This is a genomic window from Corynebacterium sp. MSK218 (assembly GCF_030232655.1).
Lineage (GTDB): Bacteria > Actinomycetota > Actinomycetes > Mycobacteriales > Mycobacteriaceae > Corynebacterium.
In genome coordinates this window covers 1-54610 of sequence record NZ_JASPGN010000015.1, presented here as the reverse complement: position 1 = coordinate 54610, position 54610 = coordinate 1, and the positions used below count along the sequence as shown (strand labels likewise).

61 protein-coding genes (1 of these 61 cut by a window edge) are annotated in these 54610 nt (G+C 61.1%); 22 read left to right on the top strand and 39 right to left on the bottom strand.

All coding sequences use genetic code 11. The features are described 5' to 3' along the window. Nucleotides 1–793: the 3' portion of a galactan export ABC transporter permease subunit Wzm/RfbD gene (wzm, locus tag QP922_RS11350; RefSeq protein ID WP_284809611.1), read on the top strand. The gene continues 59 nt to the left of window position 1, outside the view; only the last 793 of its 852 coding nucleotides appear in the window; its start codon lies beyond the left edge, outside the window; the stop codon is at nt 791–793. Nucleotides 794–805: 12 nt separating this feature from the next. Next, nucleotides 806–1603, top strand: a complete 798-nt coding sequence (gene wzt / locus QP922_RS11345) for a galactan export ABC transporter ATP-binding subunit Wzt/RfbE (protein ID WP_284809586.1) — start codon at nt 806–808, stop codon at nt 1601–1603. Nucleotides 1604–1714: 111 nt separating this feature from the next. Here wzt and QP922_RS11340 read toward each other — a convergent pair whose 3' ends face one another. Further along, entirely contained in the window at nt 1715–2320 is a 606-nt protein-coding gene (locus tag QP922_RS11340; RefSeq protein ID WP_284809584.1) for a GNAT family N-acetyltransferase, read from the bottom strand. 33 nt (nt 2321–2353) lie between these two features. Here QP922_RS11340 and glfT1 point away from each other — a divergent pair, with 33 nt between their 5' ends. Then, nucleotides 2354–3268, top strand: a complete 915-nt coding sequence (glfT1, locus tag QP922_RS11335) for a galactofuranosyltransferase GlfT1 (RefSeq protein ID WP_284809583.1) — start codon at nt 2354–2356, stop codon at nt 3266–3268. 30 nt (nt 3269–3298) lie between these two features. Here glfT1 and QP922_RS11330 read toward each other — a convergent pair whose 3' ends face one another. Genes QP922_RS11330 through QP922_RS11315 form a run of 4 tightly spaced genes read right to left on the bottom strand, consistent with a single transcriptional unit; the run spans nt 3299 to nt 5520 of the window. Continuing rightward, on the bottom strand, nt 3299–3757 hold the full coding sequence (locus tag QP922_RS11330) for a GtrA family protein (protein ID WP_284809581.1): 459 nt from the start codon (nt 3755–3757) through the stop codon (nt 3299–3301). A gap of 10 nt (nt 3758–3767) precedes the next feature. Beyond that, a complete protein-coding gene (locus QP922_RS11325; protein ID WP_502869611.1) occupies nt 3768–4190 on the bottom strand; it encodes a GtrA family protein in 423 nt (140 codons plus the stop codon). A gap of 11 nt (nt 4191–4201) precedes the next feature. Continuing rightward, nucleotides 4202–5077: a plasmid pRiA4b ORF-3 family protein gene (locus QP922_RS11320; protein ID WP_284809580.1), complete on the bottom strand. Its 876-nt coding sequence runs from the start codon at nt 5075–5077 to the stop codon at nt 4202–4204. Between the two features lie 20 nt (nt 5078–5097). Next, complete coding sequence (locus QP922_RS11315) at nt 5098–5520, bottom strand: hypothetical protein (RefSeq protein WP_284809579.1); 423 nt, start codon at nt 5518–5520, stop codon at nt 5098–5100. 36 nt (nt 5521–5556) lie between these two features. Here QP922_RS11315 and QP922_RS11310 point away from each other — a divergent pair, with 36 nt between their 5' ends. The 5 genes from QP922_RS11310 (at nt 5557) to QP922_RS11290 (ending at nt 13566) form a co-directional block, all read left to right on the top strand. Further along, entirely contained in the window at nt 5557–5835 is a 279-nt protein-coding gene (locus tag QP922_RS11310; protein WP_284809578.1) for a hypothetical protein, read from the top strand. 171 nt (nt 5836–6006) lie between these two features. After that, nucleotides 6007–7422, top strand: coding sequence for a decaprenylphosphoryl-beta-D-ribose oxidase (gene dprE1 / locus QP922_RS11305; protein WP_284809577.1), 1416 nt, complete (start codon nt 6007–6009; stop codon nt 7420–7422). A 14-nt stretch (nt 7423–7436) separates the two neighbouring features. Beyond that, nucleotides 7437–8195 carry a decaprenylphospho-beta-D-erythro-pentofuranosid-2-ulose 2-reductase gene (gene dprE2, locus QP922_RS11300; protein ID WP_284809576.1) on the top strand — a complete coding sequence of 253 codons (759 nt, stop codon included), beginning with the start codon at nt 7437–7439 and terminating at the stop codon, nt 8193–8195. Between the two features lie 38 nt (nt 8196–8233). Continuing rightward, nucleotides 8234–10177 carry a galactan 5-O-arabinofuranosyltransferase gene (locus QP922_RS11295; protein ID WP_284809575.1) on the top strand — a complete coding sequence of 648 codons (1944 nt, stop codon included), beginning with the start codon at nt 8234–8236 and terminating at the stop codon, nt 10175–10177. A 44-nt stretch (nt 10178–10221) separates the two neighbouring features. Beyond that, nucleotides 10222–13566: an arabinosyltransferase domain-containing protein gene (locus tag QP922_RS11290; RefSeq protein ID WP_284809573.1), complete on the top strand. Its 3345-nt coding sequence runs from the start codon at nt 10222–10224 to the stop codon at nt 13564–13566. Nucleotides 13567–13583: 17 nt separating this feature from the next. Here QP922_RS11290 and QP922_RS11285 read toward each other — a convergent pair whose 3' ends face one another. Then, nucleotides 13584–14438, bottom strand: a complete 855-nt coding sequence (locus QP922_RS11285) for an alpha/beta hydrolase (RefSeq protein WP_284809572.1) — start codon at nt 14436–14438, stop codon at nt 13584–13586. Between the two features lie 14 nt (nt 14439–14452). Then, on the bottom strand, nt 14453–16369 hold the full coding sequence (locus tag QP922_RS11280; RefSeq protein ID WP_284809570.1) for a M13 family metallopeptidase: 1917 nt from the start codon (nt 16367–16369) through the stop codon (nt 14453–14455). Nucleotides 16370–16411: 42 nt separating this feature from the next. Here QP922_RS11280 and QP922_RS11275 point away from each other — a divergent pair, with 42 nt between their 5' ends. Next, on the top strand, nt 16412–16903 hold the full coding sequence (locus tag QP922_RS11275) for a hypothetical protein (RefSeq protein WP_284809568.1): 492 nt from the start codon (nt 16412–16414) through the stop codon (nt 16901–16903). Continuing rightward, on the top strand, nt 16903–17745 hold the full coding sequence (locus QP922_RS11270) for a PrsW family intramembrane metalloprotease (protein ID WP_284809566.1): 843 nt from the start codon (nt 16903–16905) through the stop codon (nt 17743–17745). Before QP922_RS11275 ends, QP922_RS11270 begins: the two co-directional genes overlap by 1 nt. Before the next feature lie 6 nt (nt 17746–17751). On the opposite strand, the gene QP922_RS11265 is transcribed toward QP922_RS11270, so the two are convergent. The 10 genes from QP922_RS11265 to QP922_RS11220 form a co-directional block, all read right to left on the bottom strand. Beyond that, the gene (locus tag QP922_RS11265; protein ID WP_284809563.1) at nt 17752–18369 is read right to left on the bottom strand and encodes a M48 family metalloprotease; all 618 of its coding nucleotides are present in this window, start codon (nt 18367–18369) and stop codon (nt 17752–17754) included. 134 nt (nt 18370–18503) lie between these two features. Further along, on the bottom strand, nt 18504–19286 hold the full coding sequence (locus QP922_RS11260; protein ID WP_284809562.1) for a hypothetical protein: 783 nt from the start codon (nt 19284–19286) through the stop codon (nt 18504–18506). A 29-nt stretch (nt 19287–19315) separates the two neighbouring features. Further along, complete coding sequence (locus tag QP922_RS11255; RefSeq protein ID WP_115020949.1) at nt 19316–19624, bottom strand: DMT family transporter; 309 nt, start codon at nt 19622–19624, stop codon at nt 19316–19318. Further along, nucleotides 19621–19971, bottom strand: a complete 351-nt coding sequence (locus QP922_RS11250) for a DMT family transporter (RefSeq protein WP_284809609.1) — start codon at nt 19969–19971, stop codon at nt 19621–19623. The genes QP922_RS11255 and QP922_RS11250 overlap by 4 nt, the downstream gene beginning before the upstream one ends. Before the next feature lie 15 nt (nt 19972–19986). Then, on the bottom strand, nt 19987–20295 hold the full coding sequence (locus tag QP922_RS11245; RefSeq protein WP_284809558.1) for an MGMT family protein: 309 nt from the start codon (nt 20293–20295) through the stop codon (nt 19987–19989). A 28-nt stretch (nt 20296–20323) separates the two neighbouring features. Further along, entirely contained in the window at nt 20324–21028 is a 705-nt protein-coding gene (locus tag QP922_RS11240; RefSeq protein WP_284809556.1) for a VOC family protein, read from the bottom strand. Next, entirely contained in the window at nt 21028–21312 is a 285-nt protein-coding gene (locus tag QP922_RS11235; protein ID WP_039673291.1) for an RNA-binding S4 domain-containing protein, read from the bottom strand. The genes QP922_RS11240 and QP922_RS11235 overlap by 1 nt, the downstream gene beginning before the upstream one ends. Before the next feature lie 30 nt (nt 21313–21342). Continuing rightward, entirely contained in the window at nt 21343–22017 is a 675-nt protein-coding gene (locus tag QP922_RS11230; RefSeq protein ID WP_070670912.1) for a LysE family translocator, read from the bottom strand. Nucleotides 22018–22097: 80 nt separating this feature from the next. Continuing rightward, nucleotides 22098–22814 (bottom strand): SDR family oxidoreductase, encoded by a 717-nt coding sequence (locus QP922_RS11225; protein WP_284809554.1) that lies wholly within the window; start codon nt 22812–22814, stop codon nt 22098–22100. Between the two features lie 5 nt (nt 22815–22819). Next, a complete protein-coding gene (locus QP922_RS11220) occupies nt 22820–23356 on the bottom strand; it encodes an NADPH-dependent FMN reductase (protein WP_284809553.1) in 537 nt (178 codons plus the stop codon). 84 nt (nt 23357–23440) lie between these two features. Here QP922_RS11220 and QP922_RS11215 point away from each other — a divergent pair, with 84 nt between their 5' ends. The 3 genes from QP922_RS11215 to QP922_RS11205 are packed head-to-tail and all read left to right on the top strand — an operon-like array spanning nt 23441 to nt 27424. Beyond that, the gene (locus QP922_RS11215) at nt 23441–24583 is read left to right on the top strand and encodes a Fic family protein (RefSeq protein WP_502869610.1); all 1143 of its coding nucleotides are present in this window, start codon (nt 23441–23443) and stop codon (nt 24581–24583) included. A 23-nt stretch (nt 24584–24606) separates the two neighbouring features. Further along, complete coding sequence (locus QP922_RS11210; RefSeq protein WP_284809550.1) at nt 24607–25221, top strand: sugar O-acetyltransferase; 615 nt, start codon at nt 24607–24609, stop codon at nt 25219–25221. After that, on the top strand, nt 25214–27424 hold the full coding sequence (locus tag QP922_RS11205; RefSeq protein WP_284809548.1) for an ATP-dependent RNA helicase: 2211 nt from the start codon (nt 25214–25216) through the stop codon (nt 27422–27424). Before QP922_RS11210 ends, QP922_RS11205 begins: the two co-directional genes overlap by 8 nt. A 3-nt stretch (nt 27425–27427) precedes the next feature. Here QP922_RS11205 and QP922_RS11200 read toward each other — a convergent pair whose 3' ends face one another. Then, entirely contained in the window at nt 27428–28198 is a 771-nt protein-coding gene (locus QP922_RS11200; protein ID WP_284809547.1) for a TSUP family transporter, read from the bottom strand. Nucleotides 28199–28220: 22 nt separating this feature from the next. Between QP922_RS11200 and QP922_RS11195 the strand changes: the two genes are divergently transcribed. Further along, a complete protein-coding gene (locus QP922_RS11195) occupies nt 28221–29273 on the top strand; it encodes an AbrB family transcriptional regulator (protein WP_284809546.1) in 1053 nt (350 codons plus the stop codon). Here QP922_RS11195 and QP922_RS11190 read toward each other — a convergent pair. The 3 genes from QP922_RS11190 to QP922_RS11180 form a co-directional block, all read right to left on the bottom strand. Further along, nucleotides 29253–30503 carry an ATP-binding protein gene (locus QP922_RS11190; protein ID WP_284809545.1) on the bottom strand — a complete coding sequence of 417 codons (1251 nt, stop codon included), beginning with the start codon at nt 30501–30503 and terminating at the stop codon, nt 29253–29255. The two genes, QP922_RS11195 and QP922_RS11190, sit on opposite strands and share 21 nt — an antisense overlap. Before the next feature lie 83 nt (nt 30504–30586). Beyond that, nucleotides 30587–32254 (bottom strand): DUF885 domain-containing protein, encoded by a 1668-nt coding sequence (locus QP922_RS11185; protein WP_284809544.1) that lies wholly within the window; start codon nt 32252–32254, stop codon nt 30587–30589. 69 nt (nt 32255–32323) lie between these two features. Then, complete coding sequence (locus QP922_RS11180) at nt 32324–32893, bottom strand: LOG family protein (RefSeq protein WP_284809542.1); 570 nt, start codon at nt 32891–32893, stop codon at nt 32324–32326. A 98-nt stretch (nt 32894–32991) separates the two neighbouring features. On the opposite strand from QP922_RS11180, the gene QP922_RS11175 reads away from it, so the two are divergent. Together QP922_RS11175 and QP922_RS11170 are read left to right on the top strand one after the other, a co-directional pair. Next, nucleotides 32992–34062, top strand: coding sequence for an ROK family protein (locus QP922_RS11175; protein WP_284809541.1), 1071 nt, complete (start codon nt 32992–32994; stop codon nt 34060–34062). Between the two features lie 52 nt (nt 34063–34114). After that, nucleotides 34115–35185 (top strand): HNH endonuclease signature motif containing protein, encoded by a 1071-nt coding sequence (locus tag QP922_RS11170; protein ID WP_284809539.1) that lies wholly within the window; start codon nt 34115–34117, stop codon nt 35183–35185. A 77-nt stretch (nt 35186–35262) separates the two neighbouring features. Here the strand turns inward: QP922_RS11170 and QP922_RS11165 are convergent, their stop codons facing one another. The 7 genes from QP922_RS11165 to QP922_RS11135 form a co-directional block, all read right to left on the bottom strand. Continuing rightward, nucleotides 35263–35841, bottom strand: coding sequence for an HAD-IA family hydrolase (locus tag QP922_RS11165; protein ID WP_284809538.1), 579 nt, complete (start codon nt 35839–35841; stop codon nt 35263–35265). Then, nucleotides 35774–36181 (bottom strand): hypothetical protein, encoded by a 408-nt coding sequence (locus tag QP922_RS11160; protein ID WP_039673047.1) that lies wholly within the window; start codon nt 36179–36181, stop codon nt 35774–35776. The genes QP922_RS11165 and QP922_RS11160 overlap by 68 nt, the downstream gene beginning before the upstream one ends. Nucleotides 36182–36244: 63 nt before the next feature. Beyond that, nucleotides 36245–36727 (bottom strand): ferritin, encoded by a 483-nt coding sequence (locus QP922_RS11155; RefSeq protein ID WP_070671713.1) that lies wholly within the window; start codon nt 36725–36727, stop codon nt 36245–36247. A gap of 134 nt (nt 36728–36861) precedes the next feature. Then, nucleotides 36862–38316 (bottom strand): SulP family inorganic anion transporter, encoded by a 1455-nt coding sequence (locus QP922_RS11150; RefSeq protein ID WP_284809535.1) that lies wholly within the window; start codon nt 38314–38316, stop codon nt 36862–36864. Next, on the bottom strand, nt 38316–38831 hold the full coding sequence (locus QP922_RS11145; RefSeq protein WP_284809533.1) for a phosphoribosyltransferase: 516 nt from the start codon (nt 38829–38831) through the stop codon (nt 38316–38318). Before QP922_RS11145 ends, QP922_RS11150 begins: the two co-directional genes overlap by 1 nt. Nucleotides 38832–38884: 53 nt before the next feature. After that, nucleotides 38885–40288 carry an AMP nucleosidase gene (amn, locus tag QP922_RS11140; RefSeq protein ID WP_284809532.1) on the bottom strand — a complete coding sequence of 468 codons (1404 nt, stop codon included), beginning with the start codon at nt 40286–40288 and terminating at the stop codon, nt 38885–38887. A gap of 10 nt (nt 40289–40298) precedes the next feature. Then, on the bottom strand, nt 40299–40724 hold the full coding sequence (locus QP922_RS11135; RefSeq protein WP_284809531.1) for a MarR family winged helix-turn-helix transcriptional regulator: 426 nt from the start codon (nt 40722–40724) through the stop codon (nt 40299–40301). Between the two features lie 110 nt (nt 40725–40834). Between QP922_RS11135 and QP922_RS11130 the strand changes: the two genes are divergently transcribed. Continuing rightward, nucleotides 40835–41614: an esterase/lipase family protein gene (locus QP922_RS11130; protein ID WP_284809530.1), complete on the top strand. Its 780-nt coding sequence runs from the start codon at nt 40835–40837 to the stop codon at nt 41612–41614. 37 nt (nt 41615–41651) lie between these two features. Here the strand turns inward: QP922_RS11130 and QP922_RS11125 are convergent, their stop codons facing one another. Genes QP922_RS11125 through bioB form a run of 3 tightly spaced genes read right to left on the bottom strand, consistent with a single transcriptional unit; the run spans nt 41652 to nt 43836 of the window. After that, a complete protein-coding gene (locus QP922_RS11125; RefSeq protein WP_284809528.1) occupies nt 41652–42575 on the bottom strand; it encodes a Sir2 family NAD-dependent protein deacetylase in 924 nt (307 codons plus the stop codon). A gap of 14 nt (nt 42576–42589) precedes the next feature. After that, the gene (gene bsaP, locus QP922_RS11120; protein WP_284809527.1) at nt 42590–42856 is read right to left on the bottom strand and encodes a biotin synthase auxiliary protein BsaP; all 267 of its coding nucleotides are present in this window, start codon (nt 42854–42856) and stop codon (nt 42590–42592) included. Then, the gene (bioB, locus tag QP922_RS11115; RefSeq protein WP_039673030.1) at nt 42856–43836 is read right to left on the bottom strand and encodes a biotin synthase BioB; all 981 of its coding nucleotides are present in this window, start codon (nt 43834–43836) and stop codon (nt 42856–42858) included. Before bioB ends, bsaP begins: the two co-directional genes overlap by 1 nt. A gap of 78 nt (nt 43837–43914) precedes the next feature. Between bioB and QP922_RS11110 the strand changes: the two genes are divergently transcribed. Continuing rightward, nucleotides 43915–45225, top strand: a complete 1311-nt coding sequence (locus QP922_RS11110; protein ID WP_284809525.1) for a M20/M25/M40 family metallo-hydrolase — start codon at nt 43915–43917, stop codon at nt 45223–45225. Nucleotides 45226–45266: 41 nt separating this feature from the next. Then, nucleotides 45267–45833 carry a hypothetical protein gene (locus tag QP922_RS11105; RefSeq protein ID WP_448315529.1) on the top strand — a complete coding sequence of 189 codons (567 nt, stop codon included), beginning with the start codon at nt 45267–45269 and terminating at the stop codon, nt 45831–45833. Between the two features lie 4 nt (nt 45834–45837). Here QP922_RS11105 and QP922_RS11100 read toward each other — a convergent pair whose 3' ends face one another. Together QP922_RS11100 and QP922_RS11095 are read right to left on the bottom strand one after the other, a co-directional pair. Beyond that, on the bottom strand, nt 45838–46128 hold the full coding sequence (locus QP922_RS11100) for a CHY zinc finger protein (protein WP_284809521.1): 291 nt from the start codon (nt 46126–46128) through the stop codon (nt 45838–45840). Then, a complete protein-coding gene (locus tag QP922_RS11095; protein ID WP_284809519.1) occupies nt 46125–46847 on the bottom strand; it encodes a hypothetical protein in 723 nt (240 codons plus the stop codon). The genes QP922_RS11100 and QP922_RS11095 overlap by 4 nt, the downstream gene beginning before the upstream one ends. Before the next feature lie 69 nt (nt 46848–46916). Here QP922_RS11095 and QP922_RS11090 point away from each other — a divergent pair, with 69 nt between their 5' ends. Continuing rightward, complete coding sequence (locus QP922_RS11090; protein WP_284809518.1) at nt 46917–47549, top strand: VC0807 family protein; 633 nt, start codon at nt 46917–46919, stop codon at nt 47547–47549. Here QP922_RS11090 and QP922_RS11085 read toward each other — a convergent pair. The 5 genes from QP922_RS11085 to QP922_RS11065 form a co-directional block, all read right to left on the bottom strand. Next, the gene (locus QP922_RS11085) at nt 47546–48373 is read right to left on the bottom strand and encodes an esterase/lipase family protein (RefSeq protein WP_284809516.1); all 828 of its coding nucleotides are present in this window, start codon (nt 48371–48373) and stop codon (nt 47546–47548) included. The genes QP922_RS11090 and QP922_RS11085 overlap by 4 nt on opposite strands. Nucleotides 48374–48422: 49 nt before the next feature. Further along, entirely contained in the window at nt 48423–49289 is an 867-nt protein-coding gene (locus QP922_RS11080; RefSeq protein WP_284809514.1) for a trypsin-like serine protease, read from the bottom strand. Between the two features lie 76 nt (nt 49290–49365). Continuing rightward, complete coding sequence (locus QP922_RS11075) at nt 49366–49797, bottom strand: hypothetical protein (protein ID WP_284809513.1); 432 nt, start codon at nt 49795–49797, stop codon at nt 49366–49368. Between the two features lie 48 nt (nt 49798–49845). Beyond that, entirely contained in the window at nt 49846–50562 is a 717-nt protein-coding gene (locus QP922_RS11070; RefSeq protein WP_284809511.1) for an ASCH domain-containing protein, read from the bottom strand. Between the two features lie 61 nt (nt 50563–50623). Beyond that, nucleotides 50624–52042, bottom strand: coding sequence for a peptide MFS transporter (locus QP922_RS11065; protein WP_284809509.1), 1419 nt, complete (start codon nt 52040–52042; stop codon nt 50624–50626). Between the two features lie 45 nt (nt 52043–52087). Here QP922_RS11065 and QP922_RS11060 point away from each other — a divergent pair, with 45 nt between their 5' ends. Beyond that, nucleotides 52088–53329: an adenosylmethionine--8-amino-7-oxononanoate transaminase gene (locus tag QP922_RS11060; protein WP_284809507.1), complete on the top strand. Its 1242-nt coding sequence runs from the start codon at nt 52088–52090 to the stop codon at nt 53327–53329. After that, nucleotides 53326–53982: a dethiobiotin synthase gene (gene bioD, locus QP922_RS11055; RefSeq protein WP_284809506.1), complete on the top strand. Its 657-nt coding sequence runs from the start codon at nt 53326–53328 to the stop codon at nt 53980–53982. The genes QP922_RS11060 and bioD overlap by 4 nt, the downstream gene beginning before the upstream one ends. A gap of 98 nt (nt 53983–54080) precedes the next feature. Here the strand turns inward: bioD and QP922_RS11050 are convergent, their stop codons facing one another. Next, a complete protein-coding gene (locus QP922_RS11050; RefSeq protein ID WP_284809505.1) occupies nt 54081–54509 on the bottom strand; it encodes an MFS transporter in 429 nt (142 codons plus the stop codon). Nucleotides 54510–54610 lie beyond the last annotated feature (101 nt).

The following is a 54610-nucleotide window of genomic DNA, read 5'->3' as shown; positions in this document are numbered from 1 at the left end:
GGCTTTCGCCGACCTGTTGCAAGGCGCCCGCCAGCGCGAGCTGTGGTTCAAGCTGGGTATCCAAGACATCAAGCAGCGCTACCGCCGCTCGGTGCTGGGCCCGTTCTGGATCACCATCGCCACCGGTGTCATGGCTGCGGCCTTGGGCCTGCTGTACTCCATGCTCTTCCAGATCCCAGTGGCAGAGTTCCTGCCCCACGTGACAGTGGGCCTCATTATGTGGAACTTCATCTCGGGTGCCATCAAGGAAGGCGCCACTGTCTTTATTGAGAACGAGGGTCTGATCAAGCAGCTGCCTGCGCCGCTTTCGGTCCACGTCTACCGCCTAGTCTGGCGGCAGACCCTCTTCTTGGGCCACAACCTCATCATTTGGCTTCTGCTCATCATTATCTTCCCGCGCAGCCTGGGCTGGGAGTTCTTCCTGTGCATTCCGGCCTTTGCCCTCCTGCTGATCAACGGTGTGTGGGTCGCCATGTTCTTCGGCATCATCGCCACTCGTTTCCGTGACGTCGCCCCGCTGCTGGAGGCACTGACACAGCTGCTCTTCTACGTCACGCCGATCGTGTGGATGACGAGCACACTCAAGGAACAGGGCGAAGCCGTGGCAAGCCGCGCGCGTATTGCGGAGCTCAACCCGCTATATCACTACATGGAGATTGTCCGCGGCCCGCTCATCGGTGTGCACGTGCCGGCCTATCACTGGTTCATCGTCATGGGCTGCACCGTCGTCGGCCTGCTCATTGCCGGTTTGGCCATGCGTCAGTGGCGTTTCCGCGTCTCCTACTGGGTCTAGAAAGGATTGTCCATGGTTTCCATTGATACGTATAACGCTTGCGTGGACTTTCCCATCTTTGATGCCAAGTCTCGTTCGCTAAAGAAAGCGATGCTCTCCACGGCTGGTGGCTCCATTGGTAAGAATGACCAGAACGTGGTCATGGTGGAGGCACTTAAAGACATCAACCTTCACCTGCGTGAAGGCGACCGCGTGGGGCTCGTTGGTCACAACGGTGCTGGTAAAACGACCTTGCTGCGCCTGCTTTCCGGCATCTATGAGCCGACTCGCGGCACGGCCGATGTGCGCGGGCGCGTGGCCCCTGTTTTCGACTTGGGCGTGGGCATGGACCCGGAGGTCTCCGGCTACGACAACATCATCATCCGCGGCCTCTTCTTGGGCCAGACCATCAAGCAGATGAAAGCCAAAATGGATGAGATTGCGGAGTTCTCTGAGCTGGGTGATTACCTCTCTATGCCGCTGCGCACCTATTCCACCGGTATGCGCGTGCGCCTGGCGCTGGGCGTGGTGACCTCGATTGAGCCGGAGATCCTGCTTCTCGACGAAGGCATTGGCGCCGTCGACGCCGCCTTCATGGCCAAGGCCCGTGTGCGCCTCCAGGATCTGGTGAAGCGCTCCGGCATCCTGGTCTTCGCTTCCCACTCCAATGACTTTTTGGCCCAGCTGTGCGATACCGCCTTGTGGATCGACCACGGTCAGATTCGCTCCGTGGGCGAGGTCTCCGATGTCGTAGGGCAGTACGAGGGGCCCGAGGTTGGCGAGTATGTTCGCGATCTGCGCAAGCGCTTCGATAACGAGGAGAACGCCTAAGTTTCCGTGAAAACAGGCAACTATTCACTTGTTTTCACGAAATCCTCGCTGTTCCTACTGCCCTAGCTGCCAATCTTGCCGGCCCTCAGCGAATGGCTGACCAAACTTTCGTCACTTAGGGCACCTCACCCCGAGCATCGCACCCAGCTCCTCGGTCATGCCACTGACAGTCACTTCCGGCCCCGGCTGGTAATCCTCTTTGCGCAGCACTGCCTTGTTGCCTTCGATGGCGTAGCCCAGCTTGCGCGATACCGCCTGGGAAGCTTCATTTCCCGGCTCCCACTCGGAGCGCAGCTGGCATGCACCCAAGTACTCAAAGCAGAAGACTGCAGCGGCGTGGCGGATCTGGGTACCTATCCCGCGGCCCTGAAGGCGGTGGTAAATCCACGAACCGGTTTCGACCTCATGGTTATCGGAGAAATTCTGGGCCCGCAGATCCACCGAGCCGATGATCTCACCATCAAGATGCACTCCGAAGTCGAGCGACCATTCTTCCGGGGACATGTGCACACGGTGCGCCCACCGGAAGCTCGGGTCCGGCTTCCCTTTCAACCACGGAAACGTGTACTCCGGAAGCGGCTCACCAAATATCTCAGCGGCGCTAACACCGTGGATAGCGGCAATGTCACTGTCGCGCAGCACCCGCAGGGTCAGCTCGCCTACCTGCACCGTGAGTTTGAACGGAGCCCACATCTCTTCGATATCTTTCACAGCCATGGCAACATCCTACTGAGCACTGTGGGTGGCACAATGGAACGCATGACTGCCACCTTGTCCCAAACCGGAACGACGGCCGCTGTGATCGTCACCCACCAGCGCGTGGAGCTGCTGCGCGCTTCCCTTGAGCAGGTGGTGAACCAGACGCATCCGGTGCAGTGGGTCATCGTGGTGGACAACGGCGCGGAACAAGCCGTGGAGGATTTACTCCACGAACTGGCCGGCGAGCGCGGCGTTTACGTGCCTTCCGAAACCAACCTCGGCGGCGCGGGCGGCTTCGCGCTGGGCTTCCTCACCGCACTGGCCCTCGGCGCGGACGCAGTGTGGTGCGCTGATGATGATGGCCGCCCCGCCGATCATCACGTGCTCGAAGAGCTCTACCGCGTCGCGGAAGAAAACAGTCTGCACGAGGTCTCCCCCGCCGTGTGCAACATCAACGAGCCTGCCAAACTGGCTTTCCCGCTGCGCCAGGGCCTGGTATGGCGGCGCTACCTGAGCGAGCTGGAAGGTGATTTTCTCCCCGGCATCGCCTCCCTCTTCAATGGCGCGCTCATCTCCGCCGAGGCCATGGAGATCATCGGTGTGCCGGACTACCGCCTGTTCATCCGCGGCGATGAAGTGGAGTACCACCGCCGCCTGGTCAACTCAGGCTTGAGCTTCGGCACCGCGCTGACCACGAGCTACCTACACCCAGACGGCTCCGATGAGTTCAAGCCTATCCTCGGCGGAAAAATGCACACCCAGTACCCGGAAGGCGAGTTCAAGCGCTTCTTCACCTACCGCAATCGCGGCTACCTGCTGTGGCAGCGCGGCATGCGCAAGCTCCTGCCACAGGAGTTCGCGCGCTTCGGCTGGTTCTTCCTAGTCCAGCAGCATGACGTCAAGGGATTTGTGGAGTGGCTGCGCCTACACAACCGTGGCCGCAAGGAAGACTTCCGCCGCCCCTAAAGACCATAAAGAGTCTGCAACGCCCCAGCGCTACTCCACTTCAAAAGATTTCCGCGTGCTGCGGAAAATAACCCAGCGCTGCACAAGGAAGTTAATAATCGTCGCCGTGCCCTGCGCAATGACGAAAGCCACGGCTAGCGCCCACGAGGAGGGCCATTCCAGGTTGTGGTCGAAGAAGGGAAACGCCCAGCGATACAAGAGGATATTGATCGCATAAGTCATGGCGTAGGTAGCGATAACGGCCGCAAAGCGACGCTTCGATGCATTTGCATTGAAGGTCCACCGCCGATTAAGCAAGTACGCCACGAGGGTGCCAGCGGCAAAGCCCAAGGTACGCGAGGTCACGTCACCAAAGAGATCCAAACCAATCTGGAAGAGCCAGGTTATGGAGACGTCGATAACCGCGGCGATTGCTCCCGTAATAGCGAACTTCGCGCCCTGCGCATGCAGGGAATTCGACTGGGAAAGGCGTTCGGCGCGAGTCGGCATAGCAGGAAGTTTACTTGCCCTTGAAAATGAAGACGCGCTGAATAGCGAAGTTAGTCACCGTTGCCACGCCCTGCGCGATGACGAAGGCAATGGTGTCTTTGAGGGCACCCTCAAAGCCCAAACTAATAAGAGGAGCGTTGAGCACCCAATAGAGGAAGTTCTGGACCGCAAAGGTGGATAGATACAGCATGCCCACCGCGCCGGCAGTACGGCCGGATACCTGTGCGCCAAAGGTCCACCGAGCGTTGGCCACATAGGCTGCAATGGTGCCAAAGACCCAGCCGATAGCCTTGGCTAGGGAACGATGCATCCCAAGATAGGTAAGGAATAAGGTAAGGCCATAGTCAATGGCGGCGGTGAAGACACCGACGGAGACGAAGCGGACAAGCTGCGTCTTCAGAGTGGAGTCACCGGTCGAGGTTGGTTTAGTCACGGCCGAATACTTTACCCGCGCACAAGGGCACGGTAAATGTCCAAGCGATCTACCGGCGCGGCGGCATTTGCGCCATAGGCTCCTAAGGACGCCAAAACCTCGAGGGACGCAGTACACAAGTCACGGATCTCAGGGCCGCGAAGTTCCTCGCCATCATCATCGACCCAGCCGAGCGCCGCCATCGACGTTTCCACAACGGAATCCGTCAGCTCACGGCCACCCATGCAGGACAATGCCAGAGCCATGGACCAGAAAGCGTCTTTGCCCTCGTTGGTGACCTCACGCGGCAACGTGCGCAATTGGCTGAGTGTGGAAGCATCGGCGCTTATCTCGCGGCGCAGGTCTAGTGCTTGGAGGAGCGGGACGAAGTCGTAGAGCCGGGTGCGCTCGATGAGCGCGCGGACGGGGGCTACGACAAGCTCGAGGACCTCGTCGATGGTTTCTTGACCCGTGAGTTCCGCATTAACAGCGGTGAGATCAAACGGCGTGTGGAAAGAACCAGAGCCGCCCACGCACAGAGCCTCAGGGGTGCCGCCATCACGTGGATATGTCTCCACAACAACTATCTCGAAATCCCACAGTCCCCAGGCATAATCCATTTGCTCACCTTCACGGCGAAGGAATTCGCGCACGGCGTGATGCGGATCAATGCGCCCGCCGCGGGCGTCGTGGTGCTCGAAGAAGTGCCACGGTGAATCTTCGTCCGGAAGGCCGAAGCAAACCTCGAGAATGTGGTGAAGCTCGTTGAGCGTCAGCGCGTCAGAGAAACCAATCTGACGATGTACTTCAGCGTCCGCGCGGACGTTGGAGACCTGGCAGAGCAGAGTACGAGCGGCGTCGCCACGATCGGCGCGGACCTGCGCCAGATCTGTGACCTTTGAGCTCATGTGCCCCACCATACGCATTTTTAGTTGCGGGCGGCGTTCTCGCGCGCCTCCAGCTCGCTCAGAACGAAGACGAGCGCAGCACCGATGGCGCCCCACACAGTCCATGGTTTAGACACTCCGCGGCGGCGAATGAAGCCCACGAGGCTCTGCTGAGTCTTGATGGAAAGCCAGCCGCCAAGCACCAGAATGCCGAAGGCAACCGGGATGGCCCACACGGGGACGTCGGGAGTCTCCGGCTCCGGTCGGTCCTCGTGGCTCTCCGCGTTGACGTAGGCTACGAGCGCACCGAATCCGAGGAAAGACAACACGTAGGCGCAGACCAGGGCGGTCTTATTCTTGATCCAGTCAGGGAACGCCGTCATAATGCCGACGGCTGCGGCCTGGGTGATACGGCCGGGCAAGGTGTCATCCAGCGCGTAATTGTCGGTCTTGGGAGAAGTCATACCGCCCTACTTTAGGCGGACGGTAGGCTACCGTGCATGTACTCCTCCAAGAATGAGCACCTCACCCCGGCGCAGCGCGCGGCTCACGACGACCGTGCTGAGGACGATAAGCGCCACGGCCACTTTCTGGCCACCGAGCACACCGCATTGCCTCTCGACGGTTTCATGACCAGGCTCATCGCCGAAGAGCTGCCAATCCTCGATTCTGCCTCGCGGACGAGGGTCTATGAGCTCCTTCGCGAGTATGAGGGACCGGAGATTACGAGCCAAGAGGAACTGCCCGAGGAGATCAGAGACATCATGGATCTGTACTGAGTCGATACTCCTCGACTCGTAGCCTGTACCAAAATGGGCACAATCGGACAGTACGGGTGTCCGGTTCGTTTTGTATGTGTACCTAATCTCACGTTTTCCCTCACGCCATATGTCGCTCTTGCTATGTAGTGTGGAGAATCGACCCATCACATCGAGTCAAAAGAAGAAGAGATGGAACTGCATACTACTGAGAAGTCCCTGTACGGTTGGGGCCGCACTGCGCCGTCGACCGCTCATGTCTTGTCCACGCCGGATGTGGACGTCATCAAGACCGCCGTTGCCCAGGTTGCTGAGGACAACGCTGATAAACCATCCCACCTGCGCCGCGGCGTTATCGCTCGCGGCATGGGCCGCTCCTACGGTGACCCCGCCCAGAACGGCGGCGGCCTCGTCATCGATATGCAGGCCCTCAACAACATCCACTCCATCGATCCGGAGTCGGGCATCGTCGACGTTGACGGTGGCGTCACCCTGGACCAGCTCATGAAGGCCGCCCTGCCGTACGGACTGTGGGTCCCGGTCCTGCCAGGTACCCGCCAAGTCACTATCGGTGGTGCGATTGGCCCGGATATCCACGGTAAGAACCACCACTCTGCAGGTTCCTTCGGTAACCACGTCATTTCCATGGAGCTGCTCGTGGCCGATGGCCGCGTCCTGCACCTGACCCCGGAAGGCTCAGATGAGGATCCGGAAGGCGAGCTCTTCTGGGCCACCGTCGGCGGCATGGGCCTGACCGGCATCATCCTCCGCGCCAAGATCAAGATGACCAAGACGGAGACCGCCTACTTCATCGCGGATACCGACCGCACGAGCAACCTCGATGAGACCGTCGCCTTCCACTCCGACGGTTCGGAGCACAACTACACGTACTCCTCCGCCTGGTTCGACGTCATCTCCCCAGAGCCGAAGCTGGGCCGCTCCACCATTTCCCGTGGTTCCCTGGCCACGCTGGCACAGCTGGAAGAGCTCGCCCCGAAGCTGGCGAAGGATCCGCTGAAGTTCAACGCCCCGCAGCTCATGACGGTTCCGGACATCTTCCCGAACTTCACCATGAACAAGCTGTCTCTCATGGCTATCGGTGAGGCGTACTACCTCATGGGTTCCCCGGCGCGAAACCAGGTCAAGAACCTCACGCAGTTCTACCAGCCACTGGATCTCATCGGCGAGTGGAACCGCGGCTATGGCTCCAACGGCTTCCTCCAGTACCAGTTCGTGGTGCCGACCGACGCCGTCGAGCCTTTCAAGGACATCATCCGCGACATACAGAAGTCCGGACACTACTCCGCTCTGAACGTGTTCAAGCTCTTCGGCCCTGGTAACAAGGCTCCGTTGTCCTACCCGATGCCGGGGTGGAACGTCTGCGTGGACTTCCCCATCAAGCCGGGCCTGGGCGCTTTCCTCGACGATCTGGATAAGCGCGTCATGGAATTCGGTGGCCGTCTCTACCTGGCTAAGGAGTCCCGCACCTCGGCAGAGAATTTCCACAAGATGTACCCGGGCCTCGAGGGCTGGCTCAAGACCCGCAACGACATCGACCCGACCGGCGTCTTCGCCTCCGATATGTCCCGCCGCCTCGAGCTGCACTAGAAAGGAATCACCTCATGCTGAACGCAGTAGGCCAAGCACAACACATCCTCCTTCTCGGCGGCACCTCCGAAATCGGCTTGGGCATCGTCGAGGAATTCCTCGAGCGTGGCCCGGCCAAGGTCACCCTGGCGGCTCGTGCCGACTCGCCGCGCATCGCGGATGCCCGCGCAACCATCGAGTCCCGCGGTGGCGACGTCGAGGTCATCGACTTTGACGCAACTGACTTCGACGGCCACGAGGGCGTCGTCAACCGCGCCTTCGAGCGTGGCGACGTCGACATCGCCATCGTTGCCTTCGGAACCCTTGGTGACCAAGAAGAGCTGTGGCAGGACCAGGCCAAGGCCGTGGCGTCTGCGCAGACCAACTACACCGCACCGGTGTCCCTCGGCGTGCTGTTGGGCCAGAAATTCAAGGAGCAGGGCCACGGCACCATCGTGGCGCTGTCCTCCGTCGCAGGCATGCGCGTGCGCCGCTCCAACTTTGTCTACGGTGCCTCCAAGGCCGGCGTCGATGGCTTCTTCATCAACCTGGGCGAGGCCCTGCGCGGCTCTGGGGCCAAGGTGCTCGTGGTCCGCCCGGGCCAGGTGCGCACCAAGATGTCCGCCGAAGCTGGCGAAGCACCGCTGACCGTTAACGTCTCTGACGTGGCCAAGGCCACCGTCAAGGCTGTGTTGGATGGCAAGCAGTCCATCTACGTACACCCGCTCTTCGAGTACGTGTCTTTGGGCTTCAAGTTCATCCCGCAGGCAATCTTCCGAAAGCTGCCGTTCTAAAGTTCCGCTAAGTCCGTGGCATGTGGGAGACTTGAAGCATGACTGAGTCCCCTGCCATGTCCCCCGCCATGGAATATGACGCTGACCGTCTCTCGCGTCGCGCCAGCCTTGTGGGTATCGCCGCCGCCGCTCTTGGCGGCGGCCTCATCACGCTCCTTGGCTTCTTTGCGTTCAAGACGGTCTCTTTGCCCGCGTTTAGCACCTCCATGGTCACTCGTGCTCTCAGCACGACGGGAACGGTGCTGACCGTCGGACTCGTCGGCGCGCTGTGCGTGTGGTGGCTCTATGACGAGCACAATGGCACCCAGCGCCCGCGCTGGCGCACGTGGCTCACTACTGCGCTGTGCTACATTTCCCCTGCCTTGCTGACCCTCGCCACTATCGGCTTGCCGCTTTCGGCGTCGCGCCTGTGGCTTGATGGCGTCCAGGTGGACCAAGTCTTCCGTACCCAATTCCTGACCCGTGCCACTGAGGCCAGCTCCTATGCGGACATGAACTATGAGGGGCTGCCCACGTTCTATCCCTTGGGCTGGTTCTGGATGGGTGGCCGCTTGGCTAATCTTCTCAATATGCCTGGCTGGGAGGTCTACCAGCCGTGGGCACTCATCTCGCTGGCAGTAGCCGGGTGCATCCTGGTTCCCTTGTGGCAGCGTTTGGTCAGTTCCCTGCCCGTGGCCACCGCTATCGCGCTGACCACGACCGCGGTGACGCTCACTCTGGGTGCCGAGGAGCCGTATTCCGCGGTCATCGCCATGGGCGTGCCTGCAGTCGCCCTCCTGTGTTCCCGTGCCTTCGACGGCTCCTGGTTCGCAACGCTCGCTATTGCCCTCTACCTGGGTATCTCCGCGTGCTTCTACACGCTTTATACCGGAGCGGTGTCGCTAACTATTGTTACCCTCATCGCGCTCGTTATCGGCGTATCGGAGCGCACGTGGACTCCCTTCGTGCATCTCGCCGCCATCGCCGTCGGCTCCTTGGCCATCGCGGCCATCGCTTGGGCTCCTTATGTCATTGGTGTCCTGCAGGCCGCGGGTCCTGTGGAATCTGCCGCGCAGCACTACCTACCGGAGGAAGGCACCCAGATACCTGCGCCTTTCCTCTCGCTGTCTGTCATCGGCATTCTCAGCATTATTGGCCTGGTGTATCTGGTGTTGCGCATCGATGAGCCGGATCTTCGTTCACTGAGCACCGCGCTCGTGGGCACCTACCTGTGGACCGTGGCCTCCATGGTCATGACCCTGGCTGGACACACGTTGTTAGGCTTCCGCCTCGAAATCGTCGTGGTGCTTCTCTTCGCCACCGCCGGCATCCTCGCGCTCGCCGATTTCCGGCTGATGGGGCTGCCATCCCTCTACCCAGCACACATGATCGGCACCACGAGCAAGCGAGTCACGGTAGCCTTCGCCATCATTTTGGGCATGGGCGGCGTCTACTATGCCCAGCAGATCCCTGCCACCAACGAGTCGGCGCTTGATCACGCCTATACCGACACCGATGGCTATGGCGAGCGCGCTGACCGTTACACCAGTGATTCCGCTGCTGATTATGGCAAGATTCGAGAGTTCATCGATGCTCAGGGCCACGCGGCTAACGACACCGTCGTGCTGACCGACGAAAAACTCTTCATGGCCTACAACCCCTACTATGGGTTCAACGCCTTCACCAGCCACTACGCCAACCCACTCGGTGAGTTCACCACCCGTAACCTGCAGATTGAGGATTGGGCGAAGGGATCCTGGGAGCAGAGCCCCGAGGAGTTTGCAGCATCTCTCGATTCCTCGCCTTGGCGCGCGCCCGATGTCCTCATCTTCCGCGGTGACGTGGAAGAACCCGGGGACGGGTACAAGACGCACTTGGCGGAGGATATCTACCCGAACCAACCCAACGTGCGCTACCGTGCGGTGTTCTTCAACCCCGAGGTTTTTGAGAAGGGTTGGGAATTAGCTCAAATTGGTCCCTTCGTTGTGGCGGCGCGTACGTAACAGCATTTCTCAATACGGCGAGGCAGTGACGTACACTGATCGCCGTGTCAGATAGGAAAACCTCAGCCCCGCAGTCGTTGCGGCTCACCGCCATCATCGCCGGCCTCATCGGCTTTTTGTGCTTTGTGGCCACGCCGCTGTTGCCGGTGAACCAGACCCAGTCCTCCTTCGATTGGCCTCAGCAGGACTCCCTGCAGTCCATCAACGCACCGCTCATCTCAGTGGCGCCGGAGGAGATTGAGGCAGAGATCCCGCTGGCGGCCGTCGATAAGCTCCGCGAAGGCCAAGACCTGCTCTACGGCACCATTCCGCCAGAGTCGAAGAAGGCCTCCAACCGCGGCATGTTTGTCCGCGCCGGTGAGGACGGCCTTTCCGTCACCAGTCTCGACGAGGTGCTGTTCTCACTTACCCCTGAGCAGGTGGCGAAGCTGCCTGACGACGCCACCCTCAGCATCAATGCCACAGAGGACGGCACGACCGTCACCGTGGGCAAGCACACAACCACCTCTGATGAGGACATGCGCCCGCAGGTCACCGGTGTCTACACCGAAATTGATGACACCCCGGACAACCTTCAGGCACTTGGAAACGACCTGCACATCCACGTGGAGGTTAACTCCCGATTCACGTCCTCGCCCACCGTAATCAAGCTCATCGCCATGTGGCTGGGCTTGGCCATGGTCGTGGTCAGCTTGGTGTGCCTGTGGCGCATTGACCGCCTCGATGGCAAGCGCTTTGGCTTCATGCCGGAAACCTGGAAGCAGATCCGCCCGCTGGATGGCGTCGTGGCCGCCATCCTCGGCTGGTGGTATATCTTCGGTTCCAATACCTCTGATGATGGCTTCATCCTCACCATGGGCCGAGTCTCGGATCATGCGACGTATATGGCGAACTATTACCGCTGGTACGGCGTCCCCGAGGCACCGTTTGGCGCGCCCTACTATGACCTCGTGGCGTGGCTTTCCCAGCTCTCCAGCGCCTCTATCATCGTGCGCCTGCCTTCCCTTATGTCGGCGCTGATCATTTGGTTCATCCTTTCGCGTGAAATGCTGCCCCGCTTCGGCGGCCGCGTTAACGACAGGCGCTTGGCGCACTGGACCGCCGCATTCATGTTCTTGGCTTTCTGGCTGCCGTACAACAACGGCATCCGTCCTGAGCCCATCGTGGCGCTGGGTGTCATGGTGACGTGGGCGTCCTTTGAACGTGCTATTTCCACCCGCCGCCTCCTGCCGGCAGCTGTGGGTACCATCGTTGCGTCCATTACCCTGGCCGCGGGCCCAACGGGCCTCACGGCAGTCGGCATCTTCCTAGTGTGCCTGCCCGCGCTCTTCCGCATCATGGGCGAGCGCACACAGCAGGTAGGATGGCTGGCCCTCATCGCCCCGTTCCTCGCCAGCGGCACCGCCGTCATGGTGGCGGCCTTCGGCGACCAGACCTTGGCCTCTGTTCTCGAATCCACGCGCGTGCGCTCCCAGGTCGGCCCCTCGTTGCCGTGGTACTCGGAGTTCGTGCGCTATTCCACGCTCTTTGAACCTTCCGTGGATGGCTCGCTGACGCGCCGCTTCGCCATGTTCACCATGATCTTCTGCTTGGCACTCATTATTTATGCCTTCATCAAGAACCATCGCGTTGTTGGTGCGGAAGTTGGTCCTACCCAGCGCCTGCTCGCCATCATGGCGCTGTCGGCGTTCTTCCTCATGTTTACCCCGACGAAGTGGACACACCACTTCGGTATCTACGCCGGCATCGCTGGTGTTATCGCGGCACTCGGTTCCGTGGTGCTCTCCCAAATCGCCATGCGCTCGCCGCGCGCCCGTACCTTCTCCATCGCCGCGGTGATTTTCCTCATGGCAATCTCCTTGGGCGGTTGGAACGCTTGGTGGTACGTCTCCTCCTTCGGCATCCCGTGGTGGGACCGTACCGTGCAATTCAAGGCCATCGAGGCCAACACGGTGGTGCTGGCCATCGGCATGGTGGTGCTGGCTATTGGCCTCTACCAGTCGCTGGTTCACGATTACCGCAAGAACAAGGCCAAGGCGAACGGCACCCTCGAGGAGTTTGAGAAGGCCTCCGCTGCCAAGGTCTCGCGCTGGGCCGGCGCCATGTCCGCCCCGATTGCCGCTGCTTGCATCCTCATCGTGGCCTTCTCGTGTGCCTCTTTTGCCAAGGGCTACGTGGCCCAGGCGGATTCCTACTCGGTGGGCAAGGGCAACCTCGCGTCCTTGCGCGGTAGTGTGTGCTCCTTGGCGGATTCCACCCTGGTGGAGACCAACACCAACGATGCCTTCCTCACCCCGGTCGAGGGCGAGTTCAAGGACTCGCTCGTGAATACGAAGGAGGACAACTACGGTTTCGGCCCCAACATGATCAAGGAAGATATCGAGCCGGAGAACCTCAACTCGGCGTCGGTTGGCGCTATTGCGAACACCACCGGTGATTCTTCTGCCTCATCCAACGAGCAGAAGGAGCTGACCGAAGCCACGGAGAACAAGGAGAAGGCAGCCGAGGTTACCGACTCCTCCGCGGGTGGTGTGCGCGGCACCCTGGGCGTCAACGGATCAGAGATGCACCTGCCCTTCAACTTGGATTACACCAAGGTCCCGGTCATGGGTTCCTATTCCGAGACCCAGCGCTCCTCCGCCACCATCACGACACAGTGGTACAACTTGCCGGAAGAGTCCGAGAACACCCCGGTCCTGGCGGTGTCTGCCGCAGGCAAGATTTACCACCACGACGTCAACGGCGTGGAGCAAGAAGGTACCGAACTCACCTTGGAGTACGGCACGCTCAAGAACGGCAAGGTCACGAACACGGGTGAAGCCGAGCTTTCCGACGTCGGCGCGACGCCGAAGTGGCGCAACCTCCGCATCGCCCTCAAGGATTTGCCGGAGGAGGCCAACGTGGTGCGTCTCGTGGCGGTCGACGACTCCACGGATGAGGACGATTGGATGGCCTTTACCCCGCCGCGCGTTCCGGAGCTGGCCACGATTAACTCGCAGTTCGATTCCGGTACCCCGGCTCTGCTGGACTGGTCGGTGGCCTTGCAGTTCCCCTGCCAGCGCACCTTTGACCACTATGCCGGCGTGACGGAGATTCCGCAGTTCCGCATTCTTCCCGACGCCGCCGCGCAAACCTCCCTCACGGACTTCCAGTCCTTCTCCGGCGGTGGCGCCATGGCCACGGCCGAGGCAGTGAACTACTCCTACGAGATCCCGAGCTACCTCAACAACGATTGGGCGCGCGATTGGGGCTCCATTGAAAAGTACGAGCTGCGCACGAACTCCCAGGGTGACGCCCCCATCGAGGCGGATATTAACCACGAGGTCATCCAGCGCTCCGGGCTGTGGAAGAACTCGGAGATGAAGATTCGCCCCGAGTGGGAACAGTAGAGGCTAGACAGCCCTAGCTAGGCAGTTGAGGCGGCGGACTTAAGAAAGTCCGCCGTTTCTTGAATGCGCTGGCGGGCCACCGTCGGGGTAGAGATTCGGTGCATCGACACGTACTCGGCGGTCTCCGCTCCGGGGATGTCGACGCGCGCGGCAATCTCATCTTGCAGCGCGGTCTGGACAAGGATGCGCGAATACTGGGCGGCCAGTGCCTCCTCGTCGAGGCTGTAGTCGCCACGGATCTCCTCCGGCAGCTTTTCCAGCGCGCCGAAGTCGGGGAAGGTGAGCAGGAGGGCGTCGGCAGGCACAAGCGCCGCCAGTGCGCCGCCGGAGGAATAGCCCCACACCGTGACGTGTTCCGCACCGTGGGAGCGGGCATAATCGACGGCCGCTTGAACGGACTCAACCATGTCCGCCACGGTGTGCTCAGGCGCGAGCGGGTAATCGACGTCAATGATGGTGGTTCCGGATAGCTGCGTTGCCGCGGCCACTTCGGGGCGCCACTGCATCTCCAGTGCCTTGCCGTCTCCGCGCCACCAGCCACCGGAGTGCAGAGACACTGCCCAGCGGCGGCCGTCAGCATCTGACGGTTCAAAAATCGCTCCGACCTCAGCCTCCTGGACGCTGACGCCGTCCGTAAACGCCGTCCCCGGCAGGGAGTGGTCGACCGCAGAGCCCAAGACCATCATCGAGGCCTGCACGATGCGATCTGGCAGCAGCGCACAGTAGCGATCCGCATCCGGCGACCCGCCTCCGGCCCACGGTGGGCGGAAATCCGGTAGCGGGTAGTGCACCTCCATGTAGGAGGAGAGCTGTTCCAGTTGTTGTTCCGGCGTTAGCTGACGGTCGGTACCGCCGATGGTCCACTCACTCATGGAACCCCAGGGTACTACCAGATGGTGACGCGCTCCTCCGGTGCGATGCCGCCTTCGACGTCGAAGGCTTGGTAGAACTCATCGATGTTTTCCGCGATGATGTTGCAGCGGAACTCCGCCGGGGAATGCGGGTCGATGGCGAGGTACTGGGCAGCCATCTCCGGGCGAATAGCGGTGCGCCATACACGCGCCCAGGCCAGGAAGAAACGCTGCAGGCCGGTGTACTCGTGCTGCGCCAGTTCCGGCTCAGCGCCCTCGGCCTCAAACGGTGCCACTTGACCATTGATGTCTAGGCCCTTGTCGGCGCAGTAGTTCTTGTAAGCCACCACGGCGATACCCAGTCCGCCCAAGTCACCGATGTTCTCACCCAAGGTGAAGCTGCCGTTCACGCCGGCAGAGTCGGTACCTTCCAGTACCTTCGGCACCTTGCCCTGGTACTGGTCCACGAGCTTGGCGGTGAGTTTCTCAAAGGCGGTGCGGTCCTCATCGGTCCACCACGAGTTGAGGTTGCCCTGGCCGTCGTACTGCGAACCTTGGTCGTCGAAGCCGTGACCGATCTCGTGGCCGATGACCGCACCGATGGCGCCAAAGTTCTCCGCGGCGTCTGCCTCGGGGTTGTAGAAGGGCGGGCGCAGGATGGCAGCCGGGAAGGTGATGTCATTGACCACCGGGTTGTAGAACGCGTTGACTGTCTGCGGGGTGGAGAACCACTCATCGCGGTCCGCCGGCTTGCCAATCTTGGCTAGCTCATAATCGTGGTTCCAGGCGCTGCCCGCGCGGACATTGGCCACGAGGTCCGCGCCCTTGGGGGAAAACTCCAGGTCGGAGTAGTCACGCCAGATGTCCGGGTACCCAATCTTGGCCTTGAACTGGGAGAGCTTCTCCAGCGCGCGCTCGCGGGTAGCCGGGGTCATCCACTCCAGCTGAGAGATGCGCTCGCGGTAGGCAGAGGTGAGGTACTCCACCAGCTCATCCATCTCCGACTTCGAGGACGGCGGGAAGTGCTTGTCCACGAAGACCTTGCCAATCTCCTGGCCCACCATGTTCTCCGCCAGGCCCACGGCGCGCTTCCAGCGGTCGCGCTGCTCCGTAGCACCAGAAAGCGTGGTTCCGTAGAACTCGAAGTTCTTCCGGCCAATCTCCTCAGTGAGGTACGGCGCGCGCGACAGAAGGATGTGCCAGGTCGCCCACAGCTGCCAGTCGGCCATGCGGCCAGCGGTGAACAAACCCTCGAGGTGTTCAAAGTAGGAGGGCATCATGGCCACCGCACGGTGCTCGGGCAGGCCTCCGCCGTTGAGGATGGCGCGGGTGATGCTGGGCAGCTTGGCGACGTCCACCGGGTTATACGTCTTCACCGCATCGCGCGAAGCCACCACGTCCCAGTGACCGGCCGCAAGTTTCTTCTCCAAGGCCACGATGCGGGTCGCAGCGGTTTCGGCACCGAGTCCGAACAGACGGGCTGGGTCCAGGAAACCCAGCATGGCGGCCACATGCTTTTCATAGGCAGAAAGGACCTCAGCGTGGGCCTCCTCGCGGTAATAGGCCTCATCGGGCAGGCCCAGGCCGGACTGGATGATGTAGGCCACCGCATCCTCAGAATTGGAGTCCTTTTCAACCCAGAACGTCACCGGTGCGCCCACGCCTTCGCGCTCGAGCACACCGAGGTTGTGGGCAAGCTCCTCCGGGTCAGCGGCGACTAGCTTGTCTAGGTCAGCTGCCAAGGGATCGGTACCCGCAGCATTGACTCCCTCCGTGTCCATATGGGAGGCGTAGAGGGTTCCTGGGCGGCCAGAATCCTCCTTGACGATGTCATGGACAAGCTCTTCGGCTTCATCGCGTAGTGCGTGGAATGTTCCGTCTACTCCGCGGTCATCCGGAATGACGTGGGATTCAACCCAGGGGCCGTTAACAAATTGGTACAGATCCTTCATGCACGCCACTCTATGTCAGAAGCACACGTTAGTGTGGTGCGCATGACTTCTTATCGTTTTCCGCCGGCGAAGATGACGGGACCTTTCTTCGCCGTGCTCGGGGCAACCCTCCTTGTCCTTGGTTTGCCCGCTGTACTGAGCTTGGCCCTGCCGGAGCGCGAACCTGAGATGGAAGAGGTGGTGCTCGATGATCCTGACTGGCGCCAGCCCATCGAGGGACTGACGTGCAGTGTGAATCATGATTCCATGGCCAACCAGGCCTGGGACTGCGGCGATACTTTGGTCGAGGCCTACGTCACCGAAGGCGTCGAGGACGATGAACTCGCTCTGCGCCGCGCCGTGCGTGCCACCAACTTCGAGGGCATGCCGCGGGAAGAGGACGTTAAAGATGCCGACGGCATTCTCACCCTGGAAGCAGACGGCTTCATTCCGGTCTTCGCCTTCAGCGTGGCCAAGGGTGATCTCAACTATCAGATCATCTTCTCTAATGGTGACCCTGCCGACCTTGCCCAGCAGTTTATGGAGGCCTTCTGATGAGCAAAATCTTCCGCGTTACCCTCTGGATCATCATTGGTCTGTGCCTGCCGATTTCCCTGGTTAATCTGCTCGGAATTTTCTTCGTGGCTCCGCTGCCAGGCCTCGTAAGTCTCATCATCGGCGTCGCCTTCTTGGCGCTGGGCCTGTTCCTGTGGAGTCGCAGTCCGATGTGGGCAAGGCCGGGGAAAGGGTGGGCGTCGGCAAGCGTGCTCTGGGGCGCCGGTGCTGCCGTGACCTTGGCGCTGCTGTCAGCGACCCCACTGACCGACCTCTCCGTGGGTCTGGGCTGGGAGGAAGCCATGATGTCCTGGGGCGGCGCCTATCCGGAGGAATTTGCCAAGGCCCTTGGCGTGGTCTTCGTCCTCCTCAGCTTTCGCCAGCTCAACCGGCCGTGGCACGGCTTCATCGTCGGCGCACTCGTGGGCTGGGGCTTCGAAGTCCTGGAAAACAGCCTGTACTCCGCCATGGGCGCGCTGATGCACCCCACCTCGGACTGGATAGGCATGTTCCAAATGTGGGGCCTGCGCCTCGTGGCCGGTCCGTGCCTGCACATGTGCTTTACGGCCATCGCGGGTTTTGGCATCGGCTGGGCCATTTACGCCGCACATAAGCCGTGGTGGTGGCGCCTCGGCATCGGCGTGGGCGCGCTGTTTTTCTCCTTCTGCCTCCACTTTGCGTGGAACTACATGTGGGAAGAAACGTGGCAGCTCATCACGCAGTACGTCCTCGTAGCGCTCATCATGTACCCGACGGTCATTTACCTGGGCATCCGCGCGCATCGCCTAGCCAAGAACGATGACACCTATTCGCACTCACCTGGCGCGGCCAGCCTGCGTTAAGGGCGGTTAGTCGAACTGCCCCTGCACAATCGCGGCCGCATCGAGCGGGGTGACGTGGTAGGAAATGGGATTCTGATTGGAACCGGCCATGAGCGCGTGCGCGCAGGAGTGGCCAGCGCCCATCATGTGGCCGAGCTCGTGAGCGATGGTGCCCTGGAGAGCCTCCGGGTAGAGGACGTTGGTGGCCTTGATGAAGAGCATTTTGTGGTCCGGGTAGGCAGTGCCTTGGACATACCCGTTCGGCTCCGGCTTATAGATGATGGCGACGGTGTCATCATCAGCCTCGGCGGGCGTGACTTCCTTCAGGGAAGCCTTGCCATCTAGTGCCTCGTTCCACTCAGCCACTGCGGCGTCAAGCTGTTCGCGGTATGGGAAGTTGTCCGCCACTTTGTACTCGAGGACGCCGTCCTGGAAGTAGGAGGGGACAGAGTCACCGTCGTGGAGGATGGTCGGGTCCGGAACTGGCTTGCCTTCATTCGCCAGCTTGGTGATTTCGGTGCACGTGCCAGGAGAAATGAGGGAACGGACCGGATGGCTCGCCGCCTGGGCGGCAGGGGCAGCGATACCGCCAAGAATGACAGTGGCGGCTGCAGCGAAAGCAGGGATCTTCGTCAGGGAACGCATAGGGGGGATCAGTAAACCTTTCGGGTACGTGCGGGAATCCCCCAGCGCAACTTGGCCGAGGGCAGTATACCCGGGCGAGCATATATTAGATTCTTATACTCTGCAAAGGGAATAATTAGCTTTTCGGAGTCTTTTTAACACAGGTGTGATGAGCTGGGTGCAAGACGCTTGAGTTCCTCGCATGCGCGATCGCGCAGGTCCTGCGGTGCCGGCGGGGAAGGCGGTGCAGGTACCGCGGGCGGTGCGGAAACATCGACAGCACCCAGCACATCCGCGGTGAGGTCGCCCGGCGAGCCATAGGTATTGGCCGCCACGGTGTAGCCCGGACCAAAGGACGCGGTGGCGTGCACCTGACGGTCATCTGACCAGCCAAACTTCGTGCCGAGAATGCCGGGAATCTGCGCGGTGCCGAAGTCCTGGCGGTAGCCATCCGACGCGGCAGGTACAGCCGTGGACATGCCCTTCATAATGGGAGCTGCGACCGGGTCCGTGGAGATGGAGCCGAGGAATCGGGCGAGGTCCTCCGTCGACGTCGTGGTCTGGCCCCAATATCCATTGTGGTGGGTCTCACCCAGCTGGTATTCGCTAATAATGCCAGGGATGGCCTGGGGGTACTTACGCTCTAAGTCGCTTGCGGTGCCGTCCTCAGAGAACCGGATCATATTCTCCACGCGGGCTTTGTCTTCCGGCGCGCCGTACTTCAGCACCCACATGCCCAGGTACAGCTTGACCAGGGACAAGGCGGGGCGGGACTCGTGGCTATTAGGCGTGGATCCGACGTTGCCGTCGGCATAGCGCACGGTCATCTGCGTGCGCGGCGGGACTTTTCCTGGGTCAAAAGTGAGGGCTTGGGCGGCCGGCGCCGCGGCAAGCGTAGCGGTGAGGGTAAGCGCGAGGGCTCCAGTTTTTGTCAGCACGAAGCTGAGTCTAGACCTCATCTTGAGGTTTAGCCCATGTCTACGAGGAGTACTCCCCCAATGATGAGCGCCACGCCGAGTCCTTTGAGCCACGTAAACGGTTCGCGGAAGAGCGCAAAGGAAGCCAGTGCGGTAAGCGCAACACCACAGGCAGTCCAGATTCCATACGCCACGCCAAGTGGCATACCGTCGCGCAGAGCCAGCGAGAGGAACACATACGAGGACACGTAGGCCACCACGACCCACACAATCCACGCCTTCTGACCGTGCACGGCCAGCATGCGCAGGCCCAGCGTGCCGGCTACTTCAATGAGGATGGCAAGAGCTAGCCAGGTCACGGCTGAACCTCCACGAGCTCAGGCTTCGGCTCACGGCCGCCCATCTCCACGCAGGCCACGCCCGCAATGATGCAGGCCATGCCCACCAGCATGAGGGGCGTGAGCTCTTCCCCGAAGAGCAGTGCGGATAACCCCGCGGTGAGAACCACGCCCGTAGCGCCCCAGATACCGTAGGCCGCGCCCACGTGCATGCCGCAGCGCAGCACTTGATGCAGCGAGGAAAAGGCTGCGACGTATCCCAGCACCACCACGACGTACACCGCCGGGTGCGCTAGCGCGACCTTGAGGCAGAGCGTGGCGGTTACTTCGCTGAGGATGGCGATGGTGAGGAAGAACCAGGCGCGCATCACGTTTCCTTTCCTTTATGGGGCATGCTTGCCGACGCCCCTCAGATCCTCCGCATCCAACCCACACTCCGCAAGGAGCACGCGGTCACCGTTGTGCGGAATCCCCTCCGTATCCCAGTGGTCGTGGGCGTCAGAGGTGTGGGCGCGGCCCGTACTGTTGACCACGCGCCACCAGGGCAGGTCTGCGCCCTTCGACATCACCCAGCCCACATACCGCGCGCCCACGCCAACCACCTTGGCAATCTCACCGTAGGTGGACACATTACCGGGCGGAATTCGGCGCACGACGGCGCGCACATCCTCTATACGCCCAGGTGTCGTCATGGTGACGTGTACTCTCCGAGAGATCCGGTTAGAGCTCGATGGGCTCGTCCGGGGCGTCCTCGACCTCACACAAGGTCAGCGTGGCGCCCGTTGAATCTGCAATGAGGCACAAGCGGCCAAATGGGGACTCGTGCGGCTCACGGATCACCTCACCACCATTATCAAGGGCGGCCCTGGCCGCCCGGTCGACGTCCCGCACACCCAAGTAGGTCTGCCAAAAACTGGGCAGGCCTTCCGCATGCCAGAAGCCGGCAAAGGCAGCGCCTTCTTCTTCCGCGAGCGCGTACTCCTCATCGCCGCGGATTTCCCAGTCAAAAAGCTCGCCATAGAAGTCCAAGGCGGAGCGGAAGTTCTCGGAAACAGCCAGTTCATGCCACACCGGGGTGCCCGGCTCGCCGCCGGCCACGAAGCGGTCCAATTCCGGCTGTACCAGCCCGAACACGGCGCCGGTGTTATCCAGCACAAGAGCCAAGGGCTCTCCCAAGGCCAAAATCTTGCCACCGAGCTGCTCTACTCGGGCACAATCAGCCTCCAGATCGCGGGAGAGGAAGTAGGTGGCCCAGGTGTCCTGGCCCGGGACGATCTCTGCAACGGGCAGGCCCTGGAGGCGGGCAATGCCATCCTCAAATTCCCAGCCCAATACTGCAGAGTAGAACTTCTCCGACGCTTTCACATCAGAACTAGCCAAGGTAATCCCGTAGGGCATGCCTACTTCCGCTTCAAAAGCCGGCATTAGAGGTTCCTCCACTTCTCCGGATCGAAATCATCATCGGCGGTGGCTTCATCAAAGTAATCATCATCCTCGTCCTCGGCGGCGACGCGGACGCAGGTGTCGGTGACACAGATGACGTCGCCAAGCGCGAGCGTGGCTCCACGCTGCGTGACAACCTCACCGTTGACGGTGACCTGGCCTTGCTCGATGAGCTCTTTAGCTTCGCCGCCGGTGGCGACCAAGGAAGCCAGCTTGAGGAACTGGCCGAGCTTGATGGATTCTCCCCTAATTGAGACGTCTAGCATGCTGACCAGCATACCTAGCCACCATCGTGGCTAAAGAGCAAGGACCCCACGGATGCCCTCCACCAGAATGACCACGCCGAGCAGCAGGAAAACCCCGCCGCTGACGATGTCCACCATGGACGAGTGCCGGGCCATCCACTTCGACACCGCACGGGTGCTCAGCGCCACGCCCGTGAAGATCATGAGGCTCTCCAGGATCAGAACAGATCCCACGAGGGCGTTGGCCCCGGGCCCCATGCCAGGGTCGATGAAGTTGGCAAAGATGGCGCCGAAGAAAATGACCACCTTGGGGTTGGACAGGTCGCACACCAGCCCCATGCGGTAGGCGGTGCCCGCCTTAATGATGCCGTCCGGGCTAAAGCCGCGCGGTTGCGGCGCTCGGTGCTCGGTACCCACGACCGTGGCTGGCGCGCGACGCTCCGCAATGCCCCCGCTGATCGCTGTATACGCCATCCACAGCAGGTAGGCGCCGCCGAGAACCTGCAGGACGACGAGGATTTCCGGGGTAGCTGAAATCAACGCCGACAACCCAGCGAGCGAGGCCACCGTCCACACCACCAAACCGGTGGTGCTGCCAATCGCGGCCCACAGCGCCGCGCGCGTTGACCGTGCGCCCAGCCGAATAATCTGCACTACATCCGGTCCCGGCGAGGCCATCGCCGCGAACCACACTCCCATCAAGGCCGCAAGGGCACCAAGTGCCATCTAACACCCCCATACTCACATACATTGTTACTAACGCATGCCACTATAAGAGGCGTCTCACCTGCAGCGAAACAGGTACTTTAACTTTGTGTGCGCGGCTTAATCGTCATGGTGTCAATGTTGACGTGGCTGGGCAGGGAGGCCACCCAACGCACCGACTCAGCGATGTCCTCTGCGGTGAGGTTGAGCTCGCCGTCATATACGGCATCGGCACGAGCTTGGTCGCCGCGGAAGCGGTTGAGGGAGAACTCCTCCGTGGCGACGCGGCCTGGGTCGAGCTCGGTGACGCGCACACCATGTTCCTCAATGCGCAGCGCACGAGAAATCACGCGCACGCCGTGCTTCGCGGCGTTATATCCGGACCCGCCCTCGTAGACGTTCCACCCCGCCACGGAGCCCATGTTGATGATGAGACCGGAGTTCTCAGGCGCGGCGTGGAGCTTGGGCATGAGTGCCTTAATCATGCGCACGGTGCCCAACACGTTGACCTCGTACATCCACTGCCAGTCTTCGACGGTAGTCTCGATGAGCGGTTCCAGCCCCTTTGCGCCACCGGCGTTGTTGACCAGCAGGTCTACGCGGTCAAGGTGGGAAACGAACTCTGCGACGGATTCATCGGAGGTCACGTCGAGGGCATAGGCCTCGCCGCCGATTTCGTCAGCCAAGGCCTCTAGGCGTTCGATGCGGCGTGCGCCGACGACGACATGCCAGCCGTCGGCAGCCAATGCTCGTGCCGACGCCTCCCCAATCCCCGACGATGCCCCCGTAACGACCGCGACGCGTGCTGTATCTACCATGCGCTTTAGGATAGGGCTTCTTCCAGCTCCGCGCAGATGTTTGTCACAATCTCCGCCTTGAAATCAGCCGGGGTAAAGGTGCCATCCGTCATGTCGGTAGTGAGGGAAATGTCGAGCTGGGTGCGCAACTGCCTCATCGAAAAGTTAGCCATGATGAGACGCCACGCCTCCACCGCGCGGATGCCGCCGGTAAAGCTGTAGCCCACGTACGCAATCGGCTTGGCTACCCACTCGGCACCGAGCTGGTCGACGGCATTCTTGAAGGCCCCCGGAACGGAGTGGTTGTACTCCGGGGTAACGAAGATATAACCGTCACAGGCATCAATGGCATCGGACCAGGCTTGTACCTTGTCATCGTCATAGTTCTTGTTGGCGGCCATTGGGATGACAGATGAGGTGAGAATCGGTACATCGAAAGCCTTGAGGTCAATGAGCTCGTAGTCAACGTCGCGACCTTGGGCCAGGTCAGTGACCCACTGAGCGATGGCCAGCCCGGCGCGATCGTCACGGGTAGAGCCAAGAATGATGCCGATTTTTGCCATGGAACGAACCTTCTCTGTAGACGTATCAACTTTCTAAACCAAGCGTACGCCGATATGTCGATGCAATCGACACGTCACCGTGACATGTTTATAATTTCGGAAAGAATCGACATGTCCGAAAAACTTGTCTATTCTTTTCTCATGGCAACTTATAATCCAGATATTCCCTACAACGATCTTCCTCCCCTCCCGCCTGCGGACGTTGTGGAAACTGTCCCTGTGCTTAAGGCCATCATCGACGCCAAGGAAAAACTCGCTGAGCTGCGCACAGCATGCCAACTCATCCCCAATCCGGAAATCATTACCTCAACGATTCCGCTCCGTGAGGCCCGTGCCTCTTCTGAAATCGAAAACATCGTCACCACTAATGACGAACTGTTCCGTGCGGCCTGGCACGTCGATGCCGAACCTTCTCCTGCGACTAAGGAGGCTCTTCGCTACAACTCCGCCTTGCATGCAGGCCTGTCTTCGCTATCACAGCGTCCGTTATCAGAAAAGACAGCGAAAACTGTCTGTAGCACGCTCTTGGACACCCCGGCCGAGGTGCGTTCCCTACCGGGAACATTCATTGGCAACCCCGTAACTCAGCAGCGGCTCTACACGCCTCCCGAAGGCAAAGAAATTATCGAAGGCCACCTCGCGGCGTGGGAGGACTATATCTATTCCAGTCATGACGTGGATTCGCTAGTAAAAATGGCGCTCCTTCACTACCAGTTTGAGGCGATTCATCCCTTCTACGACGGCAATGGACGTACAGGACGAATCCTCAATGTCCTCCACCTCATTCAAGAGGAACTCCTTGAGCTTCCAGTCTTGTATCTGTCCGGTTATATCGTCGGCAACAAAGCCGCGTACTACCGCTACCTCAACGCCGTAACGGCCGATGGAGCATGGGAAGACTGGCTTCTCTTCATGATTCGTGGCGTACACGCAGCGGCTGACGACGCCTCCTCGATGATTACCCAACTCCGTGCCATCCAAGAGAACACCGCGAGCGAAATACGTGCCGCAGGTGTGATTGGCCAGCCTCTCGAAATGGCCGAACTGATTCTCATCAAACCCTACGTCCGTATCTCAGACGTGGTAGAGATGGGCGTCGTTAAACGCCAAACCGCGAGCACATGGTTGGCCCACCTAGTTGAACTAGGCATTCTTGAAGAAATCCAACAGGGTCGCGGGAAGGTGTTCATTCACCGCGCCGCCCTTGATGTTCTCACCCGCGAGTAAGACGAGACAATAGGATTGTTGCCATGACTCACCCCAATGCAGGTTCCTTTGAACGCATGACCAGCGGGGCATGGTTCATGCCCGGCGTCAACGAGGAGGTCAGCGCCGAGCACCAGCGCGGATTCCGGTTGGTTAAGGAACTCAACGAGCTGCACAACACCGATCGCGACCGCGCACACGACATCCTGCGCGCGCTGCTCTCCCCCGAGTCCGAAGTACCCGGCCTCCACACGCCGCTTAACCTGGAATACGGCCGCAACGTCACGGTAGGCAAAGGGGTGTTCATCAACTTTGGTGCGACCATCCTGGCCCAGGCGCCCGTGACGCTGGGAGACCGCGTCATGATGGGACCGAATTGCTCGCTCATCACGGTGGGCCACCCCGTCAATGATCATGAGATGCGGGCGGAGGGCTGGGAAATAGCTAAACCTATCACCGTTGGTGATAACACCTGGTTCGGCGCCAACGTCACGGTCCTGCCTGGCGTCACCATGGGCAAAAACTGCGTCGTAGGCGCAGGCTCACTGGTGACCCGCGACGTGCCGGATAACTCGCTGGTCCTGGGTTCACCGGGGCGCGTGGTGCGCAAGCTGGAGGACAACGAAGATAGGTGGGAGCGCCGGGATCTCGATGTTTGATCTCGCCACCATCGGACGCGGCCTGCCCGTCCTGGAGACCATCGATTCACTTCCGGCTGAGGGCCACGTTGTGGTCCAGGCCCCACCCGGCACGGGTAAGACCACGCTCGTTCCGCCGGCCCTGGCCAACCATGCAGCAGGCCGCGGCAAGGTTCTCGTCACCGCGCCGCGCCGCGTGGCGGTACGTGCCGCGGCCAACCGCTTGCAGGAGCTGTCCGGCCAGCGCATCGGTTATGCGGTACGCGGTGATTCCCGCAAAGGCCAGGACGTCGAGTTCGTCACGCCCGGCGTGCTGCTGCGCCGCCTATTGCGCGATCCGGAGCTCGAAGGTGTGGCTGCCGTTGCCATCGATGAGGTCCACGAGCGCCAGCTCGACACCGACTTGGTCCTCGGCATGTGCCTCGAATTGGCCCAGCTTCGTGAGGATTTCCGCGTCATCGCCATGTCCGCGACTGTCGACGCCCAACGCTTCTCCCAGCTCATGGGAGGCGCGCCGATTCATTCCACCGAGGCGGTGACCTACCCGCTCGATATTTCCTATGAGCCCCTGCCGGGACGCGCAGCCGGGGACCGCGAATTCTGGCGCGGCGTGGCAGGGCTTGCCGCCCAGCAGCACGAGTCCACCCTGGTCTTCGTGCCCGGCGTACGTGAGGTCAACCTGGTGTGCGAGGCACTGAACGGCCATAACGTTTTCGCGCTGCACGGCCGCCAGACCACGCAGGAGCAGGACGCCGCGCTCTACACCAGCGAACAACGCATCGTCGTGGCCACCTCCATCGCCGAGTCCTCGCTCACCGTGCCGGGCGTGCGCACCGTCATCGACGCGGGTCTTGCGCGCGTGCCCAAGCGCGATGCGCAGCGCGGGATGAGTGGGTTGGTGACGGTGTCGACGTCGAAAAGCAGCGCCGATCAACGCGCCGGCCGCGCCGGGCGTGAGGCTCCCGGCACCGTCATCCGCTGCTACTCGCAGGATGACTACCAGCACTTTTCCCCGCACGTCACGCCGGAAATCTTGTCTGCGGACCTCACCCAGGCAGCACTCTTCATGGACTGTTGGGGCGCGGGCCCGGATTTCCCGCTCCTCGATCAGCCGCCCCACGCCGCGCTTGCCGACGCCCACCGCACCCTCCGCGCCCTCAACGCCTCCGAGGCGCTCGCGCTGCTGCCGACACATCCGCGGTGGGGTGCCGCGCTACTGAAATATGGTGCTGGGGCAGCAAAGACAATCGCGCGCCTCGATGATTCTGATCCCAAGCGACTGGCCCGCCTCGTGCCTCACCAGGGCCCGGTGGACCCAGGCGTGGTGGTGGCAACCGCCTTCCCCGAGTTCGTGGCCAAACGCGCGGGCGAAAAGGAGTACCTGCTGGCGAGTGGGACCCGTGCCCGGCTCCTGAATTCCGGTCTAGCGGGCTCACCGTGGCTCGCCGTCGCCGAGGTCTCCCTGTCGAATGCCGGCAACGCCATCATCCGCGCGGCCGAGCCCATGACGGAAAAAGATGCCCTCGACATCATCGGCGTCACCGAGGAGACCCGCGCCTTCCTCGAGGGTTCCAAGGTCCGCGGCGTGCGCGTGCGCGCAGCGGGCGCCATCGTGCTTTCCGAAACCCCAGTCAAGGTCTCCGGCAATGAGGCAGTGGAGGCCCTGCGCCACTCCGGCCAAGGTTTAAACCTGTTTCGCTTCAGCGAGAAAGCCCAGAACCTGCGGGAACGTATGCGCCACCTGCGGGCAGCCTACGGTGAGCCGTGGCCGGACGTCGATAGTGCCAGCGCCAGCCTGGAGTGGCTCGAGCCAGAACTACGTGAGCTAGCTGAGGGACGACAGCCCGATATGTACCCGGCCCTGCAGCGCCTTCTGCCGTGGCCCGAAGCTGGCCGCTTAGATGAGCTCGCCCCCGAACGCTTGCCAGTGCCCTCGGGCCGCGACGCGCGCATCGATTGGTCCGGCGAGCGTCCCGTAGTCTCCATCAAGTTGCAGGAATGCTTCGGCCTGGCCGAATCGCCCGAATACTGTGGCCACCGCGTGCAGTTCCACCTGCTCTCCCCCGCCGGCCGCCCACTCGCCGTCACCGATGACCTGGCCAGTTTCTGGGCTGGGCCTTATGCCGGCGTGCGCGCCGACATGCGCGGGCGCTACCCCAAACACCCGTGGCCGGAAGACCCGTGGAATGCGGTGGCAACCGCAAAGACGAAGAACCGGATGTAGGAATCAGCCCCACTGCTGCCAGGACAGGTACACGCTCATCACCACGACGAGTGCGAGAAGCGCATAGCGGATGAGCTTCGCACCGCCGCCAAGCACAGTCCGCGCGCCCAGCTGCGCGCCGATGATATTGGCCACCGCGAGGACGAGCGCCAGCGCCCACTCCACGTGGCCACCCACGATAAACACCACCAGCGCACCGACATTGGTACACGTGTTGACCACCTTCGCCATCGCCGCGGAGGTGAGGAAATTCTGGGAGAAGATGGCGGTAAAGGCCATGATGAGGAACATGCCGGTGCCGGGGCCGAAGATGCCATCGTAGAATGCGATAGCCGCCACAGCGCCCAGTGCTGCCCACGTGCGCCAGCCGCCGCGGATACCGTCACCGTCGCCGCTGCCGAAGTCCGGGCGAAAGGCCACAAACACGCCAACCGCCACCATGAGCACAATGATGACCGGCCGCATGACGTCTTTGTCCATAAGCGCCACCGCCGTCGCACCCAGCCCGGAGCACACCAGCGCGGTGAGCCCCATGCGGATGAGCTCACCTTTCGGCGGGCGCACCTTCTTTACCAAGGTGACGGCCGCCGACGCTGTTCCCGACACCGCCGCCACCTTGTTCGTCGCCAGCGCCGTCGCAGGTGCCAGCTGCGGTGCCACGGCCAGAATGAGCGGGATGAGCACGAGCCCGCCGCCTCCAATGACGGCGTCTACCCACCCGGCCACGGCAGCGCCAATGGTGAGAACCGCCCAACCGCTCAATCCAAAATTCATGCCCACCATTAAACTCGATTGCATGTCTGTTCGCGCGAGGTGGCTCATCGTGGCCCCGGGGTCTGCAGCTCTCGGGGCGCTGTTTAGCTGCCTTCACGTACCCGCAGCCTGGATTCTTGGTGCCATCGTGGTCTCGGGAGCCATGGCCTTGACGACGGGCAAGGAACTCGCCGTCAATGACCGCTTCTACGCCATGGCCCGCGGCTTCATCGGAATGATGGCCGGTATTCCACTCACTTTGGTCCCCGCCTCCACGCTCATCGGCTTTGTGCCGGCTGCGGTGACGATGTCGTTGATCACCGTGCTTATCGGCGTCGCCGGCGGCGTGCTTTTGCACCGCTCGCAGCCGAAAGATATTTCCTGGGAGACGGGTATCTTATCCATGCTGCCGGGCGGTGCCTCGCTCATGCCGGCACTGGCCAGCGAACTCGGGGCGGACTACCGTTATGTGGCGCTGACCCAATACCTGCGCCTTCTCGCGGTGTCGGTATCCCTCCCCTTGGTGGTCTCGTTTCTGAGCGCCCCCGCGGGCCAAGGCGTCGATATGAGTATCGACGGCGAGACCACGTGGTGGATTGTGCTGCTGACCATCGCCATTGCGATTCTGGGTGAGCGCTTGGGCAAACTCGCTCGCTTACCCGCTGCTGCGGTGTTGGGCCCGCTCCTTGTGACCGTGCTAGTCACGCAGTTCCTCCCAGCCGGCCACACCTTGGAGCCGCTCTACATCTTCAAAATCATGGCGTTTATGTCCATCGGCTGGGTCTGCGGTGGCGGACTGTCCGTGCCGGCACTCACGTCCTTTGCCAAGCAGCTGCCCGCCACCATCCTCTTCATCGTCGTGGTCATCGGCGTGTGCGCGCTCACCGCCCTACCACTCACCGCGTGGCTCGACATCACCTACTTCGAGGCATACCTCGCCACCTCACCCGGCGCGCTGGAGACCGTCCTCGCGCTCTCCGCGGAGGGCGGCGCCGGCCCCGCGGTCGTGGCCGTGCAGATTATCCGGCTCATCATCGTGCTCGTCATCGCCGGCTACCTGCCCCAGATCCTGGGGCTATTCCGCAAGCGCGGCTAGAGGAACCACCCACACCCCATCTGGGCGTTGGAAAGCCGGCCCACTCGGAATCACAACTATCAGTGCTGCTGGTGGCGAATAGAGTTTAGCGGCTACGCGCTTTAGACGTGCCGCCGCAGCATCAACCTCGTTGTGAGAAAGCTTCGCTTCAAACCCTACCCACGAACCGTCTCGGAGCTCCACCACTGCATCAATTTCTTCACGCCCCTTCATATCCCTCAAGTGGAATACTCCGCGCGCACGCAGCGCCTGCGCATAAACGCGCAGATCGTGGACAAGTTGCGCCTCGAAGAGAATGCCTAGAGTCTCTAAATCCCCAAGCAGTTTGTCTGGCCCCGTTCCCAACAAAGCAGCAGCCAAACCGGGATCGGCTAATTGGCGTTTAGGCATTTGAACCATAGACGTCTTCGAACGAGTACGTGGTGACCACGCCGGCTGGTCCTCAATGAGGAAGAGGCGCGTAGCAAAATCGTGAATGACGTTCACAGTTTCTGCGGCTGGCGTCGAAGTAGCGCTACTGAGCTCTCCAATGCATTTGCGAATCGCAGCAGCAGTAGCCGGTTGGGCAACCAGTCCGGCATAAGCATGAAGGAAAGACTGAAAACGGCGCGGATCGCGTCGTGGTCCGCCGAGTTCGGGATAGTCGTGCTCACTCATTTCCGTCAGATAGGACTCCATCCCTTCCTGCGCGTCGAGCGGATCAAGGTCAAAGAACTCCGGGAATCCACCAGCAACGATCCACCGAGAATAGTCTGCCACGGTGGCATCTGTCCCAGCGGTGGGCTCTTGATTGCCCGCAATGATTGAGCCCAGTGAGACGTGCTCGGCACCAAGCCCTCGCTCTGCCAAGCTCAATGTTCGCAGTTGAATGGAACGAATCCGGCCCGCACCTGAATGCCGGGTGGCATCATCATCAGGCGTGGAGGAACCTGTGAGGAGAAACTGCCCTTTGTCCTGCGAGTCATCGACTGCATGGCGCACCTCATTCCAGATAGCTGGGACAACCTGCCACTCATCAATGAGCCGCGGCCGTGCGCCTTCAAGCCCCAATGCCGGTTGCATGCGCGCAAGGTTTGCCTCTGGGGAGTCTCGGTCAAGTTGGATAACAGACTTGGCAAACTGGCGTGCGGTGGAAGTTTTTCCACTCGCACGGGGGCCTTTAAGAAAGAGGGCACCCGAAACACGGAGCCCTCGTTCGACTTCTGCATCAACGATTCGGGGCAGGTACATACCAAGTACCTTAGCCCGAAAAGTGGATAAATCACAGAGTCACTAGTGGATAAATCCAAGAGTCTGGCAGGCGACCTGGGGTTTTAGTCCAGAATGGTCTCGCGCAGGATCGACATCGGCACCGAGCCCAACGCCAAGGCCTGGGAGTGGAAGTCCCGAACCTCCATGCCCTGCTCCACCGCAGCGTCACGAGTCTGCTGCCACAGGCGCTGACCCAGCGCGTAAGACGGAGCCTGGCCCGGCCAGCCCAGGTAGCGGGTGACCTCAAAGGAGAGGTTGGCATCATCCATCGCGGTGTTCTCACGCATAAAGGTCTTGACGTGGGACTTGTCCCACGCGCCGGACGTCGTACAGTCCGGCAGTGCCTTGCCCAAGTGGAGCCCGATGTCCACGACGACGCGGGCGGCGCGGAACCGTTGGGCGTCGAGAAGCCCCATGCGGAAACCCGGATCATCCATGTAACCCAGCTCCGCCATGAGCGCCTCCGCATACAGGGCCCAGCCCTCGCCGTGGCCGGAATTCCACGTCACTGCGCGGCGCCACAGGTTCAGGTCCGGCTGGGTCAGCGCGGCACCAATCTGCAGGTGGTGGCCCGGCGCACCTTCGTGGTGGACGGTGGTCAGCTCCTGCCACGTGTGGAACAGCTCCTGGCCCGCCGGCACGGACCACCACATGCGGCCCGGGCGGGAGAAATCATCGGAGGGCGAGGTGTAGAAGATGCCGCCGGTACCGGCCGGATCGATGCAACACTCGATGTCGCGCACGGCCTCCGGGATGTCGAAGGCGGTGCCGTTGAGGTCCTTAATCACGCGGTCCGCGGTGGACTGCATCCACTCCACCAGCGCGTCGGTGCCGTGCAGCTGATAGCGCTCCTCTTCATTAAGCTTGCGCATCGCAGCGCGGACCGTCACGTCCGAACCGTACAGCTGGTGGGCAATCTTCTCCTGCTCTGCCTTAATGGAGCGTACCTGTTCCAGGCCCCACTCATAAGCCTCATCAAGGTCCACCGCATCGCCGACGAAGAGCTTGGAGAAACGCTCGTAGCGCTCGCGGCCCACCGCATCCTGCGACGGAGCCTGCGGTTGCAACTCGTTGGAGAGCCAGTCGGCGAACTCGCCAAAAGCTTCCTTGGCCTTCACTACCTCAGCCGAGTCGGCGTCGAGGCCGAGGTCTTCGAGCATGGAGCCGGCGTCGGCAAGCCGCTCACTCTGCACGAACACTTCCGAAATCTGGCGCTGCGGGGCCACCATGCCACGCGACGCCGCCTCGATCAGAGACTCCTTGTAGCCGCTTAGCGACGCCGGCACCTTCGACAAACGCGACCGCAACATGTCCAGCTGCTCAGGGGTATCGCGCGGCATGAGCATGAGCGTGTCGCGGATGGTCTGCACTGGGGAGGCAATGTTGTTGAGGCAACGGATGTCCTCACCAGCATGGTGGAGGTCAAGATCCAGGCAGAGACGATCACGCAAGACCTCAGCAGTAACGTAATCCACCTCGTCGAAGTCATCGTCATCATCAGACTCATCGGTGGTGTCATCGAGTGCGTCGAGGTCCGCCAGCATCTCACGCGTACGGTCCGCGACGGCGGAGTAAAACTCGGGCGAGAAATCCTCGAGCTCCCCATCGAAGCCAGGGATGCCCCACGCGGTGGCATCGGTAGGTGTGAGCTGCGCGAGGTCGTGAACGAAGTTATCGCACGACGCGTCCAGCAACGACGGCTGGCGCTCTGCGTTCTGGTCAAAACTCATAAGGGCGAAGTCTAACGAAAAACCTCCCGGTTCGGCCAACCCAGCGGCGGCTTTTCGCCAGGTTGTTAGCTAATTGTTGCCCCACTTGCTGCCCGGGCTGGTCCAGGAGCTGAAAGCATCCAACACAGCGGCTGGCGACGACTCCACAACAAGGGCATCGAGGAAGCGCTGCTGAACAAAGCCCTCCTGCACCATCGCGGAGTACATATGCACGAAAGGCTGCCAAAAGCCCTGCACATCTACCAGGCCGACGGGCCCGTCGATGTTGCCGAGCTGCTGCATGGTGAGAACTTCCGTGAGCTCCTCCAGCGTGCCCACACCGCCCGGCAAGCACACAAAGGCATCCGCGAGCTCTTCCATCCGTGTCTTGCGCTGCGCCATGGTGTCAACGACCTCGAGCTGCGTGATGTTCGGATGTGAGAGCTCGACATCAACGAGCTGCTGCGGGATAACCCCGATGACATGACCGCCAGCCTCCAGGCAGGCGTCCGCGACGATGCCCATAAGACCAACGTCACCACCGCCATAGACCAAGGTGAGCCCGCGGTGCGCGAGCTCCTCCCCCAGGTGGCGCGCAGCCTGCGCATAGGCCTCAGAATTTCCGGCGGCTGAGCCGCAATACACAGCAACAGAATCCATGTGTTTCACTCTATCGCAGCACCGCTCCTAGACAATGATGTCTACTGGAAGCTAATTTCTATTAGACAATGCGGTCTGCTGAATTTATACTTGACGCCATGATCAAGTCTGGCCCCGTGTTCACCCGCCCTCGTACCCCTGCGGCGAAGTGCCTCCACATCATTCGACTCAACCCCGTCGTTACCCGCAGCGAGCTGGTAGAAGCCACCGGGCTGTCCCAGCCCACCATTACCCGCGCCACCGCTGCGCTGTTGGGTGCCGGACTGATTCGCGAGCGTACCGACCTGACCCAGTCCCGCGGCCGTGGCCGGCCCACCGTTCCGTTGGAGGTCGCGGATAATGACTGGATGCTGGCCGGCATCGCAGTGGGAACCGCGTTCACGCGCATCGCGTTCTTCGATACCAAGGGCCGCACGCTCTGCGAGGAAGATGTGGCAACGCCCGTGTTCCGTTTGAGTGAGGGCGACATTATTGAGCACATCATCGCCGGTATGAACCGTCTGATGACGGGCCTCGACCGCCGCTTGGTCTCCGTGGGTGTGACCACGTCCGGCAGCGTCGATGAATCCGGCCGCGTGACGGCCCATAACCTGGGCTGGGAGCGCATGGATATCACTAGCCGCCTGCAGTACCAGTTCGGTGTACCGGTTGTTGTCTCCTCCGTTATCCCTGCCATCCTCGGCTCGGAGACGCAGTCCACGGAGCTCGGCGCGGAGAAACCCGTCATGGTGCTCTACGCGGATGACTCGGTCGGTGCGGCGCTCACCGTGCACGATGAGATTGCTCCGCTGGAGCTTACCGCCCCGGATTCCCTGGCCACCCAGGCCGTACTCACCGCCGCGGGTGCCGAGTCCCTACCGGAGGCCGTACAAAATCCTGACGCGCGTGCGCTTCTCGACGACCGCGCCCGCTCCCTCGGCGCCATCGCCGCCGACCTCGTGGCTAAGCACGCACCGGAGACCCTCGTCGTAGCAGGTGGCGCCTTCTCCGACGACCCGGCCGCTCCGAAGCTTTTTGCGTCCGCGGTGCGCCAGAACACTGACCAGGCGGTGGAGCTGCGCATGATTCCGTCGCACTCCGAGATTGTCCGCGCCTGCACCCGCGCCGTCGCCCTTGACCCGCTGCTGCGCGTACCGCTTGAGCTGGACCGCGAGGCAAAGGCCGCCTAGAGTTTCTCGTCTCCGGTTGCGGGGTTGCTTAGGGTGTTTTAGGGTTCTGGGCATGGGGGATTTAGAAACCTATTTCTCCTACCGCAACTCGGGGATCACATTGGTGAAGCAAGCGGTAGGAGGCGAGAAACGTTTACGCGCACTCGGCGCCGCACCAGCCGATGCCGCCGAACTGGCACACTTACACCACATCTACTTCGGCACCACTAAATTCACTGGCAAACAACGCACCGCCCGTAGCCGAGCCGCCGAACAAGGCCATGATCTGGCCACGCTGAGCCTGATTGAGTCCTACACCGCCAAGCTGAAAAATCAGCTGCACGCGTGGAACCTGCGTGTAAAGCTTGCCGGCACACCCGCCCACAACATCCCAGCCGTAGCCCAAAAGCGCCTAAAGGAGCTCAAACCCAAACGTGTCCCCACCCCGGGGGTGCGCATGACCTACCGTGCAGACGGGCCACACTCGCTAACCATTACCGATGATCCCATGACCGTTACCGAGATGCGCGGCGTGCTGGAATCCATCAATAGGGACAACCTGCTTGACGCCTCCCGGCACGTTTTCTTCAATAAATCCCACGGCGGAACCAAACCCGCCGTATTCACCAGCGTGGTGGTGACCTTGGACAAGCTCGACAAGATTATCTCCGGCGACGGTGACGACATCGTCCTCGAGCTCACCAATGGTGGGCGTATGACCGGCACGCAGTTCTTGAACTACAAGTTTGCCGAAATCGGCTACGTCACCCTCATCCATCCCACGATTGGGCCGGTGTGGCTGCACCGCATGAAGCGCTTGGCTGAGTTTGAGCAGCGCATGATGGCCAGTGCTGAGCATCCCACGTGTGCCAGGAAGGGGTGTAACAAACCTGCTGATTATGCCCAGGTGCATCACCTAGTGCCGTGGAAAGCAGGCGGCACCACCGACCCGCCGAATCTGACCATGTTGTGCGCTTATCACAACGGGATAAATGATGATGACCCGGAGAAACCCACCGGTGCTGGCTACGTCTTCCGATTACGCGGAGAGGTGGCCTACGTCCCGCCCTGGGCAGAACCAATCACTGCTCAAGCGGCGTATCAAGCAGCCCAACAAGCTAACACCGGACCGCCTGACGAGTAAACCGCCAGACGCCACCAAGGACACGCACCACCACGCGGACGCCCACAGGGCCTTCCGCGGCGTTGGCGATCCCAGAACTAAAAGCGGACCGAATCGATTCCCGTGAATAGTTGAGCGTGGAGGCCCACGCGCTGCGCGCCCTCAACGAAATCGAGGCGGTCGTCGAAGAAGTAAGTGTCCTTGGCTTGGGCGCCGAGGGCATCGACAGCCACGTGATAGGCCTCCGGGTCGGGCTTCGCCACGCCGATATCGCAGCTCAACGTCACGGCGGCACACTCTTCCAACCAAGGCTGCGACGCACGGACCTTCGCCCCCAACGCCGCGGGAACGTTGGAGAGGATACCAACGCTGTGGCCCTCCCCGATGAACCGCAAGACAAGGTTCACCATCTCTTCGTCGGCCTCCAGCAGGTGCTCCGTATCTAGCTCCACCGCCTGGGAGACATCGAAAGGCGCAAGATCCGTCAGGGCACGAATGCGGCCCCAATACTGCGAATCACTCAGGTGCCCGGCATCATAGGCTGGGCGAAACTCCTCATAGGTGGACCAAAAGTGATCCGGGTTGACCGGGCGGACGTACTCTTCAAGCTCAGCGTGCCCGGCGGGCGTGGCTGAGCGCATGAGCACGCCGTACAGATCGAAGAGCAGAGTGGCCATGCGCCCAGTGTAGCCACACCGCCACCGCACCAGTCAGCGTGCCAACGATGAAGAGCGGCAGCGAGACACTCACGCGGCCCCACGGCAGCGCGCCCAGGGTGGAGATTGCCCCCACCAAGAACAATCCTCCGACGCTAAACAGAGAGCGGCTCAGCGCGGTCGACGCCGCCGCGGCACATACCAACAGGGCCACGCCGAGGAACGGGCCCAGCATCAGTGCCAACGCAAAGAAGAAGGTCCCCAGCGCCACATTAGTCGCGGCTAGCCAGATACCACCCACCAGTGCCATTGCCAGCCCGGCGAGGGCACCGCCCAGAAGCATCAGCCGCGTGTTAGTCATACAAGAAATTCTCCCATCAACCGCGAGGGCTGTGGGAGAATTCGTCCAAACTATATGGCTTCGTTACCGTTCTGCCAGCGAGCTATCGATGCGCAGGAGGCCGGAGCCATCGTTGCCCACCAGCTTCAGCTGGTCGATAACCTCAGACACGCTAGCCTCTTCCTCCACCTGTTCATCGAGGAACCAGTTGATGAGGGGGCGGGAATCGAGATCGCCAGCGGCATCCGCGGTGCGGGCAATCTCCCGGATCTGCTCCGAGACCTTCTGCTCATGCGCGAGGGAGGCCTCGAAGGCATCGAGCGGGGTGGCTGCCTTGACGGAGCCCACCTGGATATCCTCCAGCTCGACGCGGTAGCCACGGTCCAGCAGGTGCTCAGCAAACTTCTGCGCGTGCTCGCGCTCTTCCTCTGCCTGCTTGAAGAACCAATCGCGCATGCCCGGGAAGGACAGATTGTCCATCTCGTAGGCCAGCTGAGTGTAAATCAGGGCCGCGCCGTGCTCGTTGTTGACCTGGGCGTTTAGGAGCGTTTGCAGTTTCTCATCCATGAGAGTCATTCCTTTCGTGTGTTTTTCAGTTACCCACAATACAGAAAAAAACTCCGCCCGCGCTAGCAAGGTAAGCTTTAGCAAATTCGCACGTCATAACAGTTTTTGGGACAGCTTTACCTAAGCTGCGCCAGCTATTTCCGCAGCCCCTGGCTTAGACGGCGGTAGCGTTGCTCATTCGCCACATCCAGCCCACGGAAGGACACCGTGACCCCGCGCGCAGCGTATTTGCTCTCCACGGAGTCGAGTACCGCCACGGTCGACGCGTCCCAAATATCGGCCCGACTGAAGTCCACGATGACCTCCTTCACCGGCAGGGTGTAATCAAAGGCGTAGACCAGATCGTTGGAGGAGGCGAAGAAGAGCTGGCCTCGCACGGTGTAGACGTTGCCTTCCAGCTCCACAGACACTAGGTGCGCCACGCGGCGCGCAAAGGCTACCGATGCCGCCACAACTCCCAGCACCACGCCCACGGCCAGGTTGTTCGTGGCCAACGTTCCCACCACCGTAACGAGCATGACGACGGTCTCACTCAACGGCATGCGGCGCAGCGTGCGCACCGAGTGCCAATCCACCGTGTGGAAGGACACCATGAACATGACCGCTACGAGCGCGGCCATAGGAATGCGCCCCACGGTATCGCCCAGCACGAGAATGAGGATAAGGAGGAAGACGCCAGCGAGGAACGTCGACAAGCGCGTGCGTGCCTGGGATTCCTTGACGTTGATCATGGTCTGCCCAATCATCGCGCACACGCCCATGCCACCAATCGCGGCGGCAAGCATATTGCCAATCCCCTGGCCTACGGATTCGCGGGTCTTGTCGGAATGGGTATCCGTGAGGTCGTCGACAAGCTTGGCGGTCAGCAGCGACTCCATCAGCCCCACCAGCGCCACTCCCAGCGCATACGGCAGGCACAACAAAAGCGTATCCATGGTCCACGGCACATCCGGGATGACAAAACCAGGCAAGGACGTGGGCAGCTCGCCCTGGTCCGCCACGTCCGGAACATCCCAACCACACAGCGCGGTCAGCACGCTGACAACAAGAATCGCCACCAGCGGCGCCGGCACCACGGTCGTAATCCGTGGCCACACCACCATGATGACCAGCCCCAGCACCACGAGCACATAGACCAGCCACGGCACGTTCCACAGGTGGCTCAGCTGCGCCGTAAACATGAGGATGCCCAGCGCGTTGACGAATCCCACCATGACGCTGCGCGGAATAAAACGCATGAGCTTGGCGACGCCCACCAAAGCCATCACCACCTGCATCAACCCCGCCATCCAGATGGTGAGGAGCACGTACTGCAGGCCATACTCGTGGGCCAGCGGCGCGATGACCACGGCGACCGAGCCCGCCGCGGCGGAAATCATGGCGGGGCGGCCGCCGGTGAGAGCGATGGACATCGCCATGATGACGGAGGCGAAGAGCCCTACCTTGGGGTCAAGGCCGGCAAGGATGGAGAAACTTAAGACTTCCGGAATAAGGGCGAGGGCAACAGCAAGCCCGCCAAACACTTCCTTACGGAAGCGGGCGGGCGAGCTGAAGGCCGCGCGGAACGATCCGGCGGAACGGTCAGACATTAGTGGCCGTCTTTGAAGGAACCATCGCGCGTGATGACCGGCAGGACGGACCAGGCGAAGTTAATCCACTGGTCGGTCTTCTTCCACGAAAAGTCCGGCTCGAAGATCGTGGTGGGCTTGGTGTAGATGACGGCGGACTTCACCTCGGAAGCGGTCTGCTCCAGCAGGTTGACCACGAGGTCGAGGGTCTTGCCGGAGTCAGCCACGTCATCAACGACGAGAACCTTCTTGTCCTTGAGCGAGTCCGTATCCAGCTGCGGGTTGAGCAGGATGGGCTCCGGGAGGGTTTCACCGATGTCGGTGTAGAACTCCACGTTAATGGCGCCCATTTCCTTCACGCCGATGGCGTAACCAATGGCACCGGCGGGAATGAGGCCACCACGAGCTACACCGACGATGAGGTCCGGGAACCAGCCTGAATCCACTATCTCCTGGGACAGGTAGCGGCTCGCCTCGCCGAAGACCTCCCACGTCAGGTTTTCGCGTTCCGGGTTCCACCATTCCGGGGTGCTCATTGTCTAGGTCTCCTTCGCCAGATTTTGTATTTCCCTCAGTTTAATCATCTACCTCAGCGGAACGGAACCTCCGCTACCGTTCGGCGCAACTTGCGGGTGCGCAGGCGTTCCGGATTCTCCGCCAAAGCCTCCACCGCGCGCACCGCGCACATCACGTGCGCCTCCTTGGAATTGGAGTAAAAGGCCTGCGCTTGGGCAGGAAGCTTGGGCACTGCATGCAAAGGCAGATCGGACACGGATAGCAGCGTGCCGTACGGGATGCGGTAGCGGTAGCCATTAGCAGCCAGCGTGCAGGATTCCATGTCCACGGCCACGGCGGTGGAGTGGCGTAGCCACTCCCACAAATCGCGGGAGGTGCGCCATTCCCAGTTGCGGTCATCGGTGGAGAGCACCGTGCCGGTGCGCATGAGCGAATTATCTTCGCCATACACTTCCTCCACCGAGGCTTCCAGCATTCGCTGGATCTCCGGGATAGCGGGAATCGGGTTGCCGGCCGCGACGGTGCCGTCGAGTATGTGGTCCTCGCGCTGGTAGGCGTTGCCCAAGATGAGGTCACCAATGCGCATGCGGCCATCGAGCCCTGCGCAGTGGCCGATCATGATCCACGCCTCCGGGCGCAGCACCGCCAAGCAGTCCGTAATGGTCTTGGCGTTCGAAGGACCTACGCCGATATTGATCATCGTGATGCCATCGCCACCCGCCGTGATGAGGTCGAAGCGCGGCATTTGGAAGCGCGAGATGAGGGTGAGCTCGTCGACGTCGAGAAGCACGGCGTCATTGGGATGAATCGTCTCACCTGTCGGCAACACCAGCGCCGTGTAGCGCGAATCCTCCCGCGCCAGCTCGCGCAGGCCAAACTTGACGAACTCCGTGGTGTGCATGGCGTAGTTGGTGAACAGGATGTACTTCTGGACCGAATTCACCTCGATGCCCGTGTAGTGCTCAATGCGGGCGCATGCAATGTCGAAGCGCTGCGGGCCGAAGTGGAAAAGCGGCTTCTCCTTGCCGTGGAAAGCCTTCCAGGCGCCGTCGACAATGCCATCGTGCACCGCATCCAAGGTGGGCCGGGGAATCTCTCCACGATTCTCAGGCAAAGGGCCAGCGCCCCGAATGTACTCTGGGGGGATGCGCTCGTCCGACTGACCCACGTAGATATCGCAGGGATAATTGCTGGTCAGCCTGGTTAGCTGCTCAAGCAGGTAACCGCGAATGAGCCACGGTTTAGAAATAATCGCCGAATAGCGTCCCTCCTGGTCCACGTAACCGAAGGGCTCGGAGCGGTCGATGGGCGTCCATTCGCGGACCTGCACGATGATCTTGGGGTAGACCACGTGGCGGTAGGCGTCATGGTCCCCCGAGGCGAGCGCTTCGCGCGCCAGCTCGCAGGAGCTTTCATAGAGCTCGCAGAGGCGGTTGACCGCCTCGGTGACGGAGTGGGCATGCTGCAGGTCGGTCATGCCGGCCAGTCTAGTTGGGATACTCCAACTTGGAAGCCTCACCGGCTTCACGCACGATCTCCAAGGACTCGCGGAACTCCACGAGGTCCACGCCGGACTTGCGGTATTCGTTGAGGATGGTCTCCGGGATGCACACCGCGCGCGGCTCCAGGTCACTGCCCTTCTGGGTGATGATGACCTTGCCGTCCTCGACGGTAGCGAGGCCGGATTCTTCCAAGCCCTGCACCAAGCCCTCAAAGGTGCCGGACTCTGGCTGGAGGCGCTTCTCCATGGATTCCAGCGTCACCGGCTCCTCGCTATCCCACAGGATCATGAGCATGAGGTACTGCTGGTACGTAATTCCGAGCTCGTCGAGCAACGGGGCATAAGAACGGATCACCGAACGCGCGGCTCGGTACAGCGAAAAGCACAGCTGGTCTTCAAGATGGAGAGACATGACAGCGAGGATACCTTAATGATTTTTCTTTGCACGACGGCCGCAGCAATCAAACGGTCGGCGTTTATGCCGCCGATGGCGGTAGGGCACACGGCGTAAAATGAGGCGCCATGTCCACTCCCCCGCTTCCTCTCGGTGCCCGATTGCGTACCCGCGCCGTGTGTGAAGACGACTGGTCCGCGCGCCCCACGGCCGAACGACCCTGGCCTATCATCCTTATCCACGGAACGTGTGACACCAAAGGCGTGTGGCAGGTTCTCGCCGGTCTGTTGCGCGAGAACGGCTGGGCGGTCTTTGCCCCGGACTATGGCAACCGAGCTACCGGCCCTATTCAGGAATCGGCACGTCAACTGGATGCGTACATCGACGCCGTCCTCACCGTTACCGGGGCAGAACAGGCCATCCTCGTGGGCCATTCTCAGGGCGGGTTGCTCGCACGGTATTGGATGCGCATGCACGATCGTGCGGAGCGCGTCCACCACGTGGTGTGCATCAGCTCCCCGAATCACGGAACGACGCAGGGAGGCATTGCCAGTCCCCTCTTCCGCAGCGAGCGTCAGGAAGACGTGGTGCGCTCGCTTATCGACGGCTGGTTTGGCCCCGCCGGCATGCAACAAGTCGCCGGCAGCGACATCGTCGAGGCCACGAACCGCGGCAGCGAGGTCGAAGACGATGTGAGCTACACGTGCATCGCCACGCGGTCCGACGCCGTCGTCGTTCCTCCCACCACGTGCTTCCTCAACGGCCAGAAGGTGCGCAACCTCTTTGTCCAAGACATTGACCGCCGCGCCCTCATTCGCCACGAGGACATGCCCATGGATAAACGGGTCTGCCAGATAGTTCTGGAGGATGTCGAAAACCTTGCCGAAGCTATAACTTCGGCAAGCTAAGGGGCCAGACCGGCGAGCTAAGGGGCCAGACGAAGCGTTAGAGGTCGAGAGCGTCGAGAAGCGCATCGAAGGCCGGGCCCACCTGGGTACGCCACAGGGTATCCACGCGGTCATCAGCACGCCCCGGCCCGCCATTGATGGTGGCCACGCGTTTGCCCTGCTTCTGCACCTCAAGCACGAAACGGAAGCCGCTCATCACCGCCAGTGAGGATCCCGCGACGAGCAGGGAATCTGCGGCCGTGACCATCGCGTAGGCCGCGTCTTTCTTGGCGGTGGGCACGGGCTCGCCGAAGTAGACCACGTCTGGCTTAAGCCGCGGCGAGCCGCAGCGCACGCAGCCGGGCATGCGGAACTCCGCGACCGCTTCCTGGCTCAAAGCCACATCGCCATCCGGGTTCACATCCGCCCTATCCACCACCCAGCGCTCGAGAAATCCCGGGTTGGCCGCGGCCGCGCGGGCATCGTAATCCTCCCGCTTTTCTTCATACCCACAGCTCAAGCACACCACGTGCTGCATATCGCCGTGCAGCGCAATGAGGTTGCGCTGACCCGCCTCCTCGTGGAGGCCATCCACGTTCTGGGTCACCACACCCGTGAGCAGCCCGGCGCGCTCAAGTTCCACTAATGCGTAGTGCGTGCGGTTGGGACGTGCGGCCTGCATGACGCGCCAGCCGACGAAAGCGCGCGCCCAATAGCGGTGCGACGCGTCAGGATCATGAAGAAACTCCTGGTACGTCATGGGACGGTGGCGGCTGAGCGAGCCCTGCGGGCCGCGGTAGTCCGGCACGCCGGATTCCGTTGACACACCCGCGCCCGTGAGGACCATGACGTTGCCGCGGGTGAGTTGCTGGGAAACGTCGGCAAGCGCCTGCTCCGCTGGCGTGGGTGACGCGATTTCCGTGACGACGCGGGAAATCGAGCGCAGCGCGGACTGGTGGGCGTGAGCGACGGCGGGATCCATGGCGCCCACTCTAGTTAGCCGAAGGTTTCCTCGTAGATATCCTCCGAGTCAAGTTCGCCGTGGCGCGAGCAGCGCGCGCTCCAGCCGTCCGGGCGGACCTGGACCACCATGCGGCGACCGCACAGCTGGCAATAGCGTGGCACGTCGAGGCCGGCCGCGGCCGCTGGGTGGAGGGGAAAGTTCTCACTGAGCGGCTTGCCGGTGTTGGGGTGAAACTGCGGCTCCTCCCCGGCGAGGACGGCAGCCCTAAGCTCCGTCGATTCGCCCTGTAAAGAGGCCATTAGAGGGCCTTAATGGGCAGGTCGATGCGGCCGAGCATGTCGACGTCCTTTTCAATCTGCTTGCCCAGCGTGGTGAGGTAGTTACCGGCGATGATGGCGTTGATACCACCGAGGAGGCCCTTCTCCGTGCCGTCGTCACCGAGGGAAAGCTCGCGGCCACCGGCAAAGCGCAGGGTCACCGACGGCATGGCCAGGCGGAAGGCGGCCACAGCTCGCAGTGCCTCACCGAGCGGAACCAGCGGGCGATCCGCAAACGGGGTGCCCGGGCGCGGGTCGAGGAAGTTCATCGGCACCTCACACGGCTCGATCTGGGCCAGCTGGTAAGCGAATTCGGCGCGGTCCTCAAGGGATTCACCCATACCGATGATGCCGCCGGAGCAGACCTCCATGCCCACCGCGCGGACGTTGTCGAGAGTCTCCTTGCGCTCTTCCCAGGAGTGGGTCGTGACCACGTTGGGGAAGAAGGACTTAGAAGTCTCCAAGTTGTGGTTGTAGCGCTGGGCGCCCATGTCCTTGAGGCGCTGCGCCTGCTCGAGGGTCAGCGTGCCGAGGGAGAGGGAGATTTCAATGTCCACCTCGTCGAGGATGGCCGGGATAGCCTCCGCGACCTGGCTCAGCAGGTTCTCGTCGGGAGACTTCACCGCGGCGACGATGCAGAACTCCGTCGCACCGGTCTTAGCGGTCTTCTTGGCAGCCTCCACCAACTCAGGGATATTGAGGCGAGCCGCACGTACGGGCGACTCGAACAAGCCGGACTGCGAACAGAAGTGACAATCCTCCGGGCAGCCGCCGGTCTTAATGGAGATGATGCCCTCGACGGACACGTCCGGTCCACACCACTTGAGGCGGGTCTTGTGGGCGATGTCAGCGATCTCTTCCAGCTGCTCATCGGGGATCTGGAGGACCTGGAGGAGTTCCTCTTCGTTAAGGCCAATGCCCTGCTCGAGGGCCTTCTCACGTGCGATATCTACGATGCTCATGGCAGAAACCTTACTTGAACGGCGTTCAAGTTGTGGAAAATCTCCGACTTTTCCTTCCGCGGACTACCCTTGAAGGCCATGACTCTCTACGACGACACCCTCGCTCTGCTTCAGGAGCTCATCCGCAATGCCTGCGTTAACGATCTCACGCCGGATTCCGGCCACGAGGTCCGCAACGCCGATACCTTGGAGAAGTTCTTCGACGGCACCGCGGTGGAGATTCAGCGCTACGAGTCCCATCCGGGCCGCGTTACCATCGTAGTGACCGTGCCGGGTAACCCGGACAAGGAGCCGCTCACGCTGATGGGTCATACGGACGTCGTGCCCGTGGACGAACCGAAGTGGACCAAGCCGCCTTTCGACGCCGTCATCGAGGATGGCAAGCTCTATGGCCGCGGCGCGGTGGACATGCTCTTTATTACGGCGACGATGGCGGCGGTAACGAGGGATGTGGCCAAGCGCGGCAACCCCGGCGGCACCTTGGCGTTTGTGGGTATGGCCGACGAGGAGGCCCGCGGTGGTTTGGGTTCCATCTGGATGGATAAGCACCACCCGGAGGCGTACTCGGTGCGCAACTGCCTCTCGGAGACCGGCGGCAGCCACCTGCCCGGCGCGCTCGGCTTCAACGTGGGCGAGAAAGGTGCGGGCCAGCGCCGCCTGCACGTGCATGGCGATGCCGGCCATGGCTCCACACCGTTTGGGAAGGACTTTGCCATCGTCAAGATTGGTGAGGTGGCCCGCCGCATCGCCGCGGCTGAGCCGCCCATCGCGATGGATGAGGTGTGGCAGGGGTTCGTCAAGACCTTCCGCTTTGACCCCGCTACGGAAGCAGCGCTTCTCGACGGCTCCGCTACCGCCGCCGACTACGAAAAGTTCGGCAACTTGGCGGCCTATGCCCATGCCTTCTCGCACACTACGATTTCCCAGACCGTTCTGCGAGCGGGTGGTGCCATCAACGTGCTGCCTTCCCACGCCTATCTAGAGATGGACATTCGTCCCTTCCCCGGCCAGACCCAGGAAGAGCTTGATGAGTTCCTGCGTGAAGCGCTGGGCGATATGTCCGATGAGGTCGAAATCGAGCACCTTATTACTGAGGACGCCACGCAGTCATCTACCGATACTGAGCTGTGGCGCTGCATTGAGGACACCGCGCACGAGTTCTTCCCCGATAAGAAGGTGCTGCCAGTGTTGGCCACGGGTGGCTCGGATCTGCGCGTGGCACGGCGCCGCGGCGGCAACGCCTACGGCTTCGCGCTGCATGCAGAGGGCCGCGATATGGCCAGCGCCAACTCGCAGCTGCACAGCCACGATGAGCACCTCTACCTGGAAGACTTGGATTTGACTGTGAAGGCGTACTCTTCGCTGGTAAATCGCTTCCTGGGGCGCTAGCGCTCGCGCGAATGTGAAAAAGTTGTGGCACAATGTGGCGCATGAGAAATAAGCTTGTCCTGTGTTCCGCCGCTGCAGCCGTTGCCGTCGGCCTTGCTAGCCCTGCTGCCTCGGCCGATATGGTCGATGACTACCTGGCCAAGGTGCCGGCCGGTCAGATCTCCTGCGAGCAGGCCACGAAGTACTACACCAACCCGTCCGACTACAACAGCAAGAAGTCCCAGGCCCTCGCCGCCGCTAACTTCCACCCGCGTGGCGGCGAAATCCGTGACGCCATCGCCCGCGCCGACGAGGCCATCGCTCGCTGCGGCCTCAACGGTGGCAACGGTGGCGGCAATGCTGCCCCCGCTAACAACGGCGGCGGGGACAAGACCGCCCCCGCGAACAATAATGGCAACAATCAGGGCGCACCGGCTCACAACAACCAGCCAGCTCCGGCTAACAACAATGGAAACAGCGGCAACAACGGTGGCACGAAAGCCCCAGCCAACAACGCTTTCCCGACGATTCCGGTGACCTTCGGAACCTTCACCATTCACGTCCCGGACATCGTGGCCTTCCTCAAGACCCTCGTCGAGGGCACCCCGCTGGCACCCCTTTTGCCTTAAGCAACTAGCAGAAATACGTCCCCGCGTGCAGCGCGCAGCCAGTATTGAAGGCATGCCCGCACGCGGGGCATTTATATGCCGAATACTCCGCGAAGGTCATCTGATGGCCGCACGCGCCACACATGACGCAGAGTTCGTCCTTCGGCATGGCGCCAAACTCGTGATCAGTTAATTCCGCATGACACAAGGAACACGCGAACCAACCGCTACAGGTGCTGCACTTGTTGGCGACGACGTCGACAAGCGTGTGCCAGTGCCGGCACCGACCTGCCGCGTCGATGGCTCCCTGGATCATGGCCACGACTCTAACAGCCGCGCCATCGCCCGATAGGCCGGCGTGACGTCCATGCGCAGGCGGCTCTCCAGCATGTCCGAAGGGAAGTCAGCGGGAAGAAGCTCGGCAGGGAAGGGCGGGGTGTGGCGCAGCGCCGCGAAGACGGCGGAATGGCGGCGCGTGGTTTCGACGACGACGCCAACGTCATCGGTGGGCAGAGGGGGGACGTCGCCCAGCGCGCAAATGCGGGCAGCGCTCTCCTCAAGGTCCCACGCGGTGGCAATAACGTCGCGGGCGGTGTCCGTATCCACGGACCAAGTGCCGACAAAGGTTTTCTGCGCCCACTCCCCCGGCGCGTGGGCGCCCACCAGGACTCCGGGCCGCAGCTGCCGGAAACCGCTGGCCTGCGCGGCACGCAGGAGGGCATCCCTTTCTGTACGGCGATCCTCGCCGATATCGAAGATAACGGTGTGAAACGCCCCGTCCCAGTGGAGGGCGCGGGGCGAGCCTAGGTGACGAAACTCCGCAAGGTAGTTCCCCACCATGGAATACACGGAGTATCGCCCGGCTCGGCGCGAGGATAGATCGCCCGCGCGCACCATGCGGGCCAGAAAGGTGCGAACGCCAGCCGGCGACAGACCCAGCCCAGTAAGGATCGGTGTCAGCACGGGCCCGGGGAGTTCCTCGCGGCCAGCTAACCCGCAGAGATATCCAAAGGTTCCTGGTCCAACGTCAGCCATGCCCCAACCCTAAGGTTTTTATGTGTCACAAACAAACCGTTACGTATGTTTTGTGGCACACTATGTGGCATGAGTCTCAATCCGCGCCTGCTCAACTTCCTCATCCTCGGCGTCTTCGACGTCGGCCTCGCCATCCTCCTGTTTCAACTGGTTGATTCCGCAACCGGCAACCACGTCTACGCCTACCTAGCCGCCAGCATCGGTCCCCTCATCGGTGGCATCATCCAGCATGTACGCCAGAAGTCTTTTTCTGGGATTTCTGCACTGATCCTTGCCTTCAACGTTGCTGCAGCCTTGGCCACGCTGGTCGGTGGCACCGATGAGCGCCTCCTGCTGGTTAAAGGCAGCGTTATTACCGGCATTTTCGGCCTGCTCTTCCTCGGCAGCCTTGCCTTGGGCAAGCCCCTTGCCTTCTACTTTGGCCAGCGCTTTGGCACCGACGGCACGGAGGAAGGTGTCTCTTACTGGAACGGGTTGTGGAAATACCCAACCTTTCGCGCCTCCCAGCGCTACATCACTATCGTGTGGGGCATAGTGTTCCTACTCGAAGCAATCATCCGCATCGTCGCCGCCTATTCTCTCCCCTTCACCACCGCCTACTGGCTGTCGAATGCGTTGCCTTTCGTGGCTCTCGCTATCTGCTTAACGGCCACCTTCGTTATTGCTTCACGCACCCGCAAATCTGCACCGACCCCGGCCTAGCGCGTGAGCCCCCACAGAATCTGCTCGTGCACGCGCGCATCATGGGGCAGCTGCCCGTGCTCGACCGGCACTGACTCCACGTTGGCCACGTCCGCGCCCGGCACTGCAGTCAGCTGCGAGGTCTCATTCGGCGTCACAGTGTTGTCCGCGGGTGAATAGATAGAGGTGTAGGTGATACCCGGCGCGGTGTCCGGCAACTGGTTGAGATTCTCCATAAAGTCCGAACCTTGCAGCTGCTGGATACCGGCACTGGTTCCAACAAACTTGGTCACATCGGGCGCGATTTTTGCCGCCGTGCTTAGGGGCGTTGCTCTGTCGCCCCACGTTGTCCCGTGAAAATTCGCGCCAACCGTGACCACGCGGCGCACCTCATCGGGTGAACCATAGAGCTGTGTAAAGGACTTCGTGTGCAATCCACCCTGGGAGAAGCCCACGAGGTTTACTTTCTCTGCCCCAGTGACGTCGCGGATGTGCTCGATCTGCTGGGCGATTTCACGCCCAGAGGACTCCAAATCCGCAATGCCCTTCATATAGGGATAGGCGTTCTGGAAGGTGAGGTCATCCGCGCCATAGTCGAAGGCCCACACGCACATGCCCTGCTCTGTGAGCTTCGGGATCAGATCATTCCATTCGGCCGAATTGGCCGACGTGCCGTGAAGGAGGACGACGGGCTCGGTGACGGGGCCAGTGGGCTGGCAGTCAGGATCATTAATACCCAGGTCCTGTGCAGCGGAGGTCTCCATGGTCTCAGCGTGCGCGGGGATGGGGGCCGCGGTGCCGAGAAGGATAGCGAGGAACGCGCGCTGCAGGAAGCCGTTTTTCATAAGGAGCGAGCTTAACGCTTAAGTCTGAGCGCTCGCTGTATAGGCGCTGTTAACGGGAAGAGAGGCTGATCAGGCTGCTGCCGCGGTCTTTCTTCGGCTGCTCGGTACGTTGTTCGGAGGGCTTTTCCGCGGGGGCTTGGCTGCGCTCTTGGGCGCGAGCTTGGCGCACGCTCTCGGCTTCCGCCTCCTCGCGTTGGGTGACTGTCTCCTCCTCGTCATAGCTCTCCATGAGCGCAGTGAGCATCCCCACGTAAGGATAGATTTCGCTATGCCACATGCGGCGGCGCGTGCCGTCTGCGCAAGACTCATTCTCTTCACCGCCGGTATGCACCGCAAAGATCGTGGTGTCTTGGTAGAGCGGGGCGCCGGAGTCACCGCTGCAGGAGCGTGAGGAGAACAAGGAGTGCGATTTGAGCAGGTTCTCAAATTCGTGGCCCTCGATTTCGTGCGTTACGCCCGTCTCCTCAATGCGGGACACGGCCTCCGAGGAAAACGTGTGGGACCCGCCGAAGCCCACGAGGAGGAGCTTTTCGTTCACGCGCAGAGGGCGGGTGGGCAGCTCGAAGGCCTCAGCTTCCATGGGTTCCGCCTTGAGCAAGGCAAGGTCTGACTTCTCTGCCACCGGGGTGGAGGCGACAACTTTGGCGCTATCACCATCTGCCTGGGTAAGGCGCAGGTTGCGGCCTAGGCAGTGCGTAGCGGTGAGCCACCAGTCATTGCCGATGTAGCCTGCCGAGCATTCCCGTGACTCGTTCTGCCACAGTGCGGCGACTCGGTCGTCCTTCGCGTCAATATTGCTCGTGGCTTGCAGAACCTCACGCGCGCCGGAATCGTCGGCGGCAGCGTGATTAATGCCGAACATGGACGCTACTGCGGTAAGGACAGACAGAACAGATGCGAGGAAACCTGAGAACACAAGGCGTTACTTTATCAGCGACTGTGCCTATGCGCTGCTCTCGTTAGCTTCGCTGGATGGAATCAGTGGCCTCGGCCTAGTTCTCAGCATCTTTCCCTGCCGGCAGCTGCGGGGCCTTCCCCGTCTTCCACAGCAAAAAGGCAATGAATCTTCGAATCAGTGCTGACAGACCTACAGGCAAGCAGCACGCGAGAGGCAAAGCGATAAAGTGTTGCCCGCCCCACCCCGCAAGGCCAATAGCTCCGACAACAAGGAAGACTGCGTCGACGCGGAAATCATTTACTTTGCGCCGTTGCATGGGCAGGGAAATGAGGTATGCGATTCCAAGAAACAACAGTGCGGGAATGGCCACAAAGAGCGCGACGAAGCCACTGGCAGCTTCAGTTCCCTGCATATCTTCGACAAAGAGATTCACCAGCAGCCCAGCAAATACGACTTCCACCAACGGTAACCGCAGCACGGCAAAATCTATTAGCCGCGGCGGCTGGGTGGAAGCGGGCCCAAACATACCGACAGTCTAGGTGAAGTCTCCTCTACGTGGTCTTTGCCAGAGCTCTTAAACCTTGCAGAGTGTGAACTCAACGACGTCGACCTCGTCATCCTCAGCCAATCCGGGATAGTGAGTATCAAGCGCTTCATGGAGCTCGGAAGAGCCGCCAAACCCATCTCTTCGGGCTTGTTCCTCCGTCAAAGACCTCCGCTGGGTTGAAACAACTGACGTCACCTCGGCAGGAATGGTAACAACCTCACCGGATTCCTTCTCGAAGACAATCTGGGCGCTTCCCTCATGGAAAGGATCATCCACCCGAATGGTTTGTTGCTTTTCTCCGCTACGAATTGATTCCTCGTAGCCTTCCCACATGTAGATGCGCTGCTCTTTGTCCATGTCACGCCAGTTATATGCGAACGGTAAGAGCTCTTCCACGGTGAGCGCTTCAAGTCCATTGCTTCCGCGCACGATGCACCGAATAGACGGATCAACATCAAACAGCACCTGGCGGCATTTTCCACAGGGCGATAGCACCTGGCCAGTCGGGCCGTGGACGGCGACTACCGCTCGGATGGGATCCTCTGGATGACTAGCAGCGTGGTTAGCTAAGGCCGAGATTTCACCACAGGGGCCACCGAGGAAATGGTATGCGTTCAAACCGAGCACGTGTTTGCCGGATTCGGTAAGAAGCGCCGCGGCTACGGTGTGATCTTCCTCGTCGTGGAAGCGCTGGGCATGGGTCTTGGCTACGGTCAGTAATTCTCGGAGTTCATTAGTAATCACCCTTCAAAGGTAGCGGTTGCCAAAGACTTGGGTTAAGAGACTTTTCGCCAGCAGCGTGTTTCTACGACAACTTCGCCCTGCTTAAGCCTGCACAAGCGATAACACCACCAGTAATGACTGGGACAATACCCACGAGAACCAGATAGAGAAACTCGGTATCAGCCGAATACAACGTGGACAAGCTGCCGGCCAGCGAGGTTCCGATAGCCAAGGAAAGAAAGAACAAAGCAGAGAAGCGGGTTTTAAAAGCTGCGGGCGCATAGGCAGTTGTCGCCGCCATACCAATGGGCCCGATGAAGAGCTCTCCGATGCTCATGAGCATGATGCACAGTGCTAGCGCCAGGAATGGAACCGCTGTAGCACTCACAAAAGGCAGAAGGATAAACAGTCCCGCACCAGCTAGCGCCAGACCCCCGCCCATCACACGGTTGCGGTGCACGTTCCTTTTTGCCAAAAATGCAGCAATGGGCAGCGCGAAGACCAAAATGAAGAAGGGATTGAGGGACTGCGTCCACGCCGCTGGAATCTCAAAACCAGCGATGCTGCGATCTAGGCGCTGATCGGAATACACCGCGAGCACTCCATAAGTTTGGGATTGCAGCGCCCAATACATTGTGGAGGCCACAAAAAGCGGAAGGAAGGCCCTGACCCGACGGCGCTCAGGCGCACTCACTCGCGGGGAGACCAACATAGTGATAATCAGGCCCACTGCCACCGCCACAGTAGTGAGAAGCAAAACAAAAGCCATGCGGTCAGGCGTTAAAGCGCCGGAAGCTAGACACCAGATCCCTAGTGCGAAGACTAGAACAGCAGCACCTGCCACTTGGGCGAGATACTTAGGGGCAATCGGGTTTGAAGGACGGGTGATGTCAACGCTGATGCTGGCCAAAAGGCGTGAGCGCAGCAGCAAGTAAGACACGCAACCGATAAGCATCAAGCCCGCAGCGGCACCAAAACCTGCGTGATAGCCATAGGCCGTGGATAGCCAACCAGTCAGCATCGGTCCAGCAACTGCACCGACGTTAATACCGAGGTAGAAAATCTGGAAAGCACTATTGTTGCCCTCAGCCGGAAACGCTGCCCCTAAAACCGTAATAGCTGCGGTTTTGAGCAAGCCGGAACCGAGTGCAAGCGGGAACAGCCCCGCGAACAAGCCGGGGAACCCTGGAATCAGGGACAGCGATACATGCCCACACATCAACAGGAATGCACCCACCAGCAGAGTGCGCTCAGCACCGAGGACACGGTCGGAGACCCAGCCGCCGACAAACGTGAAGAGGTAGAGCACAGCACCATACGCGCCCACGAGCGCAGTCGCATGGGTTTGCTCAATCCCTAGCCCACCCGCCTGGTCATAGAGGTAATAGGCCAAAATGGCCTGCATTCCATAGAAACTAAAACGCTCCCACATCTCGATGCCCGCAACCGCGGGAATGGCGGGTGAAAACGTTTTCCTTGAACGCTGTTCAATTACTGTCATACCAAGTAATTATGCACAACTTTCGTATGTGGTACAGATAAATGCGTGAAGTTTTTGAACAGTGTTCAAGTAGCGACAGTAGATGCAGCCCACATGTGGCACCCGTATGCCGCACCCGGCGCGCCCGCGTTGGAGGTCATCGGCACCGATGGTGCCTATCTTGACCTCGCCGATGGCCGCCGCGTTATCGACGGCATGAGTTCCTGGTGGGCTGCCTGTCATGGGCACTCGCAGCCCCGACTAGTCAATGCCGCCAAAGAACAGATTGATCGCTTTAGCCACGTCATGTTCGGCGGACTTACCCACGAGCCCGCAGCACGCCTGACCACTCAGCTCATGGAACTGACCCGCGGAGATTTCTCCCATGTCTTCTACTCAGATTCCGGATCCGTGTCCGTTGAAGTCGCCATCAAAATGGCCTTGCAGGCCTCCCCACCTGGCCGTACCAAGCTGCTGACCTGGCGCTCGGGCTACCATGGCGATACCTTCGGCGCGATGAGCGTCTGCGATCCGCAGGGCGGCATGCATTCGCTCTGGGCAGGCACACTGACTGAACAGGTCTTCGCCCCTGCCCCGCCCACGGAAGGAGCGAGCGAATCCGAACACGCAGACTACCTAGCGAAGATGGAGCGCCTCATTACTGATGACGTCGCCGCCATCATCATCGAACCCGGCGTACAGGGCGCTGGCGGCATGCGTTTTCATGACAACGCACTGGTAGCGGGTGTTCGCCGCTTGTGCGACAAGCACGGAATTCTCATGATCGCCGATGAAATCGCCACCGGATTTGGGCGCACCGGCTCGCTTTTCGTCACCCAGGACGCCGGCGTTGTGCCGGACATCATGTGCGTTGGCAAGGCGCTGACCGGTGGCTTCATGTCACTTGCGGCAACGTTGGCCACGGAAGACGTCGCCAAGCGCATGCAGCCCACCGCACTCATGCATGGCCCAACCTTTATGGCCAATCCTCTCGCCTGCGCGGTCGCTGCGGAATCCACCGCACTCATCGCGGAAGGCCAGTGGCGCAGTGCAGTACCACGAATTGAGGCGGGTCTGCGTCAGGGACTTCAGGGCGCACCCGGCCTCACCAGGGTCCGCGGCGCTATTGGTGTGCTGGAGATGGACCACGACGTTGACATGGCCGCCGCCACCGAAGCGGCCCTTGAGCACGGAGTATGGCTGCGGCCGTTCGGGCGGCTCATCTACACGATGCCGCCCTATATCTGTACCGACGAGGACATCGCGCGCATCTGCCGCGCCATTCACGCAGCCGGGGAGGCAGCATGATTATCTGCATTACCGGGACCAACACCGACGTGGGCAAGACCATCGCCACCGCGGCCCTCGCCGCCCAGCTCAAGGCTGCGGGCAAACACGTCATCGTGGCTAAGCCCGTTCAGACAGGTGAACCCGCCGGGCTTGGCGACGCCCCCACCATCTCTCGCCTCGCCGGCGTCGAGACCCGCGAGTTTGTGCGCTACCCCGAGCCGCTTGCCCCCAACCTGTCGGCCCGGCGTGCGAGAATGCCCCAACCGGATCGGCAGGAGCTGGTTGAGTGGATTCGCGGCATCGAGGCGGATGTCGTGCTCGTCGAAGGCGCCGGCGGCCTCCTCGTTCGACTAGCTGACGACTTCACGCTGGCCGACATCGCCTGTGACCTCGGTGCTCCCCTCATCGTGGTAACCAGCATGGGATTGGGAAGCCTCAACGCCGCGGAGCTCACCGTCGAAGCCGCCCGTAACCGGGGTCTGCAAATTCTCGGGCTCATTGGTGGCTCGCTTCCCACAGAGCCAGACCTGGCTACCCGGCTCAACGTCGAGGAAATGCCGCAGGTAACCGGTGTGCCGCTACTGGGCTGTCTCCCTGCAGGTGTGGGCCGGCTCTCCCGCGAGGAGTTCGCAGATAGAACTTCGACAGTGAATGCCAGCGGAATTATTTAACACTAAAGTCTCGAGACTTCTTGGCGTGTGCTACTCAAGATGGAAGTTCAAGCCTGTTTTTAAGAAGCACTTCCCGAACTGAGTGTGCGGCCTAGCTCTCAAAGCTGCCTTCCAAAATCTCTACTCCTCACAACGAGCAATCCGAAAACTAAGACACACATCACCCCTGCACCAATACTAAGGGCAGAAGCACCCCAAAGACTCGATATTGCCCCTCCGAGCGCACCACCGATACCTACACCAAAATTGAAGATAGTAACGAAAAAGGACTGTGCAATATCTGCCAAGTTCACTGCATTTCTAGCTAAGGCAGTCTGGAGAACTGTCGGTGCACCACCAAATCCCAGTCCCCAGACGATTATTCCAGAAATGAAAAGATAGTTGGGAGCTGCCGGTACCGACAAGAGCAAGAATCCTAAAAGCATCAACGCGCCTGAGATTAGACCAGTCAGGAACAATCTCTTATCTACAACGACAGCAGTAAGTAAAATACTGATCCCCGCAGAAATCCCGAAAAATAGAAGCACGACATCTACGCCAAGAGCTATTCCTGGGGTTGCCCGCAAATCGTGGACACGTAGTGGAGCTACCTAGTGGTTAGGCAGCTATTTCTTTTCTGCTGTTGATT

What these genes read in the sequence shown, in the direction of transcription:
- QP922_RS11075 (WP_284809513.1), bottom strand. Translation starts at nt 49,797, where the DNA reads ATGTTTGGGCCCGCTTCCACCCAGCCGCCGCGGCTAATAGATTTTGCC.
- QP922_RS11195 (WP_284809546.1), top strand. Translation starts at nt 28,221, where the DNA reads ATGTCTGTTCGCGCGAGGTGGCTCATCGTGGCCCCGGGGTCTGCAGCT.
- QP922_RS11235 (WP_039673291.1), bottom strand. Translation starts at nt 21,312, where the DNA reads ATGCTAGACGTCTCAATTAGGGGAGAATCCATCAAGCTCGGCCAGTTC.
- QP922_RS11315 (WP_284809579.1), bottom strand. Translation starts at nt 5,520, where the DNA reads ATGACTTCTCCCAAGACCGACAATTACGCGCTGGATGACACCTTGCCC.
- QP922_RS11090 (WP_284809518.1), top strand. Translation starts at nt 46,917, where the DNA reads ATGAGTCTCAATCCGCGCCTGCTCAACTTCCTCATCCTCGGCGTCTTC.
- QP922_RS11330 (WP_284809581.1), bottom strand. Translation starts at nt 3,757, where the DNA reads ATGCCGACTCGCGCCGAACGCCTTTCCCAGTCGAATTCCCTGCATGCG.
- bioB (WP_039673030.1), bottom strand. Translation starts at nt 43,836, where the DNA reads ATGAGCATCGTAGATATCGCACGTGAGAAGGCCCTCGAGCAGGGCATT.
- QP922_RS11165 (WP_284809538.1), bottom strand. Translation starts at nt 35,841, where the DNA reads ATGGCCACTCTGCTCTTCGATCTGTACGGCGTGCTCATGCGCTCAGCC.
- QP922_RS11180 (WP_284809542.1), bottom strand. Translation starts at nt 32,893, where the DNA reads ATGGATTCTGTTGCTGTGTATTGCGGCTCAGCCGCCGGAAATTCTGAG.
- QP922_RS11065 (WP_284809509.1), bottom strand. Translation starts at nt 52,042, where the DNA reads ATGACAGTAATTGAACAGCGTTCAAGGAAAACGTTTTCACCCGCCATT.
- QP922_RS11170 (WP_284809539.1), top strand. Translation starts at nt 34,115, where the DNA reads ATGGGGGATTTAGAAACCTATTTCTCCTACCGCAACTCGGGGATCACA.
- dprE1 (WP_284809577.1), top strand. Translation starts at nt 6,007, where the DNA reads ATGGAACTGCATACTACTGAGAAGTCCCTGTACGGTTGGGGCCGCACT.
- QP922_RS11275 (WP_284809568.1), top strand. Translation starts at nt 16,412, where the DNA reads ATGACTTCTTATCGTTTTCCGCCGGCGAAGATGACGGGACCTTTCTTC.
- QP922_RS11220 (WP_284809553.1), bottom strand. Translation starts at nt 23,356, where the DNA reads ATGGCAAAAATCGGCATCATTCTTGGCTCTACCCGTGACGATCGCGCC.
- QP922_RS11085 (WP_284809516.1), bottom strand. Translation starts at nt 48,373, where the DNA reads ATGAAAAACGGCTTCCTGCAGCGCGCGTTCCTCGCTATCCTTCTCGGC.
- QP922_RS11135 (WP_284809531.1), bottom strand. Translation starts at nt 40,724, where the DNA reads ATGTCTCTCCATCTTGAAGACCAGCTGTGCTTTTCGCTGTACCGAGCC.
- QP922_RS11095 (WP_284809519.1), bottom strand. Translation starts at nt 46,847, where the DNA reads ATGGCTGACGTTGGACCAGGAACCTTTGGATATCTCTGCGGGTTAGCT.
- QP922_RS11320 (WP_284809580.1), bottom strand. Translation starts at nt 5,077, where the DNA reads ATGAGCTCAAAGGTCACAGATCTGGCGCAGGTCCGCGCCGATCGTGGC.
- QP922_RS11150 (WP_284809535.1), bottom strand. Translation starts at nt 38,316, where the DNA reads ATGTCTGACCGTTCCGCCGGATCGTTCCGCGCGGCCTTCAGCTCGCCC.
- QP922_RS11125 (WP_284809528.1), bottom strand. Translation starts at nt 42,575, where the DNA reads ATGGATCCCGCCGTCGCTCACGCCCACCAGTCCGCGCTGCGCTCGATT.
- QP922_RS11210 (WP_284809550.1), top strand. Translation starts at nt 24,607, where the DNA reads ATGACTCACCCCAATGCAGGTTCCTTTGAACGCATGACCAGCGGGGCA.
- QP922_RS11295 (WP_284809575.1), top strand. Translation starts at nt 8,234, where the DNA reads ATGACTGAGTCCCCTGCCATGTCCCCCGCCATGGAATATGACGCTGAC.
- QP922_RS11205 (WP_284809548.1), top strand. Translation starts at nt 25,214, where the DNA reads ATGTTTGATCTCGCCACCATCGGACGCGGCCTGCCCGTCCTGGAGACC.
- QP922_RS11110 (WP_284809525.1), top strand. Translation starts at nt 43,915, where the DNA reads ATGACTCTCTACGACGACACCCTCGCTCTGCTTCAGGAGCTCATCCGC.
- QP922_RS11190 (WP_284809545.1), bottom strand. Translation starts at nt 30,503, where the DNA reads ATGTACCTGCCCCGAATCGTTGATGCAGAAGTCGAACGAGGGCTCCGT.
- QP922_RS11285 (WP_284809572.1), bottom strand. Translation starts at nt 14,438, where the DNA reads ATGAGTGAGTGGACCATCGGCGGTACCGACCGTCAGCTAACGCCGGAA.
- QP922_RS11105 (WP_448315529.1), top strand. Translation starts at nt 45,267, where the DNA reads ATGAGAAATAAGCTTGTCCTGTGTTCCGCCGCTGCAGCCGTTGCCGTC.
- glfT1 (WP_284809583.1), top strand. Translation starts at nt 2,354, where the DNA reads ATGGAACGCATGACTGCCACCTTGTCCCAAACCGGAACGACGGCCGCT.
- QP922_RS11160 (WP_039673047.1), bottom strand. Translation starts at nt 36,181, where the DNA reads ATGACTAACACGCGGCTGATGCTTCTGGGCGGTGCCCTCGCCGGGCTG.
- QP922_RS11155 (WP_070671713.1), bottom strand. Translation starts at nt 36,727, where the DNA reads ATGGATGAGAAACTGCAAACGCTCCTAAACGCCCAGGTCAACAACGAG.
- QP922_RS11245 (WP_284809558.1), bottom strand. Translation starts at nt 20,295, where the DNA reads ATGACGACACCTGGGCGTATAGAGGATGTGCGCGCCGTCGTGCGCCGA.
- QP922_RS11200 (WP_284809547.1), bottom strand. Translation starts at nt 28,198, where the DNA reads ATGAATTTTGGATTGAGCGGTTGGGCGGTTCTCACCATTGGCGCTGCC.
- QP922_RS11280 (WP_284809570.1), bottom strand. Translation starts at nt 16,369, where the DNA reads ATGAAGGATCTGTACCAATTTGTTAACGGCCCCTGGGTTGAATCCCAC.
- QP922_RS11265 (WP_284809563.1), bottom strand. Translation starts at nt 18,369, where the DNA reads ATGCGTTCCCTGACGAAGATCCCTGCTTTCGCTGCAGCCGCCACTGTC.
- QP922_RS11270 (WP_284809566.1), top strand. Translation starts at nt 16,903, where the DNA reads ATGAGCAAAATCTTCCGCGTTACCCTCTGGATCATCATTGGTCTGTGC.
- QP922_RS11340 (WP_284809584.1), bottom strand. Translation starts at nt 2,320, where the DNA reads ATGGCTGTGAAAGATATCGAAGAGATGTGGGCTCCGTTCAAACTCACG.
- wzt (WP_284809586.1), top strand. Translation starts at nt 806, where the DNA reads ATGGTTTCCATTGATACGTATAACGCTTGCGTGGACTTTCCCATCTTT.
- bsaP (WP_284809527.1), bottom strand. Translation starts at nt 42,856, where the DNA reads ATGGCCTCTTTACAGGGCGAATCGACGGAGCTTAGGGCTGCCGTCCTC.
- QP922_RS11130 (WP_284809530.1), top strand. Translation starts at nt 40,835, where the DNA reads ATGTCCACTCCCCCGCTTCCTCTCGGTGCCCGATTGCGTACCCGCGCC.
- QP922_RS11215 (WP_502869610.1), top strand. Translation starts at nt 23,441, where the DNA reads ATGTTTATAATTTCGGAAAGAATCGACATGTCCGAAAAACTTGTCTAT.
- dprE2 (WP_284809576.1), top strand. Translation starts at nt 7,437, where the DNA reads ATGCTGAACGCAGTAGGCCAAGCACAACACATCCTCCTTCTCGGCGGC.
- QP922_RS11145 (WP_284809533.1), bottom strand. Translation starts at nt 38,831, where the DNA reads ATGAGCACCCCGGAATGGTGGAACCCGGAACGCGAAAACCTGACGTGG.
- QP922_RS11240 (WP_284809556.1), bottom strand. Translation starts at nt 21,028, where the DNA reads ATGCCGGCTTTTGAAGCGGAAGTAGGCATGCCCTACGGGATTACCTTG.
- QP922_RS11100 (WP_284809521.1), bottom strand. Translation starts at nt 46,128, where the DNA reads ATGATCCAGGGAGCCATCGACGCGGCAGGTCGGTGCCGGCACTGGCAC.
- QP922_RS11185 (WP_284809544.1), bottom strand. Translation starts at nt 32,254, where the DNA reads ATGAGTTTTGACCAGAACGCAGAGCGCCAGCCGTCGTTGCTGGACGCG.
- QP922_RS11230 (WP_070670912.1), bottom strand. Translation starts at nt 22,017, where the DNA reads ATGGCACTTGGTGCCCTTGCGGCCTTGATGGGAGTGTGGTTCGCGGCG.
- amn (WP_284809532.1), bottom strand. Translation starts at nt 40,288, where the DNA reads ATGACCGACCTGCAGCATGCCCACTCCGTCACCGAGGCGGTCAACCGC.
- QP922_RS11310 (WP_284809578.1), top strand. Translation starts at nt 5,557, where the DNA reads ATGTACTCCTCCAAGAATGAGCACCTCACCCCGGCGCAGCGCGCGGCT.
- QP922_RS11175 (WP_284809541.1), top strand. Translation starts at nt 32,992, where the DNA reads ATGATCAAGTCTGGCCCCGTGTTCACCCGCCCTCGTACCCCTGCGGCG.
- bioD (WP_284809506.1), top strand. Translation starts at nt 53,326, where the DNA reads ATGATTATCTGCATTACCGGGACCAACACCGACGTGGGCAAGACCATC.
- QP922_RS11250 (WP_284809609.1), bottom strand. Translation starts at nt 19,971, where the DNA reads ATGCGCGCCTGGTTCTTCCTCACCATCGCCATCCTCAGCGAAGTAACC.
- QP922_RS11225 (WP_284809554.1), bottom strand. Translation starts at nt 22,814, where the DNA reads ATGGTAGATACAGCACGCGTCGCGGTCGTTACGGGGGCATCGTCGGGG.